This is a genomic window from Variovorax sp. GW531-E2 (assembly GCF_059423125.1).
The window spans coordinates 1-54,921 of record NZ_JBWKXQ010000022.1 but is presented as its reverse complement, the minus strand read 5'-3'; the positions used below and the strand labels follow the sequence as shown (position 1 = coordinate 54,921).

The 54,921-nt window shown below is 68.5% G+C and carries 53 protein-coding genes (1 of these 53 only partly in view); 18 read left to right on the top strand and 35 right to left on the bottom strand.

The features are described 5' to 3' along the window. Together AC07XP_RS15095 and AC07XP_RS15090 are read right to left on the bottom strand one after the other, a co-directional pair. Positions 1 to 665 carry the 5' portion of a TetR/AcrR family transcriptional regulator gene (locus tag AC07XP_RS15095; RefSeq protein WP_070063030.1) on the bottom strand. It extends 22 nt beyond the left edge of the window, so 665 of the gene's 687 nt are visible here — the first part of the coding sequence; its start codon is at positions 663 to 665; the stop codon falls past the left edge of the window. An 11-nt stretch (positions 666 to 676) separates the two neighbouring features. Continuing rightward, positions 677 to 1,912: a CaiB/BaiF CoA transferase family protein gene (locus AC07XP_RS15090; RefSeq protein WP_493195233.1), complete on the bottom strand. Its 1,236-nt coding sequence runs from the start codon at positions 1,910 to 1,912 to the stop codon at positions 677 to 679. Positions 1,913 to 2,012: 100 nt separating this feature from the next. On the opposite strand from AC07XP_RS15090, the gene AC07XP_RS15085 reads away from it, so the two are divergent. From AC07XP_RS15085 to AC07XP_RS15075, 3 genes are read left to right on the top strand one after another with little or no spacing between them, the layout of a single operon-like run. Further along, positions 2,013 to 3,008, top strand: coding sequence for a Bug family tripartite tricarboxylate transporter substrate binding protein (locus AC07XP_RS15085; RefSeq protein WP_307637611.1), 996 nt, complete (start codon positions 2,013 to 2,015; stop codon positions 3,006 to 3,008). Continuing rightward, a complete protein-coding gene (locus tag AC07XP_RS15080; protein ID WP_495265135.1) occupies positions 3,005 to 3,775 on the top strand; it encodes an enoyl-CoA hydratase/isomerase family protein in 771 nt (256 codons plus the stop codon). The genes AC07XP_RS15085 and AC07XP_RS15080 overlap by 4 nt, the downstream gene beginning before the upstream one ends. 45 nt (positions 3,776 to 3,820) lie before the next feature. Further along, positions 3,821 to 4,987: an acyl-CoA dehydrogenase family protein gene (locus tag AC07XP_RS15075; protein WP_095950305.1), complete on the top strand. Its 1,167-nt coding sequence runs from the start codon at positions 3,821 to 3,823 to the stop codon at positions 4,985 to 4,987. A gap of 27 nt (positions 4,988 to 5,014) precedes the next feature. Here AC07XP_RS15075 and kdpE read toward each other — a convergent pair whose 3' ends face one another. The 23 genes from kdpE to AC07XP_RS14960 all read right to left on the bottom strand — a co-directional run bounded on the left by kdpE (position 5,015) and on the right by AC07XP_RS14960 (position 25,916). Then, positions 5,015 to 5,716, bottom strand: coding sequence for a two-component system response regulator KdpE (gene kdpE, locus AC07XP_RS15070; RefSeq protein WP_119553599.1), 702 nt, complete (start codon positions 5,714 to 5,716; stop codon positions 5,015 to 5,017). An 8-nt stretch (positions 5,717 to 5,724) separates the two neighbouring features. Next, positions 5,725 to 8,469 carry a DUF4118 domain-containing protein gene (locus AC07XP_RS15065; RefSeq protein ID WP_495265134.1) on the bottom strand — a complete coding sequence of 915 codons (2,745 nt, stop codon included), beginning with the start codon at positions 8,467 to 8,469 and terminating at the stop codon, positions 5,725 to 5,727. 13 nt (positions 8,470 to 8,482) lie between these two features. Next, positions 8,483 to 8,617 (bottom strand): hypothetical protein, encoded by a 135-nt coding sequence (locus AC07XP_RS15060; protein WP_276307467.1) that lies wholly within the window; start codon positions 8,615 to 8,617, stop codon positions 8,483 to 8,485. Then, a complete protein-coding gene (locus AC07XP_RS15055; RefSeq protein ID WP_062473825.1) occupies positions 8,607 to 8,963 on the bottom strand; it encodes a hypothetical protein in 357 nt (118 codons plus the stop codon). The genes AC07XP_RS15060 and AC07XP_RS15055 overlap by 11 nt, the downstream gene beginning before the upstream one ends. A gap of 14 nt (positions 8,964 to 8,977) precedes the next feature. Then, positions 8,978 to 9,571 (bottom strand): potassium-transporting ATPase subunit KdpC, encoded by a 594-nt coding sequence (gene kdpC / locus AC07XP_RS15050; protein WP_495265133.1) that lies wholly within the window; start codon positions 9,569 to 9,571, stop codon positions 8,978 to 8,980. Positions 9,572 to 9,584: 13 nt separating this feature from the next. Further along, a complete protein-coding gene (gene kdpB, locus AC07XP_RS15045) occupies positions 9,585 to 11,693 on the bottom strand; it encodes a potassium-transporting ATPase subunit KdpB (protein WP_495265132.1) in 2,109 nt (702 codons plus the stop codon). Positions 11,694 to 11,706: 13 nt separating this feature from the next. Further along, positions 11,707 to 13,506, bottom strand: a complete 1,800-nt coding sequence (gene kdpA, locus AC07XP_RS15040; protein ID WP_495265131.1) for a potassium-transporting ATPase subunit KdpA — start codon at positions 13,504 to 13,506, stop codon at positions 11,707 to 11,709. 1 nt (position 13,507) lies between these two features. Further along, positions 13,508 to 13,606, bottom strand: a complete 99-nt coding sequence (gene kdpF / locus AC07XP_RS15035; RefSeq protein ID WP_056576794.1) for a K(+)-transporting ATPase subunit F — start codon at positions 13,604 to 13,606, stop codon at positions 13,508 to 13,510. After that, on the bottom strand, positions 13,603 to 13,743 hold the full coding sequence (locus AC07XP_RS15030) for a hypothetical protein (protein ID WP_169805043.1): 141 nt from the start codon (positions 13,741 to 13,743) through the stop codon (positions 13,603 to 13,605). The genes kdpF and AC07XP_RS15030 overlap by 4 nt, the downstream gene beginning before the upstream one ends. 214 nt (positions 13,744 to 13,957) lie before the next feature. After that, on the bottom strand, positions 13,958 to 14,608 hold the full coding sequence (locus tag AC07XP_RS15025; RefSeq protein WP_495265130.1) for a hypothetical protein: 651 nt from the start codon (positions 14,606 to 14,608) through the stop codon (positions 13,958 to 13,960). Between the two features lie 191 nt (positions 14,609 to 14,799). Next, the gene (locus AC07XP_RS15020; RefSeq protein ID WP_495265129.1) at positions 14,800 to 15,147 is read right to left on the bottom strand and encodes a hypothetical protein; all 348 of its coding nucleotides are present in this window, start codon (positions 15,145 to 15,147) and stop codon (positions 14,800 to 14,802) included. A gap of 8 nt (positions 15,148 to 15,155) precedes the next feature. Further along, on the bottom strand, positions 15,156 to 16,151 hold the full coding sequence (locus tag AC07XP_RS15015) for a DUF3829 domain-containing protein (RefSeq protein ID WP_495265128.1): 996 nt from the start codon (positions 16,149 to 16,151) through the stop codon (positions 15,156 to 15,158). Positions 16,152 to 16,335: 184 nt separating this feature from the next. Beyond that, positions 16,336 to 17,451, bottom strand: coding sequence for a YeeE/YedE family protein (locus tag AC07XP_RS15010; protein ID WP_495265127.1), 1,116 nt, complete (start codon positions 17,449 to 17,451; stop codon positions 16,336 to 16,338). Between the two features lie 42 nt (positions 17,452 to 17,493). Further along, positions 17,494 to 19,218, bottom strand: coding sequence for a thiosulfohydrolase SoxB (gene soxB, locus AC07XP_RS15005; RefSeq protein ID WP_495265126.1), 1,725 nt, complete (start codon positions 19,216 to 19,218; stop codon positions 17,494 to 17,496). Positions 19,219 to 19,237: 19 nt separating this feature from the next. Then, a complete protein-coding gene (gene soxX, locus AC07XP_RS15000; RefSeq protein WP_495265125.1) occupies positions 19,238 to 19,891 on the bottom strand; it encodes a sulfur oxidation c-type cytochrome SoxX in 654 nt (217 codons plus the stop codon). 13 nt (positions 19,892 to 19,904) lie between these two features. After that, positions 19,905 to 20,708 carry a sulfur oxidation c-type cytochrome SoxA gene (gene soxA / locus AC07XP_RS14995; protein WP_062473848.1) on the bottom strand — a complete coding sequence of 268 codons (804 nt, stop codon included), beginning with the start codon at positions 20,706 to 20,708 and terminating at the stop codon, positions 19,905 to 19,907. Positions 20,709 to 20,775: 67 nt separating this feature from the next. Then, positions 20,776 to 21,087 carry a thiosulfate oxidation carrier complex protein SoxZ gene (gene soxZ / locus AC07XP_RS14990; RefSeq protein WP_172438442.1) on the bottom strand — a complete coding sequence of 104 codons (312 nt, stop codon included), beginning with the start codon at positions 21,085 to 21,087 and terminating at the stop codon, positions 20,776 to 20,778. 45 nt (positions 21,088 to 21,132) lie between these two features. Further along, positions 21,133 to 21,591 carry a thiosulfate oxidation carrier protein SoxY gene (soxY, locus tag AC07XP_RS14985; protein WP_495265124.1) on the bottom strand — a complete coding sequence of 153 codons (459 nt, stop codon included), beginning with the start codon at positions 21,589 to 21,591 and terminating at the stop codon, positions 21,133 to 21,135. Positions 21,592 to 21,610: 19 nt separating this feature from the next. Next, positions 21,611 to 22,660 carry a c-type cytochrome gene (locus tag AC07XP_RS14980; RefSeq protein WP_495265123.1) on the bottom strand — a complete coding sequence of 350 codons (1,050 nt, stop codon included), beginning with the start codon at positions 22,658 to 22,660 and terminating at the stop codon, positions 21,611 to 21,613. Further along, positions 22,644 to 24,008, bottom strand: coding sequence for a sulfite dehydrogenase (gene soxC, locus AC07XP_RS14975; RefSeq protein ID WP_062473851.1), 1,365 nt, complete (start codon positions 24,006 to 24,008; stop codon positions 22,644 to 22,646). The genes AC07XP_RS14980 and soxC overlap by 17 nt, the downstream gene beginning before the upstream one ends. Before the next feature lie 19 nt (positions 24,009 to 24,027). Further along, positions 24,028 to 24,345, bottom strand: a complete 318-nt coding sequence (locus AC07XP_RS14970) for a c-type cytochrome (RefSeq protein ID WP_101491419.1) — start codon at positions 24,343 to 24,345, stop codon at positions 24,028 to 24,030. Between the two features lie 144 nt (positions 24,346 to 24,489). Continuing rightward, positions 24,490 to 24,960: a thioredoxin fold domain-containing protein gene (locus AC07XP_RS14965; RefSeq protein WP_495265122.1), complete on the bottom strand. Its 471-nt coding sequence runs from the start codon at positions 24,958 to 24,960 to the stop codon at positions 24,490 to 24,492. Then, the gene (locus AC07XP_RS14960; RefSeq protein WP_070063009.1) at positions 24,957 to 25,916 is read right to left on the bottom strand and encodes an MBL fold metallo-hydrolase; all 960 of its coding nucleotides are present in this window, start codon (positions 25,914 to 25,916) and stop codon (positions 24,957 to 24,959) included. Before AC07XP_RS14960 ends, AC07XP_RS14965 begins: the two co-directional genes overlap by 4 nt. A 111-nt stretch (positions 25,917 to 26,027) precedes the next feature. On the opposite strand from AC07XP_RS14960, the gene AC07XP_RS14955 reads away from it, so the two are divergent. After that, positions 26,028 to 26,441, top strand: coding sequence for a DsrE family protein (locus AC07XP_RS14955; RefSeq protein ID WP_492699455.1), 414 nt, complete (start codon positions 26,028 to 26,030; stop codon positions 26,439 to 26,441). A gap of 40 nt (positions 26,442 to 26,481) precedes the next feature. Here AC07XP_RS14955 and AC07XP_RS14950 read toward each other — a convergent pair whose 3' ends face one another. Beyond that, a complete protein-coding gene (locus AC07XP_RS14950) occupies positions 26,482 to 26,808 on the bottom strand; it encodes an ArsR/SmtB family transcription factor (protein ID WP_062473861.1) in 327 nt (108 codons plus the stop codon). A gap of 287 nt (positions 26,809 to 27,095) precedes the next feature. On the opposite strand from AC07XP_RS14950, the gene AC07XP_RS14945 reads away from it, so the two are divergent. From AC07XP_RS14945 to AC07XP_RS14925, 5 genes are read left to right on the top strand one after another with little or no spacing between them, the layout of a single operon-like run. Beyond that, positions 27,096 to 28,202, top strand: a complete 1,107-nt coding sequence (locus AC07XP_RS14945; protein ID WP_492737233.1) for an efflux RND transporter periplasmic adaptor subunit — start codon at positions 27,096 to 27,098, stop codon at positions 28,200 to 28,202. Next, a complete protein-coding gene (locus tag AC07XP_RS14940; RefSeq protein WP_495265121.1) occupies positions 28,199 to 31,297 on the top strand; it encodes a MexW/MexI family multidrug efflux RND transporter permease subunit in 3,099 nt (1,032 codons plus the stop codon). The genes AC07XP_RS14945 and AC07XP_RS14940 overlap by 4 nt, the downstream gene beginning before the upstream one ends. 12 nt (positions 31,298 to 31,309) lie before the next feature. Next, the gene (locus AC07XP_RS14935; protein ID WP_495265120.1) at positions 31,310 to 32,752 is read left to right on the top strand and encodes an efflux transporter outer membrane subunit; all 1,443 of its coding nucleotides are present in this window, start codon (positions 31,310 to 31,312) and stop codon (positions 32,750 to 32,752) included. 35 nt (positions 32,753 to 32,787) lie between these two features. Beyond that, on the top strand, positions 32,788 to 33,453 hold the full coding sequence (locus AC07XP_RS14930; protein ID WP_095950339.1) for a helix-turn-helix transcriptional regulator: 666 nt from the start codon (positions 32,788 to 32,790) through the stop codon (positions 33,451 to 33,453). A gap of 48 nt (positions 33,454 to 33,501) precedes the next feature. After that, positions 33,502 to 34,083, top strand: coding sequence for a superoxide dismutase (locus AC07XP_RS14925; protein WP_495265119.1), 582 nt, complete (start codon positions 33,502 to 33,504; stop codon positions 34,081 to 34,083). Positions 34,084 to 34,131: 48 nt separating this feature from the next. Here AC07XP_RS14925 and AC07XP_RS14920 read toward each other — a convergent pair whose 3' ends face one another. Together AC07XP_RS14920 and AC07XP_RS14915 are read right to left on the bottom strand one after the other, a co-directional pair. Beyond that, positions 34,132 to 36,717, bottom strand: a complete 2,586-nt coding sequence (locus AC07XP_RS14920; RefSeq protein WP_495265117.1) for a hypothetical protein — start codon at positions 36,715 to 36,717, stop codon at positions 34,132 to 34,134. A gap of 105 nt (positions 36,718 to 36,822) precedes the next feature. After that, the gene (locus AC07XP_RS14915; RefSeq protein ID WP_495265116.1) at positions 36,823 to 37,200 is read right to left on the bottom strand and encodes a VOC family protein; all 378 of its coding nucleotides are present in this window, start codon (positions 37,198 to 37,200) and stop codon (positions 36,823 to 36,825) included. Positions 37,201 to 37,444: 244 nt separating this feature from the next. Here AC07XP_RS14915 and AC07XP_RS14910 point away from each other — a divergent pair, with 244 nt between their 5' ends. Next, a complete protein-coding gene (locus AC07XP_RS14910; protein WP_495265115.1) occupies positions 37,445 to 38,434 on the top strand; it encodes a Bug family tripartite tricarboxylate transporter substrate binding protein in 990 nt (329 codons plus the stop codon). 112 nt (positions 38,435 to 38,546) lie between these two features. Here the strand turns inward: AC07XP_RS14910 and AC07XP_RS14905 are convergent, their stop codons facing one another. Genes AC07XP_RS14905 through AC07XP_RS14890 form a run of 4 tightly spaced genes read right to left on the bottom strand, consistent with a single transcriptional unit; the run spans position 38,547 to position 40,908 of the window. Then, complete coding sequence (locus AC07XP_RS14905) at positions 38,547 to 38,804, bottom strand: hypothetical protein (RefSeq protein ID WP_153281681.1); 258 nt, start codon at positions 38,802 to 38,804, stop codon at positions 38,547 to 38,549. Positions 38,805 to 38,820: 16 nt separating this feature from the next. Next, positions 38,821 to 39,594 (bottom strand): SDR family NAD(P)-dependent oxidoreductase, encoded by a 774-nt coding sequence (locus tag AC07XP_RS14900; protein ID WP_495265114.1) that lies wholly within the window; start codon positions 39,592 to 39,594, stop codon positions 38,821 to 38,823. Positions 39,595 to 39,652: 58 nt separating this feature from the next. Further along, on the bottom strand, positions 39,653 to 40,132 hold the full coding sequence (locus AC07XP_RS14895; protein WP_062473882.1) for a hypothetical protein: 480 nt from the start codon (positions 40,130 to 40,132) through the stop codon (positions 39,653 to 39,655). 11 nt (positions 40,133 to 40,143) lie between these two features. After that, entirely contained in the window at positions 40,144 to 40,908 is a 765-nt protein-coding gene (locus tag AC07XP_RS14890; protein WP_062473884.1) for a Crp/Fnr family transcriptional regulator, read from the bottom strand. Positions 40,909 to 40,992: 84 nt separating this feature from the next. Between AC07XP_RS14890 and AC07XP_RS14885 the strand changes: the two genes are divergently transcribed. The 7 genes from AC07XP_RS14885 (at position 40,993) to AC07XP_RS14855 (ending at position 49,413) form a co-directional block, all read left to right on the top strand. Further along, positions 40,993 to 42,957, top strand: coding sequence for an AMP-dependent synthetase/ligase (locus tag AC07XP_RS14885; protein WP_139700548.1), 1,965 nt, complete (start codon positions 40,993 to 40,995; stop codon positions 42,955 to 42,957). Then, positions 42,954 to 43,739 (top strand): ABC transporter ATP-binding protein, encoded by a 786-nt coding sequence (locus AC07XP_RS14880; protein ID WP_062473888.1) that lies wholly within the window; start codon positions 42,954 to 42,956, stop codon positions 43,737 to 43,739. Before AC07XP_RS14885 ends, AC07XP_RS14880 begins: the two co-directional genes overlap by 4 nt. A 2-nt stretch (positions 43,740 to 43,741) precedes the next feature. After that, positions 43,742 to 44,671 carry a branched-chain amino acid ABC transporter permease gene (locus tag AC07XP_RS14875; RefSeq protein WP_070062998.1) on the top strand — a complete coding sequence of 310 codons (930 nt, stop codon included), beginning with the start codon at positions 43,742 to 43,744 and terminating at the stop codon, positions 44,669 to 44,671. Position 44,672: 1 nt separating this feature from the next. Then, entirely contained in the window at positions 44,673 to 45,737 is a 1,065-nt protein-coding gene (locus AC07XP_RS14870) for a branched-chain amino acid ABC transporter permease (RefSeq protein WP_062473892.1), read from the top strand. A gap of 68 nt (positions 45,738 to 45,805) precedes the next feature. After that, the gene (locus AC07XP_RS14865) at positions 45,806 to 47,137 is read left to right on the top strand and encodes an ABC transporter substrate-binding protein (protein ID WP_062473894.1); all 1,332 of its coding nucleotides are present in this window, start codon (positions 45,806 to 45,808) and stop codon (positions 47,135 to 47,137) included. 169 nt (positions 47,138 to 47,306) lie between these two features. Continuing rightward, the gene (locus tag AC07XP_RS14860) at positions 47,307 to 48,119 is read left to right on the top strand and encodes an ABC transporter ATP-binding protein (protein WP_062473897.1); all 813 of its coding nucleotides are present in this window, start codon (positions 47,307 to 47,309) and stop codon (positions 48,117 to 48,119) included. Positions 48,120 to 48,165: 46 nt separating this feature from the next. Continuing rightward, complete coding sequence (locus tag AC07XP_RS14855) at positions 48,166 to 49,413, top strand: phenylacetate--CoA ligase family protein (RefSeq protein WP_062473899.1); 1,248 nt, start codon at positions 48,166 to 48,168, stop codon at positions 49,411 to 49,413. On the opposite strand, the gene AC07XP_RS14850 is transcribed toward AC07XP_RS14855, so the two are convergent. Next, positions 49,404 to 50,411 (bottom strand): hypothetical protein, encoded by a 1,008-nt coding sequence (locus tag AC07XP_RS14850; RefSeq protein WP_062473901.1) that lies wholly within the window; start codon positions 50,409 to 50,411, stop codon positions 49,404 to 49,406. The genes AC07XP_RS14855 and AC07XP_RS14850 overlap by 10 nt on opposite strands. A gap of 20 nt (positions 50,412 to 50,431) precedes the next feature. Then, the gene (locus AC07XP_RS14845) at positions 50,432 to 51,616 is read right to left on the bottom strand and encodes a M48 family metalloprotease (RefSeq protein WP_159274812.1); all 1,185 of its coding nucleotides are present in this window, start codon (positions 51,614 to 51,616) and stop codon (positions 50,432 to 50,434) included. 204 nt (positions 51,617 to 51,820) lie between these two features. On the opposite strand from AC07XP_RS14845, the gene AC07XP_RS14840 reads away from it, so the two are divergent. Further along, on the top strand, positions 51,821 to 52,795 hold the full coding sequence (locus AC07XP_RS14840; protein WP_495265113.1) for a tripartite tricarboxylate transporter substrate-binding protein: 975 nt from the start codon (positions 51,821 to 51,823) through the stop codon (positions 52,793 to 52,795). A 79-nt stretch (positions 52,796 to 52,874) separates the two neighbouring features. On the opposite strand, the gene AC07XP_RS14835 is transcribed toward AC07XP_RS14840, so the two are convergent. Next, on the bottom strand, positions 52,875 to 54,921 hold a 2,047-nt coding region (locus tag AC07XP_RS14835), incomplete at its 5' end, for a carboxypeptidase regulatory-like domain-containing protein (protein ID WP_495265112.1).

Below are 54,921 nucleotides of genomic sequence, written 5' to 3'. Positions count from 1 at the left end.
CTGCGGGGCCCCTGCCATGCGTCGGGGTCTTGCGCGAAGCTTTGAACAATCATCGTCGACAGCTCTTTTTGCACCGCGCGCAAATCGACCGTCGATTCTTTCAGCAGCGCCTGCAGCATCACGCCACGCAGCGCCCCCAGCACGATGACAGCAGCTGTGGCGGGATCGACGCCCTTTCGCATTTCGCCTGCAGCGATGGCGGCCCGGAAGTGCAACGCCAGGAAGTCGATCACGCTCTGGTTGTAGCGCCCCAGGCTTTCGCCGGTTTCGGAATCGTCGGTGGTGGCCTCGGCCATCAGCACCAGCAAGGCGCGGGTGTTGGTCCATCCGCCATCGGCGCGTCCCAGGTACACGTCCACGAAGGAAAGCAACGATGCCATGCCCTCGTCGGCCGGTGGGCTGCGCTCGAGCTCGTGCATGAAGTTCTGGTTGATGTAGGCAGCCAGCGCACGCAGCAGCGCAGGCTTGCTTCCGAAATGATGCGCCGCCAGGCCCCGGCTGTAGCCGGCCGCCTCGCCCACTTCGGCGAGCGTCATCCCGACCCACCCCTTGCGCGACACGATCTCGCGGGCCGCTTCCAGCAGGCGTGCCTCAGCGGCTGCGCGGCGCTCCATCTGCGTTCGGCGAGGGAGCGTGGTGTTCGGCGATTTGGCGGCGGTCCTCATGGGCCCGAAGTCTAACGACGCGATGCGGCATCCTTCACCACGCCGGCGCTGAGCAACCGGTCGATCCGGTCGCCGGCATAGCCAAGCTCCCCGAGGATCTCGTTCGAGTGCTGCCCGAGCAGCGGCGCACCGCTGCGGATCTGCGCCGGCGTGGCGCCGAACAGCGTGGCCGGCCGCGTGGTCTGCAGGGCGCCTTCCGAGGGATGGTCCATCGGCTGGAACATGCCGACTGCTTTCAGGTGCGGGTGCTCGGGCAGGTCGTCGATGCGCCAGATCTGCGTGGCGGGAATGTCGAGCTCTTCGCAGATCGCGACCCACTCGGCGGTGCTGCGCGTCGGTGTCAGGCTGTGGAGCTCGCGATAGAGCTCGCGAACGCTCGCGTTGAGCTTGTGCCGGTCCGACAGGTCGTAGGCACCCGCCAGGTCTTCCCGTCCCACGCGGCGGAACAGCGCGAGCCACTGCTGCGGGCTGTACGGCAGCATGGCGATGTAGCCGTCCGACGTCGGTGCCGGCTTGCGCCCGCCGCTCACCACGCGCCCATAGCCCGCGGGTGCGGTCGGCGGATCGAAGGCGAGCCCGCCCATGTGCTCCACCATGGTGAACTCGACCATCGTCTCGAGCATGGGCACTTCGACGTACTGGCCGTTTCCGGTGCGCTCGCGATGGAACAGTGCCGCGAGCACCGCATTGACGACCACGATGCCGGTGGTCTTGTCGGCCATCAGCGTGGGCACGTAGTCGGCCGTTCCCGTGGACTGCCACATCAGCCCCGCGACACCGCTGGCGGCCTGAATGATGTCGTCGAACGCCGGCTTGGCATGGTCCGGGCCGTCCTGGCCGAAGCCGGTGGCCGCGCAGTAGACGATGTCGGGACGTACCGCACGCAGCGCGTCGTAGCCCAGGCCCAGGCGTTCAATGGCCGGAACGCGCATGTTGTGCACGAAGACATCGGCGTCCGCCGCGAGTTCGAGCAGGATCTGCCGGCCTTCGGCGCTCTTGAGGTCGACCGCCAGGGAGCGCTTGTTGCGATTGATGGCCAGGAAGATCGAACTCATGCCGGCGTGGCGCGACACCCCGTTGGCGCGCATCAGATCGCCTTCGATCGGCTCGACCTTGATGACATCGGCGCCATAGTCGCCCAGGATCTGCGTGGCAACGGGTCCGAGCACGACCGAGGTCAGGTCGAGCACGCGAACGCCCTTGAGCGGTCCGCTCGCCGCTGGTGTCGTGGGGGGCCGTTTTTCCATGAAGGTTCTCTGCTGATGTGGTGAAGGTCATCTTATCAACTTGCTTGTCGATCAACAAGTAACTTCATAGAATCCGACCTCCACCACAGGAGACACGTTCATGAACCCTTTGTCGAAGATGCTGCGCGCCGCGGCGTTCACGGCCGCGCTGGCATCCGCCGCGGCACCGTTCGCGCAGGCCCAGCCACAACAGGCCGCCGCGACCTATCCGTCCAAGCCGATCCATTTCGTCGTGCCTTTTCCGCCCGGCTCCGGCACCGACGTCGGCGCACGCTTCTTCGCGCGAAAGCTGGGCGAGCTGGCAGGACAGCCGGTGATTGTCGAGAACCGCGCGGGCGCCAACGGCTTCATCGCCGTGAAGGCCGTGACCTCCGCGCCTGCCGACGGCTACACCCTGCTGATGGGCAGCAACTCGACGCTGGCCACCAACGTGGCGCTGTTCAAGCAACTGCCGTACGACCCGGTGAAGGACCTGGCCCCGGTCTCGACGCTCATGCGCTCTCCCATCGTGCTCATCGTGCCGGCCAACTCGCCCTACAAGACACTCAAGGACCTGATCGATGCGGCGCGCGCCAAGCCCGGGCAGCGCACCTATGCATCGGGGTCGGCCGCCTACCAGCTCATGGGTGAACTGTTCGCCGACAAGGCCGGCATCCAGCTGCTCAACGTGCCCTACAAGGGCGCGCCCGATGCAGTCAACGCCACCCTCTCCGGGCAGACCGATCTGGGCTTTTCCGACATCACCGCCACCATGGAGTTGCTGCGCGGCGGCAAGATCCGCGCACTCGCCATTGCGGCCGACCAGCGCCTTGCCGGCCTGCCCGATGTGCCCACCGCGCAGGAACAGGGCATCGGCGGCTTCAGCGCCGACACGTGGACGGGCGTCGCCGTGGCGGCCAACACGCCGAAGCCGGTGGTCGACAAGCTGTCGGACATGTTCGTGAAGATCCTCGCCATGCCCGAGACGCGAGAGTTCTACGCCAGGCAGAACGTGATCACCATGAAAGGCGGCCAGGACGAGCTGCGCGACTTCCAGCGCGAACAGATCGCCGTCTGGAAGCGCATCGCGGCGGCCGCAAGGATCGAACTCCAATGATCGATTCGCCCTCCATTTCCCACAGCCGCGACGCCCATGTCGTCACGCTGACCCTGCGGCGCGGCCCTCACAACTTTGTCGATGCCGCCACGATGCGCGACCTGGCCGATCGCCTGGCCGCGCTCGACGACGATGCGGACTGCCGCGCCATCGTGCTCGCGGCCGAAGGCAAGTCGTTCTGTGCCGGCGCCGACTTCTCGGGCGTTCCCTCGGGCGGCCAGGCCGTCGACCCCGCCGACTTCTACACCCATGCCATGCGGCTCTTCGAGGCTCGAAAGCCGTTGGTCGCGGCAGTGCAAGGCGCGGCGGTGGGCGCGGGCGTCGGGCTTGCGCTGGTGGCCGACTTTCGCGTGGCCTGCGCCGAGGCGCGGTTCAGCGTCAACTTCAACCGGCTCGGCTTTCACCCCGGCTTCGGTCTGAGCCACACATTGCCTCGCCTGATCGGCATGCAGCGGGCCTCGATGCTGTTCTACACGGGCCGCCGCATCGACGGCACCGAAGCGCTGGCCATCGGCCTGGTCGACGAGCTGGTGACGGCCGACGAGGTGCTGGCGCGCGCCCATGCGCTCGCCCAGGAGATCGCCGGGTCGGCGCCGCTCGCGGTCCAGAGCACGCGCGCCACCTTGCGCGCCGGCTGCGCGCAGGACGTGCGCGCGGTCAACCAACGGGAGCTGGCCGAGCAACAGGTGCAATTCCTGAGCGAAGACTTCCGTGAAGGCATCAAGGCCATGGCCGAACGCCGCACGCCGCACTTCACCGGTCGCTGAGCGACCACTCGATCAGCTTTGCACAGACAACGACGGAGTACCTGAATGAATTTCGAACTCGACCCCGAACACCAGACGCTCAAGGAGCTTGTCGCCAGCTTCGTGCGCGAAGACCTGCTGCCGCTGGAACCGGCCCTGCTGAAACGGGAGGCTGCCGGTGAACCCTGGGAGCTCTCGGCCGACGAGCACGCGCGGCTGGACACCGTGTCGAAGGCCCGTGGCCTGTGGGGCCTCGATGCGCCCGCCGAAATGGAGGGCCTCGACCTGCCGGTGGTGGCGATGGTCGGGGTGAACGAGGAATTCGGCAAGACCATCACGCCCTACGAGCTGCCTCCCGACTCGCCCAACCTGCGGATGCTGCTGACCGCCGCCAACGACGCGCAGCGCGCCGCCTACCTGGCCCCTTACGCACGCGGAGAGACGGTTTCGGCCATCGCCATTTCGGAGCCCGGCGCGGGCGCCGACCCTTCGGCGATGTCGACGCGCGCCGTGCGCGACGGCGACGACTGGGTCCTCAACGGCCGCAAGATCTGGATCAGCCGCGCCGCACGCGCGGACTGGACCATCGTCATGGCCGTCACGGACAAGACCAAGGTGGGGCGCCCAGCCATCTCGGCGTTCATCGTCGACCGCAACACCCCGGGCTTTCGCGTCGAGCGTCGCATCCCCATGATCGGCGGCGTCTCGACCTACGAGGTGCTGCTCGAAGACTGTCGCGTACCGCATGCACGCCTGCTCGGCCAGGAAGGCCAGGGGTTCGCGCCGATGCAGGCACGCCTGTCGAGCCGGCGCCTGCAGATGGCCGCATGGTGCGTCGGCCGCGCCCAACGCGCGCTCGACATGATGTGCGAGTACGCACCGCAGCGCAGCACCTTCGGCGCCTCGCTCGCCGAACGCCAGACGGTGCAATGGTGGATTGCCGACGCGGCCACGCGCATTCACGCCTGTCGACTCATGACCTACGAAGCAGCCGCGCGCATCGATCGTGGCGACGAGGCGCGCAGCCAGGTCTCCATGGTCAAGGTGTTCGCCACGGAGATGGCGGGGAAAGTGATCGACCACGCGATGCAGATGTTCGGCGCCATGGGCATGACCAAGGAAATGCCACTGCATCAGATGGCCAACGAAGCGCGCCTGATGCGGATCTACGAAGGTCCGAGCGAAGTGCACCGCTGGGTGGTTGCACGCGAGCTGCTCGGCCTGAAGCGCTGACGGGAGGCCGGCACTCACCGGCCATGCCTAGACGACCAGCCGGTACCCCACCGCCGTCTCCGTCAACAGATGCTTCGGCTGCGCCGGATCGGCCTCCAGCTTCTGTCGCAGATGCCCCATGTAGATGCGCAGGTAGTGGCTCTGGTCCGTGTGTGACGGGCCCCACACCTCACGCAGCAGCTGCCGCTGCGTCAGCACGCGGCCGGCGTTGGCCACCAGCACCGACAGCAGGCGGTACTCGGTCGGCGTGAGGTGCACCTCGGCGCCGGCGCGGCGCACGATGCGTGCGGCGCGGTCCAGTTCGATCTCGCCGAAGCGGAACACGGCCTCGGCGGCAGGCTCATCGCCGTTGCCGCTCGCGGCGCGTGGGCGGCGCAGGTTGGCGCGCACACGGGCGAGCAACTCACCCGTGCCGAAGGGCTTGGTGAGGTAGTCGTCGGCGCCGGCGTCGAGTGCGGCGATCTTGTCGGCTTCGTCGGTGCGGGCCGAGAGCACGATGATCGGCACCTGCGACCAGCCGCGCACATCGCGGATCAGCGACACGCCGTCGCCGTCGGGCAGGCCCAGATCAAGTACGAGCAGATCGGGTTGGCGCGTGCCGGCGGCGGCGAGGCCATCGCGCAGGGTGCCGGCCTCGTGCACCTGCCAGCCTTCGGCCTCGAGCGCGCCGCGCACGAAGCGGCGGATCTGCGGCTCGTCTTCGATCACGATGGCGGTGGGGGATGGCATGGCGGGTTTCAGAGCTGGGCTTCAGCGGGTTCGGGTGGCTCGCGGCGCGGCAAGGTGACGGTGAATTCTGCACCGCCGTCGCGCGCGTTCGCCGCGCTGATCTCGCCGCCGTGCGCGCTCACCACGGCGCGGCAGATGGCCAGGCCGAGGCCGACGCCGGGCGTGGCGGATTCGGCCTCGCCGCGCGTGAACTTGTCGAACAGGGTCTGCTCGCGGCCGTGCAGCGCTGCGGGCAGGCCGGGGCCATGGTCGCGCACCGTGAGCACCAGCGTGCCGGGCTCGGCGCGTGCGCCCACCTCGATGGGCGCGGCGCCGTACTTGGCGGCGTTCTCCAGCAGGTTGACGAGCACGCGCTCGATGAGCACGGCGTCGAACTCGACCAGCGGCAGTTCCGGGTCCCACGCGGTCTGCACGGTCATGCCGCGCAGCGCGGGGCGCGCGGCGCGGATGGCGGCGCCCACCACCTCTTCGACCGACTGCCAGTCGCGCCGCAGGTTGACCGCGCCGCCGGCCACGCCGCTTTCGAGGCGCGCCATGTCGAGCAGGTTGCTGACCAGCGCATGCAGCGCATGGGCCTGCGCGACGATGGCGCGCGCGGCCTCGCCGTGCTCTTCGGGCGGCAGGGTCTGCAGCGACTCGGCCAGCGCGATGAGCGCGGTGAGCGGCGTGCGCACGTCGTGCGAGATGGCGCCGAGCAGCGCGTTGCGCAGGCGCTCCGATTCCATCTCGACCACGGCGCGCTGCGCGACCTCGACGTAGTGCACGCGCTCCAGCGCGATGGCGATCTGGCGCGCCAACGTGTCCAGCTGCTGCGCCTGCTCGGGGATCAGCAGCCAGCGCGGGCGGGCCGGACACAGCGCGAGCACGCCGCGCACGCGCATGGGCGCGCGCAGCGGCACGTAGTGCCAGGGCTGGGCGGCGAGCGTGGCGGTGGCCATCCCGGCGGGCTGGCCGTGGCGGAAGGCCCAGTCGGCCACCTGCGCGTCGAAGCCGGGCGGCGGGTCGGCGGGGGGCACGAGCTGGTCGGCCGCGTCGGTGACCAGCACGCGCGCATGGCCGCCGAAATGGGCCTGCACGGCGGCGGTGCCGAGCGCGACGACCTGGGTGCTTTCGAGTGCGGCCGAGAGTTCGCGCGTGAGCTCGAACAGCGAACGCGCGCGGCGCTCGCGGCTGGTCGACACGCCGGCCGCGAAGCGCAGCCCGGCCGTGAGCTGGCCCACCAGCAGGCCGACGCCGAGCATCACAGCGAAGGTCAGCAGGTACTGCACGTCGCTGACCGCGAAGGACAGGCGCGGCGCGACAAAGAAGTAGTCGAAGGCCGCCACGTTGAGCATGGCCGCGAGCGCCGAAGGCCCACGCCCGAAACGCATCGCCACACCCACCACGCCGAGCAGGAACAGCATGACGATGTTGGACAGCTCCAGCACGCCCGTGAGCGGCGTGCACAGCAGCGTGAGCGCGATGCTGGTGGCCGCGGCCCAGGCATAGCCGGGCCAGCGCGACTGCGCGCGCTCATCGTCGTCGTCGGCCTGCGTGGCAACCAGCGTCGCCTGCGACAGGCGGCGCGCGCTGTCGGCGCGGCCCACTTCGAGGATGTCGAGCGCTGGCGCCCGCTGCGCCAGCGCGCGCGCCAGCGGCACGGCCGACGCGCCCCACCAACGCCGCCAGCCGCGCACGGGCTCCGCGCGCCCGATGACCAGCGTCGCGCAGTTCAGGCGCCGCGCCTGCTCGGACAGTTGCTCCGCCACATCGGCGCCGGTGAGCACGGCCGTGGCCGCGCCCAGTTCCTCGGCCAGCTTGAGCACGGCGAGGATGCGGTCGCGCTGTGCGGCATCGAGGCGCTGCAGCCGCGGCGTCTCGACGTACGCCGCATGCCAGCGCACGTTGAGCTGGCCCGCGAGCCGCGCGGCGGTGCGCACGGTCTGCGCCGCGCCCTCGTGCGGGCCGACGCAGGCGAGGATCGCGCCCGAGGTGTTCCAGGCCTGCAGCGCGGCGCCGCCCTGCCCGTTGCCGCCGGGGCCCGACTGCTCGACGCGCCAGCCGCGCACGTCGTCCTCGACGTGCTCGGCGGTGCGGCGCAGGGCGATCTCGCGCAGCGCGATCAGGTTGCCCTTGCGGAAGAAATTCTGCGCGGCGCGCTCCGCCTGCTGCGGCAGGTAGACCTTGCCGGCCGCGAGCCGCGCCGTGAGTTCGTCGGGTGTGACGTCGACCAGCACCACCTCGTCGGCCTCGTCGAGCACGGTGTCGGGCACGGTCTCGTGCACGCGCACGCCGGTGATGGCGCCGACGGTGCCGTTGAGGCTTTCCAGGTGCTGCACGTTGAGCGCCGACCACACCTCGATGCCCGCGGCCAGCAGCTCCTGCACGTCCTGCCAGCGCTTGGCGTGGCGCGAGCCGGGCGCGTTGGTGTGGGCGAGTTCGTCGACCAGCAGCACGGCGGGCTTGCGTGCCAGGGCGGCGTCGAGGTCGAACTCGGCGAGCGTGCGGCCGCGGTAGGGCAGCTCGCGCAGCGGCAGCGTGTCGAGCCCCGCGAGCAGCGCGGCGGTCTCGCTGCGGCCGTGGGTTTCGACCACGCCGATGAGCACGTCGCGCCCGGCCTCGCGCTCGCGCCGGGCGGCGCTGAGCATGGCCCAGGTCTTGCCCACGCCGGCGCTGGCACCGAAATAGATGCGCAGCTTGCCGCGCAGCGCGCGCGCCTCGTCGCTGCGCAGTTGCGCGAGCAGGGCGTCGGGGTCGGGGCGGGTCTCGGGCATGAGGGGGTGCAGATTAGCGCATCGGCGGCCCGTTCTTGCGCCGCCGTTCATGCCGGCGCGCGGTGCGCGACAGCACCCACCAGGCGAAGCCCAGCGGCACGAACAGCGCCGCCATGGCCAGCAGCGCGTGCAACAGGTCAGTGACCATGGCGCAGGCCGCAGCGCGCGAGGTGATCGCGCCAGCTCATGAGCCGGCCGATCTCGCCCGAAGGCACGCATTCGATGAGGCGGTGCAGCACTTCGGCATAGCGCGCGGTCGGAAAACGGATCATCAGGCGCACGCAGGGCGCATCGCTTTCCTGCGAGCTGCAGGCATGCAGCAGCGGCTCGCAGCGCACCACGCCGGCCTCGGCGCACGCAGCGATGCTGCGGCGCACGCGCAGCGCGTCGGCGCAGCAGACGGTGACGTCGAGCACATGGAACTGCGTCGTGCGCGGCGCGATCGGACTTCGCACGACGGCGACAGGATGTTCACGGTAGGCGGCATAAGCCATGGTTGTCTTTCTCCTCAACGCACCGTCGAAGAAGCATCGAGCGCCAGGTTCAGCGCCAGCACGTTGACGCGCGATTCGCCCAGCAAGCCCCACAGCGGCGACTGGGTGTTCTTCGCGATCAACACGTTCACCTGATCGATCGGCACGCCGCGTTCGCGCGCCACGCGGGCGGCCTGGTAGTGGGCGGCGGCGGGGCTGATGTCGGGGTCGAGCCCGCTGGCCGACGCCGTGACGAGGTCCACCGGCACCGGCGCGGTGTTGCCCGGGTCGGCCGCGCGCAGCGCCTCGACGCGCGCCTTCACCGCATCGGCCAGCGCGGGGTTCAGCGGGCCTTGGTTGGAGCCGCCCGAGGCGGACGCGTTGTAGGGCTGCGGCGCGGTGGCCGACGGGCGGCCCCAGAAGTGCTTCGGGTCGCTGAAGTTCTGGCCGATGAGCGCGGAGCCCACGGGCTTGCCGTCGCGCATCACCAGGCTGCCCGCCGCCTGCGCGGGGAACAGCGCCTGCGCGGCGCCGGTGACGGCCGCCGGGTAGAGCAGGCCGGTGAATGCGCTCAGCAGCGCGAAGAGCACGAGCGCGGGGCGAACGATGCTGCCGTTGTTGTTTTTCATGATGAAGAACTCCTCAGACCAGATGGACTGCAACCAGCAGCCAGTCGATCAACTTGATGCCGATGAAGGGAACGAGCAAACCGCCCAGGCCGTAGATGGCGAGGTTGCGGCGCAGCAGCGCAGCGGCGCCCACGGGCCGGTAGCGCACGCCCTTGAGCGCCAGCGGAATCAGGAACACGATGACGAGCGCGTTGAAGATCACCGCCGACAAAATGGCCGACGACGGGCTGGCCAGGCGCATCACGTTGAGCGCACCGAGCTGCGGGTAGGTCGACACGAAGATCGCCGGAATGATCGCGAAGTACTTCGCCACGTCGTTCGCGATCGAGAAGGTGGTGAGCGAGCCGCGCGTCATGAGCAGCGCCTTGCCGGTTTCCACCACCTCGAGCAGCTTGGTCGGGTTGGAGTCGAGGTCGACCATGTTGCCGGCCTCCTTCGCGGCCTGCGTGCCGCTGCCCATGGCCACGGCCACGTCGGCCTGCGCGAGCGCGGGGGCGTCGTTGGTGCCGTCGCCGGTCATCGCGACCAGGCGGCCTTCGGCCTGGTACTTGCGGATGAGTGCGAGCTTGTCCTCGGGCGTGGCCTCGGCCAGGAAGTCGTCCACGCCGGCCTCGGCCGCAATGGCGGCGGCCGTGAGCTTGTTGTCGCCGGTGATCATCACGGTCTTGATGCCCATGCGGCGCAGCTCGGCAAAGCGGTCGCGGATGCCGGTCTTGACGATGTCCTTGAGCTCGACCACGCCGAGCACGCGGTTGCCTTCGGCCACGGCCAGCGGCGTGCTGCCGCGGCGTGCCGTTTCTTCGGCGGCGCGCAGCATCTCGGCCGGCACGCTGCCGCCCAGCGATTCGACATGGCGGCGCACCGCGTCGACCGCGCCCTTGCGCAGCACGATGGCGTCGACGTCCAGGCTGTTCGGCGCGGCCGGCAGGTCGACGCCGCTCATGCGGGTCTGCGCGGTGAAGGGCACGAAGCGCGCGCCTTCGACCGATGCCGCTTCGAGGCCGTCGCGGCGCGCCAGCTCGACGATGCTGCGGCCTTCGGGCGTCTCGTCGGCCAGCGAGGCGAGCATGGCGGCGCGCGCGAGGCGGCCCTTGGGCACGCCGGGCGCGGGCAGGAAGGCGCTGGCCTGGCGGTTGCCGTGCGTGATGGTGCCGGTCTTGTCCAGCAGCAGCACGTCGACGTCGCCGGCGGCTTCGACCGCGCGGCCCGAGGTGGCGATCACGTTGGCCTGCATCATGCGGCTCATGCCGGCCACGCCCACGGCCGAGAGCAGGCCGCCGATGGTGGTCGGGATCAGGCACACGAGCAGCGCGACCAGCGCGGTGAGCGACACCACGGTGCCCGCGCCCGCGGCCTCGACGCTGAACACCGAGAACGGCAGCAGCGTGACGGTGACCATGAGGAACACGATGGTGAGCGCCACCAGCAGGATGGTCAGCGCGATCTCGTTCGGCGTCTTGTGGCGCTTGGCCGCCTCGACCATGCCGATCATGCGGTCCAGGAACGACTCGCCGGGGTTCACCGAGATGCGCACCACCAGCCAGTCGGACAGCACGCGCGTGCCGCCGGTGACGGCCGAGAAGTCGCCGCCCGATTCGCGCACCACGGGCGCCGATTCGCCGGTGATGGCGCTTTCGTCGACCGAGGCCACGCCTTCGATCACTTCGCCGTCGAGCGGGATCACGTCGCCGGCTTCGACCAGCACGACATCGCCCTTGCGCAGGTTGGGCGCCTGCTCGGGCAGCCACGCCGCGCCATGGTGCGGCTGTTGCTGGTCCTTCAGCTTCTTGGCCCAGGTGTCCTTGCGCAGGCCGCGCAGCGACGCCGCCTGCGCCTTGCTGCGGCCTTCGGCCAGCGCCTCGGCGAAGTTGGCGAACAGCACGGTGAACCACAGCCACACGGTCACGGCCAGCACGAAGGCGGGCTGCATGCCGGTGTCGCCCGGGAAGCTCAGCGCATGCACCCAGAGCAGCGTCGTGAGGATGCTCCCGATGTAGACGATGAACATCACCGGGTTGCGCCACTGGGTGCGCGGGTTCAGCTTGGCGAAGGCGCCCCACAGCGCGGGCTTGACCAGCGCCGCGTCGAACAGCGAGAGGGAAGTTTTGGTTTTGGCAGTCATGGTGCGCTCCTTCTTATTTCCAGAGCACGAGGTGTTCGACGATCGGGCCGAGGGCCAGTGCCGGCACGTAGTTGAGCAGGCCGACCAGCAGCACGGTGCCGATCAACAGGAAGACGAACAGCGGGCCGTGCGTGGGCAGCGTGCCGCTGGTGACGGGCAGGCGCTTCTTGGCGGCCAGCGCGCCGGCAATGGCGAGCACCGGCACGATCATCGCGAAGCGCCCGAGCCACATCGCCAGGCCGAGCAGGCCGTTGTAGAACGGTGTGTTGGCCGACAGGCCCGCGAAGGCACTGCCGTTGTTGTTGGCGGCCGAGGTCAGCGCATACAGCACTTCCGAGAAGCCGTGCGCGCCGGGGTTGGCAATGCCGACCTTGCCCGCGCCGGCACTCACCGCCAGCGCCGTGCCCGCCAGCACCAACACGGGCGTGACCAGGATGGCGATGGAGATCAGCTTCATCTCGCGCACCTCGATCTTCTTGCCGAGGTACTCGGGCGTGCGACCGATCATCAGGCCCGCGATGAACACCGCGAGCATGGCGAACACCAGCATGCCGTACAGGCCGCTGCCGACGCCGCCGAAGACGACCTCGCCCAACTGCATCAGCACCATGGGGACCATGCCGCCGATGGGCGTGAGCGAGTCGTGCATGGCGTTCACCGCGCCGCACGAGGCGGCGGTGGTCACGGCGGCAAAGAGGGCCGAGGCGTCGATGCCGAAGCGCACTTCCTTGCCTTCCATGTTGCCGCCGCTTTGCAGCGCGCTGGCCACCTGGTCCACGCCCAGCGGACCCAGCAGCGGGTTGCCGGCCTGCTCGGCGGGCGTGACGGCCAACACGGCCACCACGAACAGCACCGTCATCGCCGCGAGCACGGCCCAGCCCTGGCGCAGGTCGCCGACCACGCGGCCGAAGGCGAAGCACAGCGCCGCCGGGATCAGGAAGATCGCCAGCATCTCCAGCAGGTTGCTGAACGCGGTCGGGTTCTCGTAGGGGTGCGCCGAGTTGGCGTTGAAGAAGCCACCGCCGTTGGTGCCGAGCATCTTGATCGCCTCTTGCGAAGCGACCGGGCCCATGGCGAGCGTCTGCGTTTGGGTGGTGGCGTCTTCCATCACGGGGGCGCCCTTGTCGTCCTTCAGCGGCTGGCCGTCGGGACCGTTCTTGGGCTGCTGGAAGGCCGTGGCCTCGAGCGTCTGCACGCTCTTGTAGGCGTCGAAGTTCTGGATCACGCCCTGCCCCGCGAGGCACAGCGCGAGCACGAACGAGATCGGCAGCAGCACCCACAGCGTGACGCGCGTCACGTCGGCCCAGAAGTTGCCGACCAGGCCCTTGCCGTCGCCGCGGCGCGCAAAGCCGCGCACCAGCGCGAAGGCGACCGCGATGCCGGTGGCGGCGGACAGGAAGTTCTGCACCGCCAGGCCGAGCATCTGCGTGAGGTAGCTCATGGTCGACTCGCCGGCGTAGCCCTGCCAGTTGGTGTTGGCGACGAAGCTCACCGCCGTGTTGAAGGCCGAGTCGGGCGACACCGCGCCCATGCCGGCCGGATTGAACGGCAACCCGCCCTGCAGGCGTTGCAGGGCATAGAGAAAGATCGCGCCGATGGCGTTGAACGCCAGCAGCGCCAGTGCGTAGCGCAGCCAGTGCATCGACTGTTCGGGCTGCGTGCCCGCGAGCCGGTACAGCGGCGCTTCGACGCGCTGCATCCAACGCGGCACGCGCTCGGCGCACAGCGCGGCCAGCAGCTTGCCCAGCGGCCAGGACAGCACGAGCAGCGCGCCGAGAAAAAGGGCCAGCAAGACCCAGGCCGAGGTTTCCATGTCAGAACTCCTCGGCGCAGATCAGCGCGAACACCAGGTACGCAAACAGGACCACGGCGACCAGCGCGCCGAAGCCGTACAGGACTTCGAGGCCGATCACGATGCATCCCCCGGCGTGCGTGTTGTCTCAACGCCCGCGTGCGGCTTTTGCGGTCCTTCGAGTCGGTTCAGCCCGACGACCATGGCCGCCACCACGACCCACAGCGCCAGCAAGGCGCCCATCCAGACGATGTCCATTCATCACTCCTGCAAACAAGATGAAAGGAGTCTCGGCAGGCGTGCGTAAAACCGGGGGAAAGAGTGAGTGGGGGGGCGTAAAGAAAGCGTAAAAACGCCGGCAACGCAGAGGGTGAGGCCCGCCTGATGCGTCGCGTCGAATGCCTCGGCGAGTTCCAGCAAGGGAGCCGGGGCCATTCAAACAGCCGAGGCTGTTGCCGATGGCGCGGCCCTGTCAGTCCACCTGCCGGGGATACCCGATCTCGGCGATGTCATTTCCGAGCGACGCCATGTCGAGGTCGGGATTGAATCGCCGGACGAGCGCATCGCTGAGCGGTTGGTGCCGATAGATCGCCTCGACATCGCCCAGGTCGAGGTCGCGTTCGTAGTAGTCAGCCGCGAATTCGACGTACTGCTCGGGCCGGCCGGCGAGGATGCCAAGCAGCTCGGCGGAGCCATCCGGATCCTCACCCGGCGGAAGCTCGACCGGTCCGCAAGCCCAGCGTTCTTCATTGCTCAGGCGCCAGAGACAGAAGGTGCTGTCGCTGGTTGTGAACGCCGGCTCTTCCAGCAGGTTGGCGCGGAACTCCGCCGGCAGCCGTTCGAAGATTCCGGGCCATGGCGTCCCCGGCCGAAATGCCGGAGCCTCGTGCGCAAGCCCGTGGAGCGCGGCGCCGGCCTGGCAGAAGATGGCAAACCAATGATCGCCCGAACCATTGCGCATCGATGCCATCGCCGCCTCATCCGACCACGCGGCGTTGAACGCGTAGTACCGGTACTCCCACTCCGGCGAGAGCATGGCATCGAGCATTGCAAGAGACTGGGTCAGTCGCTTCGACGTCGGAATGTCTGGAAGCGCCTTCAGGTTTCTCGTCGAGAGGGTCATGCGGGGGCGAAGTTGGTTGGGGGATGAACGCGCATGCTATCTGCCGATCGGGTCGAGCGCATGCCTGGTGCCCGGACGCTACAGCGCACAGGTTCAGTTCCGCTACACCCCGGACGGAGGCCCTGTCTATGACATCTACTACCCGGTGGTCATGGACGTGATGCCCCGATGATTCCGGGCGAGCGACAGGCTCAGTGCGCCATCCACCGCCCGTCGTCACGCCGGCTGACGAAGTAACCGGCACTGGCGGCGCGCGGGTCGTCGATTGATTTCTCGTTGACGATGTCCATCTCGGCGCGCGCGATCAGCCAGGTGCCGCCCTGCTTGCCGTTGGACCATTGGAAGCGGTGGAAGCGCGCGTCGGAGCCGATGTAGAAGGTGTGCTGCAGCGGCGACGCGCCGTAGTTGCGGAACGCGGTGACGGGAATCTGCTGCGTCTCGCGGGCACTGCCGCATCCCGCCAACCCCGTCGCAACGAGAAGCGCCGCGACCGCAAGGGCCGCGACGCCGCCGCGCGAAAGAACCCGCGCGGTGCCCATGGCCCGGGTCAGCGGCCGAAGCCGCGGTTGTACGAACCCACGGCGGAGTTGTAGTAGCTCACGATGTTCTTGTACGTCGACGGGAACTTGCTGTCCTTGAACGTGCGCCATTGGCCGATCATGTTCAGCAGGCTGCCGTGCAGCGACTCGTAGTTGTAGTTGGGCGCCTTGCCTGCTTCCCCCTTGGCCTTGGCTGCGGCCTTGGCTTCTTCCAGCGCCTTGGAGAGTTCTTCCAGCGAGGCCTGCAATTCGCTGGCCGCCGCATCGACCTTGGCGACGGCGTCCTTGTTCTTCAGGCCGTCGATCTGGTCGAGGCCGTTGACGAACTTCTTGGCCACCGCCATCGACGCCAGCGTGTGGTAGTTGAGCATGTCGCCCTCGGCCTTGAGCTTGGCCATGCGTTCGGTGCGCGACGCCTCCTGCACGCGGTCCAGCTCGCTGCCCAGCTTGTCGATGCTGGCCAGCAGGCCCTTGAAGCCGGCGTTCATGTCGGCGTCGGCCGCGCGGCCCTTGACCCACTTGTCTTCGAGAAAGCTCTTGGACCGGTAGTACGGGTCCATCGGCGTCCAGACGGCGACGAGCTTCTCGCCCGTGGCCACCACGCCGTCGACGGCCGCGTCGAGCGCCGCGTCGCCCGAGCCGTCGGCGCGGGCCTTCTTCAGGTCGTCCACGATGGACTGCACATCGGAAGGGCTGCCATAGAACGAGTTCCCGCTCGGCGACTTGCCGTTCACGTTCATCTGCACGTAGCTCTTGTACTTGGCACCCACGCTGCGGTTGTCGTCGATGAGCCGGTTGTAGCCCTGGCTGTAGGTGGTGCGGGCCGCGGCCTGCACGCGGGCCGGGTCCTTGGCGGGCTGGGTCTTGCCCGATGCGGACGGCGATGGCGAGGCTGCCGCCGGCGTCGGCTTGTTGTCTTCCTTGCAGGCCGCGAGCACGGCACAGAAGCAAAGGCTCAAGGCAAACAGGCGCGTGCGCGCCGATCGGTTGTTGTGCGCAGTCATGGCGCTCTCCCTCGGTTGTGGTTGTTCGGTGCCGCGCCCGTCGATGAAGGCCATCGTTCGCAGCGGCATCAGGTGCGGAAAATGATAGCCAGCACCACCGCGTCCGATCGTCGCGAACGCGCGAAAAACGCCCCGCGCGCCGAACTAAATTGTGAGGATTCGCTTCAACGCACAGCGCTGGAAATCAGAGCGTGCGTTCGAGCTGCCAAGCTTGGTACTTCAGGCTTACCACCGCACCGATGACGATGCCCGCGATGGCCGGCAGGCTCGCGATGCTCAGCGTCGACAACGCACTCAGGCCCTGCCCGATGGTGCAGCCCATGGCCGTGACGCCGCCGATGCCCATGAGCACCGCACCCGTCGCGTGGTGCGCGAGGTCGCCGGTGCCGGCGAAGCCTTCCCAGCGGAATTCGCGCGACCACAGCGCATGCAGCGCGGCACCGGCCACCACGCCGGCCACCGACACGATGCCCAGCGTGAGGCGCTTGTTGGCATCGCTGTAGAACATGAGCCAGTCGAGCGCGTAGGCCACCGGCGTGACGAAGCTCAACGCTTCGGCGCGGCCGGAGTTGGTGGCGAGGAACACGTGCTCGAGCGTGAGCGGATGCTCCTCGACCACCGCCCAGTGGCCGCTGAGCCACCACGCGCCGACGACCAGCGCGCCGATCAGCATGCCGCCGACAAGGCTGCGCACGTCGCGCGTCTCGCGGCCCCATGCGGCCCACACGAGCAGCGCGCCGCCGAGCACGAGGCCGAGCGCGAGGCGAAGCGAAGACGTCTTCCACTGGAGAGATGCAGCCAGAACATCGGGCAGCGAGGCATTCATCGCCAGGTCGATGTGCACCGCATCGACGGTCGCAACGCGCAGCACCGCGGTGATGCCCTTCAGCGTGGCGAAGGCCGACACGCCCATGAGCACCAGCACCACCAGCGCCTTGAGGTTGCCGCCGCCCAGGCGCACCAGCGTCTTGTTGCCGCAGCCCGAGGACAGCACCATGCCCACGCCGAACAGCAGCCCGCCGACCAGCGCGGCGAACCAGAGGATCTGGTGCGAGGCGTAGAGCGTGCGGTCGGCATCGACGAGCCCCGCGGACACGAGCGCCGAGAAGCCGATGAGCGCCACGCCGCCGGCCGCGGCCCACTGCTTCACGCGGGTCCAGTCGCCGAGCGCCACCACGTCGCTGATCGCGCCCATGGTGCAAAAGCGCGTGGCGCGCGCGACGGCGCCGAACACCGCCGACAGCACGAAGGCCGCCACGAGCGCGAGCGTGGTGAGAAGGGAAAGCTGCGCGATGGACATGCCCCGATTCTAGGGAGCGCCCCCGCGCGTGCGGGGCCCCATTCAGCCCAGTCCGGGGTTCGGCGCGATGTTCTTCAGCACGGGTTCGTCGAGCCGGCGCGTGGTCACGACCTTGCGCGACTTCAGCCACGGCTCGATGACCTCCCACACCGGCTTGTTGCCGGCAGTGCGCGCCTCTTCGCTCACGGGCGCCCAGCCCGCGACCTTGTAGCTGCGGCTGGCGTCGATGGGCTTGCCGCCCAGGCGCATGTCCTGGATGCGCTGGCCCATGGCGGCGGTCGGGTCGCAGGTGTATTGCAGCCCGCCCACGCGCACCATGTCGCCGCCCTGCTGGTAGTAGGGGTCGGGGTTGAAGAGGTTGTCGCAGACGTCTTCGAGCACGGTCTTGAGCGTCTCGCCGGTCATCTGCGTCACCGTCGCGTACGAGTACGTGGTGGCCGTCATGTCCATCAGCCACTCGCGCGTGATCGCCTGGCCGGGCAGCAGCGAGGTGCCCCAGCGGAAGCCGGGCGAGAAGGCGATGGGCGCGTCCTGCACCTCCATGAGCGCGTCGAGCAACAGCTGGTCGCCGGTGCCGTTGAAGTTGCCGCGCCGGTACAGCGCGCCGTCGGTGTGGGCCAGGGTTTCCGCCAGCTTGGCTTCGTAGGGCGCGCGCACGCGGGTGATGAGCGCATCCATCTCCTTGTCGGCCGGAATCAGGTCGGAGAACACGGGCAGCAGGCGGTAGCGGAAGTCGCTCACCTTCTTGCCCTTGACGTCGAAGTCGATCACGCCGAGGAACTTGCCGTTGGAGCCGCCGTTGACCACGATGGTCTTGCCGCCCGCGTTGCTCACGAGCATGGGCATGGGCGTGCCGTCGTGCGTGTGGCCGCCCAGGATGGCGTCGATGCCGGTGACGCGGCTGGCCATCTTGAGGTCGACGTCCATGCCGTTGTGCGACAGCACCACCACCACCTGCGCGCCCTTGGCGCGCGCCTCGTTCACCACGCGCTGCAGGTTGTCGTCCTGGATGCCGAAGGTCCAGTCGGCCACCATGTAGCGCGGGTTGGCGATGGGCGTGTACGGAAAGGCCTGGCCGACGATGGCGCAGGGCACGCCGTTGATCTCGCGCATCACGTAGGGCTTGAACACCGGGTCGCCGAAGTCGGCGGTCTTGACGTTCTGCGCGACGAACTCGACCTTGCCCGCAAAGTCCTTCTCGATGATCTGCTGCACCCGCGCCATGCCGTAGGTGAACTCCCAGTGCCCGGTCATCACGTCGACGCCGAGCAGCTTGCAGGCGTCGACCATGTCCTGCGCATCGGTCCACAGCGAGGTGGCCGAGCCCTGCCAGGTGTCGCCGCCGTCGAGCAGCAGCGCGCCGGGGCGGCTGGCCTTGAGCTGCTTGACCAGCGTGGCCAGGTGCGCGAAGCCGCCGACCTTGCCGTAGCGCTGCGCGGCCTTGTCGAAGTCGAGGTAGGTGAGCGCATGCGCCATGCGCGTGCCGGGCTTCACGCCGGCGGCTTTCAGCAGATGCTCGCCCACGAGGTGCGGCACCTTGCCGCGCATGTTCCCCACGCCGATGTTGACGCCCGGTTCGCGGAAGTACAGCGGCTTGAGCTGCGCGTGGCAGTCGGTCATGTGCAGCATCGACACGTTGCCGAAGGCCGGCACGGTGTACATGCCGTCGAGGCCGGCGGCCATGCTGCTGCCGTGGCGGCCCAGGCCCAGCCCGGCGACAGCGCCGGCACCGAGCATCTGGACGAACTCGCGCTTGGAAAGGTTCATGAAAAAGGAAGCCGGGCGTTCAGCGGTTGACGGGAGACTGGGGGTCGAGCAGCAAGCCCATCACGTCGCGGATCTGCTTCTCGTCGAGGATGCCGGAATGGCCGACGCGCGGCATGTTCGAGCAGGCGTTGTAGGCGCGCGCGTTCCACAGCTTGCCCCAGGTGTATTCGACGATGGGCTTGGACGCGGCGCTGGCCGGGTCGCTCACGCCGCGCAGCTTGCCGTAGTGGTACAGGCTCGGGCCGAGCGTGCCGAAGGAGATTTCTTCCTTCGACATCTGGTGGCAGTTGTAGCAATTGCCGCCGTTGGCGGCATTCGCGGCGTCGGTCCAGGTGAGGCCGCGGCCGTTCTGCGCGATCTTCTCGCCCTCGCGCCAGTCGCCGACGAACTTGCCGTCGGACGGCCAGCGCACGGTCTTCATGTTGGCGGCCTCGATCTCCTTGGTGCGCTGCTCGTCCAGCGGCTTGCCGCTGGCCTCGGCCTCGCTGCACGCGAGGTTGGCGGGGTCTTGCACGAGGCGGTCGACCTTGGCGATGCCCTGGTCCCGGAAGGAACGCTGCAGCGCGTCGGCGGTGAGCTTGTCGAGCTCGGCGGCACTGTCGACGGACGCGCAACCGAACACGGTGAGCGCGCAGGCCACGGCGGCCAGGCCGAAGAAGTGATCTGATTTCATGGGCGTGGCTCCTTCAGCGCTTGATGGCGGGCGCGGTGGTCTTGCCGCCCTTGCCGTTGACGCCCATGTACACGGCCAGTGCCACGGTCACGTCGCTGGCGTAGCCCGGGTACGGAAAGCGCTGCTGGCGGAAGCAGTCGTTGAGCCGGCGCTGCATGCCCCACAGCTCGCCCGACGACACGCGGTACGCCGGCCAGGCGCCGAAGCCTTCACCGGCGCCGGGGTTCTTCGTGAGGTTGGGCAGGTCCTGCAGGCGGATGCGCTTGCCGTCGGCACCGTGGCAGGTGGCGCAGGCAAAGTCGTGCGGGCCGGCGCGCAGGAAGAACAGGCGCTTGCCCACTTCGTACGCACGGCGTTCGCTCGCATGCGACTGCGGCAGGTTCAGCGGCAGGCCTTTCGATTCGGCCGAGATCCACGCCACCAGCCCCTCGAGGTTCTTCTGCTCGCCCTGGCCGAACGGTGTCTTGGCGATGGCGGCGGCGTCGAAGCCCTGCAAGGTTTCCATGCAGGTGAGCAGGCGCGACTCCATGTCCTGCACGCGGCCGGTGTCGGGGAAGTAGCGCGGCAGTTCGGCGAACGCGCCCTTCACCACGCCCGGGCCCTTGCCGAGGTCGCACTTCTCCATCGACGCGGCCTTGGGACCGCGCTTCTGTTTCCAGAGGTCTTCGCCCTTGGCTTCGAACAGTTCGGCGGGGTTGCCGTCCTGCAGCAGCGCGCGGTACTCGGCGATGCCTTCGGCCGTGGTCTTCTGCGCCGCGGCGGGCAGTGCGATGCTGCCGGCCAGCACCAGCAGGCTCAGGCATGTGGTTGTCCTCATGGGGCCGCCTTTTTTTCTCGTGGGGAACACAACACGCGAGCGAGCGCACGCGTGGGCGAAGAAAGCGTCAGCTGACGGTGGCTTCGTCGGTGCGGGTGTCGCCGCGGTTGTCCTTCCAGGTCACGGCGATCTTGTCGCCGGCCTTCGCGCCCTTCAGCGTGAACTGCATGAAGGGGTTCTTCGACACCGCCGGGCCCCAGTCGGCCGTGAGCACGGTCTTGCCGTTGAGCGAGGCCGTGACCTCCTGGATGAACCAGGCGGGGATGGTCTTTCCGGCGGCGTCCTTGCGCTGGCCGGTTTCCATTTCGTGCGCCATGAGGATGCGCACGGTCGTCTTGTCGCCCGCGGCCTGGGCGCGGATGCGCATGGGATCTGCCATGGTGGTCTCCTTCTTCTCGTCGTGTTCTGTGTGTGAAGCCGTCACTCAGCCGCCGCAGCCGCCGAGCGTGACCTTGACTTCCTTCTTGGCGAAGAGCGCCTTGCCGTCGTTCATGACCGCGATCGCGTACACGTCGGACGACTGGCCCAGCTTGGCGCGCGTGGTGAAGTTCGACTCGACGAACTCCGAGGTGTTGAAGATCGCGACCACGGCGTTGGGGTTCTTCTCGACCAGCAGCATGAGCTGCTTCACGCCGGGCAAGACGGTGGCCACGCTGAGCGGCACCACGGCGCCGTTCTCGGCGATGTCGGGGCCGGTGATGGTGACGTCCTTGCTCTCGGTGGGCGCGCCGGTGACACCGACGGCCTTGAGCGCATCGGCCACGCTCTTGGCGTCGAAGGCGTCTTTGGAGTACGCGAGGGCGGTGGCGGGGAGCCAGCCGGCGGTGGCCGCCAGGCCTGCGAGGGCGGCGGACTGCGTGAGCATCTGTCTGCGGTTTTTCATGGGGTTGTCTCCTGTCGAATCATGGTCCGGCGCTGTCGGCGAGCCAGCGTGCGATGGCCTTGGCATCATCGTCGCCGAGGGTCTGCGGCGGCATCGGGATCGCCCCCCAGACACCGGTGCTGCCCGCCTTGATCTTCTGCAGCAGGTGGTCGGTCTGGCCGGGGTACTTCTTCGCGATGTCCGAGAAGGCGGGGCCGACGAGCTTTTGCGTCATGCCGTGGCAGGCGGTGCAGCTGTTCTTCTCGAGCAGCGCCACGGGCACTTTCGGTGCCGCGGCCGGCGCGCTGGTCTTCATGGCAGCAGCAGCCGGCGCCGCAGTGGCGATGCCGCGCTGCGCGCCCACCAGCCGATTCTGGTCGGCGAGGTTGCCGTGGCTGCCGCGCGCATGCGGCGGCAGTTGCGCGACGGACGACGCCGCCGGCACGCAGTCGCGCATGCAGGCCACGGCCGACACGTCGGGCTTGGCCGCGCGGCCGAACTCGCTGCCGGGCCACATCGCGTGCGCGGTGGTGCCGCCGTTGCGGTTGGGCATGCGGGCCTGCACCTCGCGGATGTTCTTGTCGGACAGCGTGAAGTCGTCGGGCACGATGCCGCCGAGGTTCAGCATGTAGGCGGTGACGGCGTACACGTCGTCGGGCGTCAGCGACTTGGGCTGGTTCCACGGCATGGCGCGGTACACGTAGTCCCACACGGTCGACAGGCTCGTGACCTTCATCAGCGTGGTGCGGCCCGGGAACGCCGGGTCTTTCAGGCGCGCGACGTGGCCGCTCTTGATGTCCTCGGCCGTGGTACCGCCGACGATCGGGCTGAACACCTGGTTCGACTCGCCGAACACGCCGTGGCACGAGGCGCACTTGCCTTCCCACAGGTCCTGCCCGCGCGTGACGGAGCCCGAGCCGGGCGGCAGGCCCTTGAAGTCGGGACGCACGTCGATGTCCCACGCGGCCACTTCCTTGGGCGTGGCGTCGCGGCCGATGCCCGCGTAGCCTGCCGCCTTGGGCTGTGCCCATGCGGCTGCGCTGCCAGCGAAGACCAGCAACAGCAGCGCACGCTTAGGAAAGCTGGACATTCGCCACCTCCCCATTCGCCTGCACCTGCCACGACTGGATGGCGTTGTTGTGATAGATCGAGCGCGTGCCGCGCACCGCGCGCAGCTGCTTGTAGCTGGGCTGCACGTAGCCGGTGTCGTCGATGGCGCGGCTCTGGATGATGGCGGGCGTGCCGTCCCACACCCAGTCGATGTTGAAGCGCGTGAGGCACTTCGAGAGCACGGGCGATTCGAGCCGCGCGGTGCGCCAGTTGCGCCCGCCGTCCACGCTCACGTCCACGCGCTTCACCTTGCCGCGCCCCGACCACGCGAGGCCGGTGATGTTGTAGAAGCCCTTGTCCAGCAGCATCTGCCCGCCCGAAGGCGTGGTCACGACGCTCTTGCATTCCTGGATGCTGGTGTACTGGCGGTGCTGGCCGTCGGGCATGAGGTCGACGTAGTGCACGGTCTCGTCCTTGGCGCCGTAGGGCTGGTCGCCGAGTTCGATGCGGCGCAGGTACTTGACCCAGCTCACGCCCTGCACGCCCGGCACCACGAGCCGCAGCGGGTAGCCCTGCTCGGGCCGCAGCATCTCGCCGTTCTGGCCGTAGGCCACGAGCACCTCGCCTGAGCGGATGAGGCTCATGGGAATGGTGCGTGTCATCGACGAACCGTCGGCGCCTTCGGCGAGCACGAAGCGCTCGCCCTTCAGGTCGGCGCCCGCCATCTCGAGCAGTGTGATCAGCGGCACGCCGGTGAACTCGCTGCACGACAGCATGCCGTGCGTGTACTGGGCCGTGGGCACGGCGACGTTGCCCCACTCCATGCCGGTGTTGGCGCCGCATTCGATGAAGTGAAAGCGCGACACCGAGGGCAGGCGCATCAGCTCGTCGAGCGTGAAGACCTTCGGCGTCTTCACCATGCCGTTGACCATCAGGCGGTGCTTCGAGGGATCGATGTCCCACCAGCCCTGGTGGTGCCGCTCGAAGTGCAGGCCGCTGGGCGTGACGATGCCGAACAGCGACTGCAGCGGCGCGAACGACACCGAGGCCTGCGCGGTCGGCGTGAGCCCCGGGCTCTGGCGGCGCTGCACGTTGGCTTCGTATTTGGAAGGCTTGCCGTAGCCGTCGGTGACCACCGGCTGGCCGAGGCCCGTGCTGTGCGCGGGCAGGTTCAATATGGCGGGATCGCCGTCGCCCACCGCGGTGCGCGTTTGTGCGAGCGCGGACGACGTGGCCGCCGTGCCTGCCACGGCCGCGGCGAAGGCGTTGCGGATGAAGTCGCGCCGCCCCTTGCCGGCTTCGGCGAAGACGGCGCGCACGCCCTGCGCATCGAGAAAGTTCTCGGGTGCCTTGCGCACCTGCCCGGTCTGCTGGATGCTGCCGCTCATCGCGTCGCGTCCGTGGGCCTTACTTGGCGCCGCCCAACACCCAGGCGGCCAGCGCCTTGGCATCGGCCTCGCTCATCGCGGGTTGCGCGGGCATGGGCACGGCGCCCCACTTGCCGGTACTGCCCTTCTGGATGCTCGCGGTGAGCACGGCGAGCGCATCGGCCTGGCCGGTGTACTTCTTCGCGACGTCGAGGTAGGCGGGGCCGACCAGCTTCTTGTCGACCGCGTGGCAGGCGAGGCAGGCGTTCTTCTGGGCCAGCTCCTTGTTGGCAAGGGCCGGTGTCGACAGCAGCAAGGCGGTGACAGCGACGGCGAGCGACGGCAGCAGCAACTTCAAATCGGTCTCCTCGAAACGCGCCCCGAAGCGGCCGGTTTCATCGTTAAATAAGTAAATCGTTATGTATTGATTTTAGGGACGATCGTGAACAAGGGAAGGGCTTTGCTCTTGGGGGAAACCCGTTCGGTTTCGCCATGCATAACGTCAGCTTCGGACGGCGGTGCGCGCTTGCTGCAGGCGTGCTTCGAGGTAGGCGCCGTAGAAGTCCGAGTCGCCGCCGGTCAGGCGCTCGGCGACCTCGCGGCCGTTGCGGCCGAAGAAGAGCACGGTCGGCGCGACGCTGACGTGCCACGCCTTGATGAGCGCGTCGTGCGTGCGCGTGGCGCCGTCGAAGTCGCGCACGGTGCGTTGATCACGAAAGTCGATCTGCACCAGGGGCAAGCCCGCAGCGAGTTCGGGCATGAGGTAGTGCTCGCGCGCGATCTTGCAGAAGGGGCAGCCCTGCAGGCTGGCCATGACGACCAGCGGTTGCGAGCGGGCCAGCGCCGCGGCGAGCGCACCCGCCAGCGAAGCAGGTGCGGGCAATTGCACATCGGCCGCATGCACGGCCATCGGCGCCACGCACCACGCGGCGAGGCCCGCGACGAGCTGCCGGCGCGTGCGGTCGCCGCTCATCGCGCCTCCTGCTCCAGCAGCAGGTAGGTGTTGTAGGCGTTCATGCGGTTGGCCACCTTGAACAGCGGCCAGGCCTCGAAGCGCGACCAGTCGGTGGCGGCGTAGGCCTCGTCGAAAGGCGTCATCTCGGTGGCGGCTTTTTGCATCGCGCCGCGCAGGAAGACGAGGTAGTCGCGCGTCTGCCGCAGGTCTTGCGCCGGGTCGTCCGACGCGGGGCCGTGGCCCGGCACGATGGTGCGTGCGTCGAGCGCGAGCAGCGCGTCGAGCGACGTGATCCAGTGCCGGCTGTCGGCCGAGCCCACGTAGGGCGTGCGGTTGCGGAACACGATGTCGCCGGTGAACAGCACCTTCTGCTGCGGCAAAAAGATGGCGAGGTCTTCGGGCGTGTGCGCGGGGCCGGCGGGCTGGATCACGAAGCGCGTGCCGCCGATGGTGAGCTCGGTGCGCCCGTCGATCCACACATCGGCCGGCACCAGCCGCGTGCGCTCGTCGATCCACGGCGCGAGCTCCTGGCGCGAGGCCTCGAGCCGCAGCCGCGCGGTGTCGGACGTGAGGTAGGTCTTGCCCCGCGCGTGCGCCACGATCTGCGCGCCCAGCGCCTTGAACACCTGCAGGCCGTAGATGTGGTCGGCGTGGTAGTGCGTGAGGATGACGTGGCTGATCGGCTTGGGCGTGAGCTTGCGGATCTCTTCCACCATGCGCTCGGCGACGGCGGGCGAACCGAGCGCGTCGATCATCACGACGCTGTCGCGCGTGACGACGAAGCCGGCGTTGGAGATGAAGTTCTGGTTCTCCTTCGAGCCCAGCGCGGGGATGCCCTGCACGTAGTAGATGTCGGGCGCCACCGGCAGCGGGCGGATCTCGGGGGCCGCGAACGCGGCACTGGCGCTCAGCCAGAGCGCAGCGCACATCAGCAGCGCCTTCGCGCGAACGGCGGTGGGCCGGCACGGGAACATCGTGGGTCGTCTCCTGCGGGCTCGGCGGCGAGGGCCGCGGGCTTGCCCGGCTGTAAATATAAGCAGAAGATGATATTTTGCGGGCAACGACAACAGCCAGAGGGTTTCCCCATGAGACACGCATTCATCGCTTTCCTGCTCGCCATGGTCGCCACGTTCGCGGGCGCGCAGGAGACCAAGGTGGTCTACCACGTCAACACCGGCGTGGAGAACAGCGCCGCCATCCTGGCGAACATCACGAACCACCTGAACGCGGACCCGAAGGCGAAGATCGTCGTGGTCACGCACGGCCCCGGCATCGACTTCCTGCTGAGCGACGCCAAGGACAGCAAAGGCCGCGAGTTCAGCGGCCCGGTGAGCGCATTGGCCGGGCGCGGCGTGGAGTTCAAGGTGTGCAACAACACGCTGACCACGCGCAACATCGACGCGGGCAAGCTGCTGATGGAAACCAAGGTGGTGCCCTCGGGCGTGGCCGAGGTGGCACGGCTGCAGGCGAAGGAAGGCTACGTCTACCTGAAGCCCTGAGGCGCGAAAGCCGGCTGATGCCGGCCTTCTTCTCTTCTTCTTATTCCTGCTCGATGGCGATCTGCACGCAGATGCTGCGGCACAGCGCCACCACGGTCTCGTTCGCGATGCTGTAGTAGATGCTCACGCCGTCGCGGCGTCGCGCGAGCACGCCCGCCTGGTAGAGCGTGTTCAGGTGCTGCGACATGTTGGGCTGCGTGGTGTCGATCTGCGCGAGCAGCTCGCTCACGTTCTTCTCCCCGTTGCACAGCAGGCTCACGATCTTCAGCCGCATGGGCGCGGCCATGGCCCGGAACAGGTCGGCGGCCATGTCGAAGACCTCGTCCTCGGTGACAGCCGCGGACTTCTTACGGGGTTTGGTGGCCATGCTGAATAGGTTCATGCGCAGGTCGCAATGTACATCGGCGCCTGGCGGCGCGAGCGATGTCCCGGCGGCCGTATGGCGATTGCACACCGGTGCCGCGTCACAAAAGCGACGCGCCGCCCGTCTTCGGGGTGCGGGGATGTCCCCGCGCAACCACCCGGAGCACCCACCATGCACGCCACGCCAAAGATAGCCCTGCCCTATCGGGGCCATTGCCACGTCTTTCTCGACAGCGTTCGGACGCGATCTAATAATCAAAGCACTTTCTTTGATAAAAAAGCAGGTTGCGTATGAACAAACAATCCAGGACCTGGCTCGGCGCCGGTCTCACGGTCGCGGTGCTGGGCGCGGCGGGCTACGGGCTCGTGGCGAAATTCCAGCCGGCCCATGCACAGGGCGGCGCCATGCCGCCGGCCAAGGTGGCGGTGGCCCCCGCGCGGCAGACCGAGATGGCGCGCTTTCTCGGCGGCATCGGCACGCTGGAGGCCAACCGGCAGGTCGAGGTGCCGGCCGAGGTGGAGGGACGGGTCGCGAAGATCCTCTTCACGCCGGGCGCGCAGGTGCGTGCCGGCCAGCTGCTGGTGCAGCTGAACGACGCGCCCGAGCAGGGCGACCTCGAACGGCTGCGCGCCCAGCAGGCCAATGCCAGGGCCCTGCTCGAACGCACGCGCCGCCTGCTGCCGCAGCAGGCCGCCACGCAGGAGCAGATGGAACAGGCGCAGGCCGCCTTCGACCAGGCCAGCGGCGAGCTGCGCCGCGTGCAGGCGCTCATCGAGCAGAAGCACATCCGGGCGCCGTTCGACGGTGTGCTGGGCATCCGCAAGGTCAACCTCGGCCAGTTCGTGCGCGCCGGCGATGCGCTGGTGTCGCTCACCGATGCGCGCACGCTGTTCGCCAACCTCACGCTGCCCGAGAACGCGCTGCCGGCGCTGCGGCGCAACCAGGCGGTGGCGCTCGCGGTCGATGCCTACCCGGGCCGCGTGTTCCCCGCCAAGCTCAGCGCCATCGAGCCCATGATCGGCAGCGACACGCGCACCGTGCGGCTGCAGGCCACGGTCGACAACGCCGATGGCGCGCTCACGCCCGGCATGTACGTCAACGCCAAGGTGGCGCTGCCCGCGCGCGCCGACGCCATCGCGGTGCCTGAAACCGCCATCACCTACAGCACGCACGGCGACTCGGTGTTCGTGGTGCGCGCCGGCGAGAAGGGCGACGGCTTCTCGGTGCAGCAGGTGTTCGTGAAGACCGGCGAGCGGCAAGACGGCCTGGTCGTGGTCGAGCAAGGCCTGAAGGCCGGTGAACAGGTCGTCACCTCGGGCCAGCTGCGTCTGTACAACGGCGCCGCCGTGGCCCCGGCCGCGAAGGACACGCTGGCCCTGCAGGACGCGAAGTCATGAAGTTCACCGACCTCTTCGTGCGCCGGCCCGTGCTGGCGCTGGTGGTGAGCACGCTCATCCTGCTGCTCGGCGCGCGCGCGCTGGTCGACCTGCCGGTGCGCCAGTACCCGCTCACCGAGAGCACCACGCTCACCATCACCACGCAGTACCCCGGCGCCTCGCCGGAGCTGATGCAGGGCTTCGTCACGCAGCCCATCGCGCAGGCGGTGGCGACCATCGAGAACGTCGACTACCTTTCGTCGTCGTCCACGCTCGGGCGCAGCGTGATCAGCGTGCGCATGAAGCTCAACGCCGACGCCAACCAGGCGCTCACGCAGGCGATGGCGCAGGTCAGCCAGGTGAAGTACCGGCTGCCGGCCGAGGCCTTCGACCCGGTGATCCTCAAGTCGGCGGGCGAGGCCACGGCCGTCGCCTACGTGGGCTTCTCGAGCAAGACCATGCCCGTGCCGCAGCTCACCGACTACCTCTCGCGCGTGGTGCAGCCGCAGTTCGCGTCGATCGAGGGCGTCTCGGGCGTCGAGGTGTCGGGCGGGCAGACGCTGGCGATGCGCGTGTGGCTGGACGCCAACCGCATGGCCGCGCGCGGCATCTCGGCCGGCGAGCTGGCCGACGCGCTGCGCCAGAACAACGTGCAGGCCGCACCCGGGCAGGTGAAGGGCCTGTACGTGGTGTCGAACATCCGCGTGAACACCGACCTGGTGAACGTGGCGGAGTTCCGCGACATGGTCATCAAGCGCGACGGCGATGCCATCGTGCGCCTGGGCGACGTGGCCACGGTGGAGCTGGGCGCGGCGAGTGCCGACAGCAGCGCCACGATGGACGGCGACAAGGCCATCTACCTCGGCCTGCAGGCCGCGCCCAACGGCAACCCGCTGGTGATCGTGAAGCGCATCCGCGACCTGCTGCCCGGCATCAAGCAGAACCTGCCGCCGGGCGTGGAGGTGCAGCTGCCCTTCGAACTCGCGCGCTTCATCGAGGCCTCGATCGACGAGGTGCAAAAGACGCTGCTCGAAGCCATCGCCATCGTGGTGCTGGTGATCTTCCTGTGCCTGGGCTCGCTGCGCGCGGTGCTCATTCCGGTGGTGACGATTCCTTTGTCGATGCTGGGCGCGGCGGCGCTGATGCTGCTGTTCGGCTTCAGCATCAACCTGCTCACGCTGCTGGCGATGGTGCTGGCCATCGGCCTGGTGGTGGACGACGCCATCGTGGTGGTGGAGAACGTGCACCGCCACATCGAGGAAGGCAAGTCGCGCGTGCAGGCCGCACTGATCGGCGCGCGCGAAGTGGCCGGCCCGGTGATCGCGATGACGCTCACGCTGGCCGCGGTGTACGCGCCCATCGGCCTCATGGGCGGGCTCACGGGGTCGCTCTTCAAGGAGTTCGCCTTCACGCTGGCGGGCGCGGTGGTGGTGTCGGGCGTGATCGCGCTCACGCTGTCGCCGGTGATGAGCTCGTTCCTGCTGCCGCAAGATGCCACGGCGGGCCGCATGGCGCGCTATGCCGAGGCCTTCTTCCACAAGCTGGCCACGGCCTACGGACGGCTGCTCGACGTGTCGCTGCACCACCGCTGGGTCACGGGCCTGCTGGCGGCAGCGGTGCTCGTGAGCCTGCCCTTCCTGTACAACGCGGCGCAGCGCGAGCTGGCGCCGGGCGAAGACCAGGCGATGGTGATGACCGTCATCAAGTCGCCGCAGCACGCCAACATCGACTACGTCGAGAAGTTCGGCCAGAAGTGGGACGAGGTGCTGGCCAAGCTGCCCGAGAACACCGGCCGCTGGCTCATCAACGGCTCGGACGGCGTGTCCAACAGCATCGGCGGCGTGCAGCTGTCCGACTGGAACGCTCGCCAGCGCAACGCCGACCAGATCCAGGGCGACGTGCAGGGCGGCATGAACGAGGTCGAGGGCAGCAGCGTGTTCGCCTTTCAGCTGCCGTCGCTTCCCGGTTCGACCGGTGGGCTTCCGGTGCAGATGGTGATCCGCAGCGCGGGCGACCATCGCAGCGTGTTCGAGGCGATGGAAACGCTGAAGAAGGCGGCGCGCGAGAGCGGCAAGTTCGCCGTGGTCGACAGCGACCTGGAGTTCAACAACCCCGTGACCGAGGTGCGCGTGGACCGCGCCAAGGCCAACAGCATGGGCGTGACCATGAAGGCCATCGGCGACACGCTGGCCGTGCTGGTGGGCGAGAACTACGTCAACCGCTTCGGCATGGACGGGCGCTCGTACGACGTGATTCCGCAGTCGCCGCGTGACCAGCGGCTCACGGCCGAGGCCCTGTCGCGCTACTTCGTGAAGAGCGCGAGCGGCCAGCCTGTGCCGCTGGCCAACCTGGTGCAGCTGTCGACCAGCGTGGGGCCCAACAAGCTCACGCAGTTCAACCAGCTCAACGCCGCCACCTTCCAGGCCATTCCGATGCCGGGCGTGACCATGGGCGACGCCGTGGCGTTCCTCAGCGAAGAGGCGAAGAAGCTGCCGGCCGGCTTCAGCTACGACTGGCAGTCGGACGCGCGCCAGTTCACGCAGGAAGGCTCGGCGCTGGTGATGGCCTTCGTGTTCGCGATCGTGGTGATCTACCTGGTGCTGGCCGCGCAGTACGAAAGCCTGCGCGACCCGCTGATCATCCTGGTCAGCGTGCCGATGTCGATCTGCGGCGCGCTGGTGCCGCTGGCGCTGGGCTTTGCCACCATCAACATCTACACGCAGATCGGGCTGGTGACGCTCATCGGGCTCATCAGCAAGCACGGCATCCTGATGGTGGAGTTCGCCAACGAGATCCAGGAACGCCTGAACCTGGAGCGCCGCGCCGCCATCGAGCAGGCCGCGCGCATCCGGCTGCGCCCGATCCTGATGACCACGGCCGCGATGGTGGTGGGCCTGGTGCCGCTGCTGTTCGCCAGCGGCGCGGGCGCCAACAGCCGCTTCAGCATCGGCCTGGTGATCGTGGTCGGCATGCTGGTGGGCACGCTGTTCACGCTGTTCGTGCTGCCCACCATGTACACGCTGCTGGCACGCGACCACCGCACGGTGGGCCGCTCGCAGCGCGCCGCCGAACTCGAGGCGCTCGTGGCGCGCGAGCCTGCCGGCGACACCGTCTGAGACACCGGGAGCATGACCATGACGACAAGAAGACCCTTCTCCTACGCCGCACCGTTCGCCCTCAGCCTGCTGGTGCTGGCCGGTTGTGCGGTGGGGCCGAAGTACGCCGCGCCGAACGATGCGCCGGTGGCCATCGCCGCCCCCGAGCGCGCGCTGTTCGCGCCCGATGCGGTGCAGCGCGACTGGTGGCGCCAGCTCGACGACCCGCAACTCGACGCGCTCGTCGAGCGTGCGCTGGCCGGCAACCACGACATCCGCATCGCCCACGCGCGGCTCTTGGAAGCGCGTGCGATGCAGACCGAAGCCGAGCTCGACCGCCTGCCCGTGGTGACGCTGGGCGCCAGCAAGACGCGCAGCATCGCGCAGGGCAACGGCGTGCCGGCCGATGCGCGCACGCTGGCGCAAAGCAGCCGCGCGGGCTTCGACGCCGGCTGGGAGATCGACCTGTTCGGCCGACTGCAGCGCCTGGACGAAGCCGCCACCGCGCGCGCCCAGGCCAGCGCGGCCGACCTCGCGCAGGTGCGCATCGTGGCCGTGGCCGAACTGGCGCGCAACTACTACGAGATGCGTGGCGCCGAGCAGCGCCTGGCCGTGACGCAGCGCACCCTCGAGAGCCTGCGCCAGAGCCTGCGCGTGACCGAGGCGCAGGTGCGCACCGGGCGCGGCCTCGAAGGCGACCTGGCAAGCGCGCAGGCCAACCTGGCCAGCACCGAGAGCCAGCTGCCCGCGCTCGAGACCACGCGCCGCCAGGCCGCGCACCGCGTCGCCGTGCTGGCGGGCCTGCGCCCGGCCGAGCTGACGCCGATGCTGCAGCCGCACCCGCTGCGCGTGCTCGACAAGCGCCTGCCCATCGGTGACCTGGGCGAACTGCTACGCCGCCGCCCCGACGTGCTGCGCGCCGAGCGCGGCCTGGCCGCCAGCACCGCCGACGTGGGCGCGGCCACGGCCGAGCTGTACCCGCGCGTCGACATCGGCGGCTTCCTGGGCTTCATCGCGCTGCGCGGTGCCGACCTGGGCAGTTCGTCGAGCCGCGCCTTCAGCGTCACGCCCGGCGTGAGCTGGCCTGCGCTGCGGCTGGGCTCGGTCAAGGCCCGCCTGCGCGGCGCCGAGGCCCGTGCCGAGGGCGAGCGCGCCGTCTACGAACAGACCGTGCTGCGCGCCATCGAGGACGTCGAAAGCGCCCTCACCGGCTACGGCCAGAACCAGCTGCGCCTGCAGCGGCTGCTGGAGGCCTCGGCCCGCAGCGGCCGCGCCGCCGAACTGGCCGAAGTGCGCTACCGCGAAGGCGCCGCACCCTACCTGAGCGTGCTCGACGCGCAGCGCACCCTGCTGCGCGCGCAGGATGCCGTGGCCGAGGCCGAAACGGCCTCGTTCACCAGCCTCGTCGCGCTTTACAAAGCACTGGGCGGAGGGTGGCAAGCGCCCACAGATGCGAAGGGAGGGCCAACCACCTGACAATGACGCTGTTTTCCCCCACGACCGAAGCTGCCATGTCCGCCCCCGATGCCACCAAGCCCACCTGGATGCCGCACCAGCCGGCAGACCGCATCCTCTCCACGCTGAAGACCCGCGGCGCGCTCGGCATCCCCGACATCGCCAAGGTGCTCCACGTGACGGTCGAGGCGGTGCGCCAGCAGATGTCCAAGCTCGAGACCGAAGGGCTGGTGGACGCCGAGAGCCGCTCCAGCGGCCGCGGCCGCCCCACCCAGATCTGGCGGCTCACCGGCGAGGGCCACCGGCGCTTTCCCGACACGCACGCCGAGATGACGGTGCAGATGATCAGCGCCGTGATCAGCGTGTTCGGCGAAAAGGGCATGGACCAGCTCATCGGCGCGCGCGAAGCCACCATGCGCGCCACCTACACCGAGGCCATGCGCGGCGCGCGCAACCTCGAGGCGCGGCTCGAACGGCTCGCGGACATCCGCAGCCGCGAGGGCTACATGGCCGAGTACCGGGCCGAGGGCGACGGTTTTCTCTTCATCGAGAACCACTGCCCCATCTGCACCGCGGCGCAGGCCTGCACCGGCTTTTGCCGCAGCGAGCTGCAGCTCTTCGACGAGGTGCTGGGGCCCGAGGCCGACGTGAGCCGTGTCGAGCACGTGCTCGCGGGCGCACGGCGCTGCGCCTACCGCATCGTGCCCAAGGCCCGCGCCTGAGGCACCCTCTTTTGTCTTTATCCACCAACTAGAAAGAAAGGCTCCACCATGGAACACACCCTTCCCCCGCTGCCGTACGCCATCGACGCGCTGGCCCCCGAGTACTCGCAGGAAACGCTCGAGTTCCACCACGGCAAGCACCACAACGCCTACGTGGTGAACCTGAACAACCTGCAAAAGGGCACCGAGTTCGAAGCGATGACGCTCGAGGAGATCGTCAAGAAGTCCAGCGGCGGTATCTACAACAACGCCGCCCAGATCTGGAACCACACCTTCTTCTGGAACTGCATGAAGCCGCAAGGCGGCGGCGCACCGACGGGCGCGCTGGCCAAGGCCATCGACGCCAAGTGGGGCAGCTACGACGCCTTCAAGGAAGCCTTCGTGAAGTCGGCCGTGGGCAACTTCGGTTCGGGCTGGACGTGGCTCGTGAAGAAGGCCGACGGTTCGGTGGACATCGTGAACACCGGCGCCGCCGGCACGCCGCTGACCACCGCCGACACCGCGCTGCTGACGGTGGACGTGTGGGAACACGCGTACTACATCGACTACCGCAACCTGCGCCCGAAGTTCGTCGAGACCTTCCTGGCCAAGCTGGTGAACTGGGACTTCGTGGCCAAGAACTTCGGCTGAAGCCCGCGCTTTCGGCATGAAGAAAAGCCGGCCTGCGGGCCGGCTTTTTCATGGGCGCGCCGTCACCATCCAGTCGATCCAGCGCGCCACGTGCGCCTGGTCGAGGTCGAAATAGTGGGTGTGGGCGCCCAGGCCGAGGCAGGCCTCGTGCTCGGCCGCGACGCACCAGGCCGGCGGCGTCGTCACCTGCTCGTACGGCTTGTCGTCTGCGCCCCAGAGCCAGCGCCCGACATAGTCGCCGGCCGTGTAGAGGTTGACCCAGCGGGCCACGCCGACCTGGGCCGCGCTCGGCCCGCCGCCGTTCGCGTCTTCCGCCGTCACCCAGCCGTAGAGGTGCGGAAAGCGCGCCGCATACAGCTGGCGCAGCGGGCAGCCGGCGGTGAGCAGCAGCAGGCGGCTCTTGTTGAGCGCCGCCCAGAGGTCGGTCACCCGCGCATCGACCTGCTGCGCGGCGCGGAACTGCAGGTAGCGCAGCAGCTCGGTCGAGATCACCGTGCCCTGGCTGTGGGCCACGATCACGATGCGGTCGTAGCCCTGCGCCGCCACGTGCTCCAGCAGCGACACGTAGCGCGAGAAGATGCGCGCGCGCGGGATGGCGCGGCGCGGGAACTCGCGGAAGTGGCCGTCGACGTCCAGCGCCACGTCGAGCGGCATGCGCAGGCCCGGCACGGTGCGGGTGAGAAAACCGCCGAGCAGCGAGACGGCGGCGGCCAGCGTGGCGGCGGTGAAGATCAGCGGCTTGAGGCCGCTTTGTGACAGCGCCGACACCCAGATCACGGCATCGTCGATCCACCCGCCGACCGAGACATTGCACTGCTTGAGCACCAGCAACAGGGCCACCGCGAAGGCGACCACCACGCTGGCGCTGGTCAGCACGGCGACGAAGCGGTCCAGCCGCCGGTAGCCCGCGCCGAGCCAGCGGCCCAGGCCCTGCGAGGTGCCGAAGGCCACCTTGAGCTCGGCGAACAGGCTGGGCACCAGCACCGCCACCAGGTAGGCCAGCAGCGACAGCGTGAGGCCGGCAGTCAAGGCGAAGGCCTGCGTGCTCTTCTCGTAGCGGCTGTGCAGGAAGTTCGCGCCGTCGGCCCAGTAGACGTCCTTGCCGAACCAGAACGGCGCGTAGTCGACGTCCTTCGCGCCGAGCTCCACGAGGTTCGTCAGCACGGCCCACGACACCATCGACAGCGCCACGAACGCCGCCACCGACACGAACAGCCCCAGCCGCCCCGTGGCGATGCTGGCGCGCGCGGCGGCGCCGCGGTCGGGCACCGTCTCCCCGGCGAGCAGCCAGGCGATGAGCAGCACGCCGGCCACGCCCCACCAGGCCACGACGCCCAGCAGCAGGTACTCGACCACCCGCATGCCGGCACGCACCCAGTGGCGCAGGTCGTCCGTGGCGCCCGCGGCCGAGGCGTTGATCGCCACGTGCACCAGCAGCGCCGCCGCGGTCAGCGCCATCAGCCCCAGCCCCCAGGTGCGCGCCGCCGGAAAGCGGTCGCGCGCGATGCGCAGGGCGCGGTCGGCCAGCGCGGCGAGCAGCGCCAGCCAGGCCACGCCGACCACCCAGTGCGCGGGCACCAGCGCCCACAGGAACCAGCCCGCCAGCAGCGCGTACAGGCCCACCACGATCCGCGAGGAAGCCTGGGTGCGCGCCTGGTAGCAGTACCACCAGATCGCCAGCACCGGCACCGCCACGGCCAGCACCCGGCGCAGCAGTTCGGTGAGCGACAACGCATGGGGCGCGGGCTCGACCCGCGCCAGTCCGCCGAGCCCCGCGATCACCAGCCCGACCAGCAGCAGCTGCAGGAAGAGGTTCGCCAGCAGGTTGGCAAAGGCCCAGTCGAGCGCGGTCTGCAGCGAGGCCAGGCAGGCCCAGCGCCGCGCGCCGGGCGGGCGGGGCTTCCTGTTCACGCCGGCGGCTTCGGCGGCACGGTCCACCGCGTCGCGGCCCAGCTGCGAGAGGCGGAACACGATGGTGAAGAGCTCGGCGACGATGCGCGCCACCGAGCCCGGCAGGCGCGACAGGTCGGCCCAGTACATCTCGTGCACGTCGATGCGCTGCTGCACCGGCTGCCCGTGGGCATCGGTGGCGTCGCGCGTCATGCGCACGCGCGTGGCCTCGTAGGCCTCGTGGTCGGGCTCGGCGCGCTGCGACTTGAACAGCAGGTAGTCGCTGAAGGCGATGTCGGGGTTGCTCCGCTTCAGCTCGCGCGGGGTGAGCGGCCCGCGCCCCTTGGCGGCGCGCACCACGCCCGCGTCGTCGGCCTCGGCGGTCGAGATCCAGTCGTCGGCGCTGAAGTCCGAGGTCTTTGACTGCCGCATTGCCTTGCGCACGGGCGGCACGTAGGCCTTCTGCGCGGCGCCGCCTTCCGTGGCGGCCTTCTCGTTCTTGTCCTGATGCCCCGTGCGCTGCTGCACCATCGAGGTCAGCGGCGGCACCGGCAGGAGGTGGCTGTCGCAGTCGGCCTGGCGGTAGGTCGCGCCGGGGCCGGGGTGGTTGAGCATCAGCGAGGCGATGGCGCGGGCCGTGTCGCCGGCCTTCTGGTCGGCCACGCCGTGGATGGCGATGACTGCGACGCGCTCGGGGTGTGCGAATGGCTCGGACGTTGGCTTCTCGGGCGGCGGTGCGCGCATGTGGTGACTCCTCCATGCCAGGCCGGTGCATGGCAGGAGGGATTGTCCGCAGCGCGTCGCCCTTGGCTTCCCCCAAACGGGGGATGCCGGATGGACAGGGGCGACTCAGACGTTGATGAGGTTCAGGATGTTCCCGTCCGGGTCCTTGAACCACGCGACCTTCATGTCGCCCATGACGTGGATGTCGCCCGCGAGCGTGGTGCCGGGCATGTCGTAGTGCTCGAAGCGCACGCCCTTGGCCTTGAGCTCGGCCACGAGGCGCTCGATGTCGCCGTCGACCGACCAGGTCACGGCCGTGGCCTGGTTGGTGCCCGCGAAGGCCGAGCGGTAGACATTGAGCCGCGTGTTGCCGCTGCGGTAGACGACGACCTCGTCGCCTTCGGCATCGACCTGCGCGAGGCCGAGCGTGTCTTCGTAGAAGCGTCGGGCCACGGCGAGGTCTTTCACCGCCAGGTTGGCCACTGCATTGATGTGTCCGAGCATGGGTGCCTCCTGCAAAGAGGATGGGCGCCCGGAAGCCGCCGAGCGCCGGGCGAGCCAGAAATACTCAACCATTTGGTGGAGTATTCGACTCGCCTCGCGGCATGTCAAGGCGTCCGAAAGTACGCACCGCCCCGCGTTCTGCCCCCTCCAGCCGAGACGAGGGCCATCGCGAACCGCGAAAACCCCGCGCCGGCACTTCCGGCAGACTGCATCCCCCCTGCCCCCAGAACGAGACAATGCCCCCATGACCCCATCGAACTTCCTCCGTCCGCTGGCCTTCGCGCTGGCCTTCACCGCCGTGGCGGCCACCGCCCCGGCCCACGCCCAGACCGCCGCCTACCCCGCCAAGCCCATCCGCATGGTCGTGCCCTTCCCGCCCGGCGGCGGCACCGACATCCTGGCGCGCCTGGTCGCGCAGAAGCTCACCGAGGCCAACCACTGGACCGTGGTGCCCGACAACCGCGCGGGCGCCGGCGGCACCATCGGCATCGCCGAGGCCGCGCGCGCCACGCCCACGGGCTACGACATCGTGATGGGCCAGAAGGACAACATGGTCGTCGCGCCCTGGCTCTACAAGAGCCTGAGCTACAACCCGGTGAAGGACCTCACGGCCGTGGCCCACGTGGCCTACACGCCCGTGGTGATCGTCACGCAGGCCAACTCGAAGTTCAAGACGCTGGACGACGTGGTGAAGGCCGCGCGCGCCGCGCCCGACACCATCACCTACGGCTCGCCGGGCAACGGCACCACCATCCACCTGGCCGGCGAGATCTTCAACGGCGCGGCCAAGATCAAGATGCGCCACGTGCCCTACAAGGGCTCCAACGCGGCCATGATGGACGTGCTCGCGGGCAACGTCGACCTGATGGTGTCGTCGGTGCCTTCGGCCATGGCGCAGATCAAGGCCGGCAAGCTGCGCCCGCTGGCGGTCACCTCCGCCAAGCGCAGCACCTCGCTGCCCGACACGCCCACCGTGGCCGAGCTGGGCTACAAGGACTTCGACGTGAGCACCTGGTACGGCGTGTTCGTGCCGGCCGGCACGCCCAAGGACATCGTCACCACGCTGAATGCGGCAGTCAACAAGCTGCTGGCCACGCCTGAAATGAAGGCGGCCATCATTGCCCAGGGCGCGGAGCCGCAGAGCATGACGCCGGAGCAGTTCGGCACGCTGCTGAAGACCGACTACGAGAAGTGGAAGGGGATCGTGCAGGCCTCGGGCGCGACGATCGAGTAAGAGGGGTTTTCATACCAGGAACACCGCGGAACCGGCTTTGCCGGGCCGCTGGTGTTGCCCCCGGCAGGGGGTTGGCGAAGCGACACGAAGTGCGCAAAGCCTGGGGGCGAGCTCAATCAGGCACGAACTTCGTATTGAAGATCTCCACGTCCGCCGCATCCTCGAACGTCGCCACCTGCCCCATCTTCCCGTCGCTCATGCGGCAGGCCGAGAACAGGCTGTAGCGGCCCTTGAAATAGAACTCGTCCATCACGATCAGCGCGTACGGGTACGGCACGAACACCTGGTGCTCGAAGACGATGCGGTGCACGTTCCTCGGCGACGGGAAGAGCTTGTATTCGACGGTGTCGATGGACTTTGCGGTGGCCATGATGTGGTCGCCGTGCTCAGGCCGGGTCGCGCACGTCGGCCACGGGGTTGCTGCCGAAGTCCGCGCGCGCCAGGTAGGCGAGCACCTTGGCCGCGGCGCTCTGGGGGCTGTCGAGCCGGCCTTCTTCCTTCATGCTCACGAAGCGCGTGCGGTCCGGAAACTGTTCGGCCGAAGCGCCGCGCAGCTGCACCTGCATGTCGGTGTCGATGATGCCGGGCGCCAGCGACACGATGCGCGCGCCGTTCGGCGCATGCACCTCTTCGAGCGCCACGGCGCGCGAGAAATGGTCCATGCCGGCCTTGGCCGCGCAGTACGGCGCCTGGCTGCCCAGGGCGTTGCGGCCCAGGCCCGACGAGATGTTCAGCACCTTGCGCGCGCCGCGCCATTCGCGCGTGCCGCCGAGGAAAGCAGCCGTGAGCAGCATCGGCGCTTCGAGCCCGATGCGCAGGGCCTGCGCCAGCTCGGCCGGCACGGCGCGCGACAACGGCGCGGGGTTGCCGACGGTGCCGGCGTTGTTGATGAGCGTGACGCTGTCGAAGCGCTGGCCGTCCAGCGTGCGCAGCCAGTCCGACAGGCGCGCCGCGGCGGCGACCGGGTCGGACAGGTCCTGCTCCCATTGCGTCAGTTCAGCGCCGGTCGCCTTGGGGGCTTCGGCCAGTTCGGGCGAGGACTTGCGCGCAATGCCGAGCACCGTGTGGCCGGCCTGCAGCAGCTGTTCGGCCATGGCACGGCCCAGGCCGCGCGAGGCGCCGGTGATGACGGTGAGGTGGGAAGAGGCGGAGGTGGTCATGGTGGTGTGGGAGCAGGAGAAGGCCGCAAGGCTAAGGGATATCGAAAGGCCACGCGCGTCAGCCGGTACGGAACTGGGCGCGCAGGAAGTTGCGGTGGCGGGCGATGTGCTGCAGCTGCGCCGGTGCGATGGAGCCGCCGAGGTCGACCTCGTCCGCGCCGTTGAGCACCGCATTGGCGTTCGCCATGGCGCGCGCCACGACCTCTTCCTCGCTCACGCCGAGCTGCGCCGCCAGGTCGAGTGCGACGCGGCGCATGGCGCGCTGCGACAGCATCCACATCGCGCCGAAGCGGTCCCAGGCCAGCGCGGCTTCTTCCGATTTCTCGCGGTCGGCCAGGATGTCCTTGAGCGGGCGCGCCAGGATCTCGTTGAGCGCGTCGATCTGTTCGCCCAAGGCCTCGGCGCGGTCGATGGCTTCTTCCAGCGTCGGGCCGTCGTCTTCCTCGTTGCGGGCCTGCGTGGCCTGTTGCTGCTGCGGCGGCAGAAAGCTCGCCTGGGCGTCGGCGGGAACGATCTGCAGGTGGTCGGAGAGGGCCATGTTTTTTTCTTTCAGTTCGAGGTGCTGTTGTTCTTGCGGCTGGACATCGCGGTGGCGCGCAGGCCCGGCAGGTCGAGCACGCGCAGCCCACCGTACTCCACGCGGATCAGCCCCTGCGCCGACAGCGCATTGAGCGCCTCGTTCACGCGCTGGCGCGACAGGCCGACAAGGTACGCCAGTTCCTGCTGCGTGATGCGCAAGACCTCACCCACGCCGGGGTACAGCACCGGGTTGAACAGCGACACCAGGTTGCGCGCCACGCGCGCGTCGGGGTTGTTCAGGCGGTCGATCTCCAGCGCCGCGATGAACTGGCCCAGCCGCTCGTTGAGCTGGTTCATCACGAAGCGGTTGAAGCCGATGGAGTGGTCCAGCAGCCAGTGGAAGCTCTCGATCGGCAGCCCCGCCACGAGGCTGCGGCGCAGCGCCTGGATGTTGTAGCGGTAGGGCTCGCGCTTCATCACCGTGCCCTCGCCGAACCAGCCGCCGGGCGGCACGCCGGTGTAGGTGACCGAGCCGCCGTCGGCGTTGTCGTTGCTCATCTTCAGGAGCCCCTCGACCACGCCGAACCAGTAGGTGGGCGAACGCCCGACGCGGCACACCAGGTCGCCGGGCTCGGCCTCGCCGACCACGAGCGTGGCCTCGGCGCGGCGGCGCTCGGCGGGCGTGAGCGTGGGCAGCCACGGAATACCGTCGAGTTCAGCCGCATTGGCGGGGCGCACGCGGTCCTTGATGGAACCGCCGAGCACGTTCTGTGGGTTGAGGTTGCCAGGAGGCATCGGGAAACTCCGGGGAGTAGTGTCCCTAGGATTGTCGTTGGAACGACAACCGGGCGTCAAAGTGGGACCTACGATCCGGCCACTGTGCAAACCACCGCCCCCACCTTCCCCCGTCTGCTGCTCGCGCATGCCGAGGCCCGTCCCGAGGCTCCCGCCGTGCGCGAAAAAGACCTTGGCATCTGGCAAACCTGGACCTGGAACGCCGTGGCGCAGGAAGTGCGCGAGATGGCCTGCGGTCTGGCAAGCCTTGGCTTCAAGGCCTTCGACAACCTTGCGATCGTCGGTGCCAACCGACCGCACCTGTACATGGCCGTGCTCGCCGCGCAGAGCCTGCGCGGCGTGCCCGTGCCGCTGTACCAGGACGCGGTCGCCAGCGAGATGGTCTTCATGCTGAACGACGCGAGCATCGAGTTCGTCATCGTCGAAGACCAGGAGCAGGTCGACAAGCTGCTCGAGTGCCGCGAGCTGCAGCAAGGCCAGGAGGGCCAGCAGCAGGGCATCCGCCACATCATCTACGACGACCCCAAGGGCCTGCGCCACTACGAGCAGCCGGGGCTCATGAGCTACGAGCAGCTGCGCGAGCTGGGCCGGGCCTTCGACAAGGCCAACGCCGGCTACTACGACCGCGCCGTGGCCAGCGGCGAGGCCAGCGACGTCGGCGTGATCCTCTACACCTCGGGCACCACCGGCCGCCCCAAGGGCGTGTGCCAGACGCACGCCAGCTTCATCGCGGCAGGGCGCGGCGGCGTCGAGACCGACAAGCTCGGCCCCGGCGACAACATCATGAGCTACCTGCCGATGGCGTGGGTGGGCGACCACCTGTTCTCGGTGGCGCAGTGGCTGGTGGGCGGCTTCACGCTCAACTGTCCCGAGTCGGCCGAGACGGTGATGAACGACATGCGCGAGATCGGCCCGAGCTACTACTTCGGCCCGCCGCGCACCTTCGAAGGCCTGCTCACGGCCGTGTCGATCCGCATGGAAGACGCGGCCGCGCCCAAGCGCTGGCTGTATGCGAAGTTCATGGCGCTGGCGCAGCGCGTGGGCGCCGACATCCTGAACGGCGCACCGGTGAGCACCGGCGACCGCTTCATGTACAGCCTGGGCAACCTGCTCATCTACGGCCCGCTGCGCAACGTGCTGGGCATGAGCCGCATCCGCGTGGCCTACACGGCCGGCGCGGCCATCGGGCCCGACCTGTTCCGCTTCTACCGCTCCATCGGCGTGAACCTCAAGCAGTTCTACGGCCAGACCGAGACCTGCGCGTATGTGTGCCTGCAGCAGGACGGCAAGGTCAAGCTGCAGACGGTCGGCACCGCCGCGCCGGGCATCGAACTGAAGATCGCCGACGACGGCGAGGTGCTGGTGCGCGGCGTGTCGGTGCTCAAGGAGTACTACAAGCGCCCCGACGCCACGGCCGAGGTGCTCGACGCCAATGGCTACTTCCACACCGGCGACGCGGGCGTGCTCGACAGCGAAGGCCACCTGCGCATCATCGACCGCGCCAAGGACGTGGGCCGGCTCGTGGGCGGCGCGATCTTTGCGCCCAACTACATCGAGAACAAGCTCAAGTTCTTCCCGCAGATCAAGGAGGCCGTGTGCTTCGGCAACGGCCGCGACGAGGTCTGCGCCTTCATCAACATCGACTTCGAGGCGGTCGGCAACTGGGCCGAGCGCCGCGGCCTGGCCTACGGCGGCTATGTGGACCTGGCCGGCAAGCCCGAGGTGCTGACGCTGGTGGCCGAGTGCATCGCCAAAGTCAACGCCGACCTCGCGGCCGAGGACGGTATGGGCGAGACGCAGATCGCGCGCTTCCTCGTGCTGCACAAGGAGCTCGACCCCGACGACGACGAGCTGACCCGCACGCGCAAGGTGCGCCGCGGCTTCATCGCCGAGAAATACGCCGTGCTGGTCGATGCGCTGTACGGCGGCAAGACCGCGCAGTACATCGAGACCCAGGTCAAGTTCGAGGACGGACGCACGGGGGTTGTCAGCGCCACGCTGAAGATCAACGACGCCAAGACCTTCCCCATCGTGAAGGCCGCTGCATGAGCAACCGAAAGATTGGCGACGTCATCCTCGACGTCCAGAACATCAGCCTGAGCTTCGGCGGCGTGAAGGCGCTGACCGACATCAGCTTCAACGTGCGCGAGCACGAGGTGCGGGCCATCATCGGCCCCAACGGCGCGGGCAAGAGCTCGATGCTGAACTGCATCAACGGCGTGTACTGGCCGCAGCAGGGCTCCATCACCTTCCGCGGCCAGACCTTCAAGCACATGAACTCGCGCCAGGTGGCCGAGATGGGCGTGGCGCGCACCTTCCAGAACCTGGCGCTGTTCAAGGGCATGAGCGTGCTCGACAACATCATGACCGGGCGCAACCTCAAGATGAAGAGCGGCCTGTTCGCACAGGCGCTGCGCTGGGGCCCGGCCGAACGCGAAGAGCTGCAGCACCGCGAGTTCGTCGAGCACATCATCGACTTCCTGGAAATCCAGGCGCACCGCAAGACGCCGGTGGGCCGCCTGCCCTACGGCCTGCAAAAGCGCGTCGACCTCGGCCGCGCGCTGGCGATGGAGCCGCAGGTGCTGCTGCTGGACGAGCCCATGGCCGGCATGAACGTGGAAGAAAAGCAGGACATGAGCCGCTTCATCCTCGACGTGAACGACGAGTTCGGCGCGACCATCGTGCTCATCGAGCACGACATGGGCGTGGTGATGGACATCTCCGACCGCGTGGTGGTGCTGGACTACGGCAAGAAGATCGGCGACGGCACGCCGGATGAAGTTCGGAACAACGAAGACGTGATCCGGGCATACCTCGGCGTGGAGCATTGACCATGGGATTTTTCCTCGAAACCCTTTTCGGCGGCCTCATGGTCGGCATGCTGTATTCGCTGATCGCGATCGGCTTCGTGCTGATCTACAAGGCCTCGGGCGTCTTCAACTTCGCGCAGGGCGCGATGGTGCTGTTCGCGGCGCTGGCCATGGCGCGCTTCGCCGAGTGGTTCCCGCAGTGGTTCGGTTTCCAGAGCCAGATCCTCGCGAACATCCTGGCCTTCATCGCGGCCATGGCCGTGATGATCGTGGTGGCCTGGCTCATCGAACGGCTGGCGCTGAGCAAGCTGGTGAACCAGGAAGGCATCACGCTGCTGATGGCCACGCTGGGCATCGCCTACTTTCTCGACGGCGTGGGCCAGACGATCTTCGGCAACGACATCTACAAGATCGACGTGGGCATGCCCAAGGAACCGCTGATGGTGCTCGAAGGCACCTTCCAGGGCGGCCTGCTGCTGAGCCAGGAAGACCTGATCGCCGCACTGGTGTCCGCCGCGCTGGTGGTGGTGCTGGCCATCTTCTTCCAGAAGACCGCCACGGGCCGGGCGCTGCGCGCGGTGGCCGACGACCACCAGGCCGCGCAATCGATCGGCATTCCGCTGTCGCGTATCTGGGTGATCGTGTGGTCGGTGGCCGGTTTCTCGGCACTGGTGGCCGGGATCATCTGGGGCTCCAAGCTCGGCGTGCAGTTCTCGCTCTCGCTGGTGGCGCTGAAGGCGCTGCCGGTGGTGATCCTCGGCGGGCTGACCTCGATCCCCGGCGCCATCATCGGCGGCCTGTTGATCGGTGTCGGCGAGAAGCTGTCCGAAATCTATCTCGGCCCCATGCTCGGTGGCGGCATCGAGATCTGGTTTGCCTATGTTCTTGCACTGGTCTTCCTGCTGGTTCGGCCCCAAGGGTTGTTCGGCGAAAAGATCATCGATCGGGTCTGACATGTTCTACAGAGAAAACGGCCAGTTCAAGTCGAGCTACCGCGCCGACCAACAGATCTTCCCGATCGCGCAGGACCGCCTGGCGATCCTCGTGCTGCTGCTCGTGGCGTTCGTCGTGGTGCCGATGGGCGTCTCCGACTACTGGATGCGCGCCATCCTCACGCCCTTCCTGATCCTGTCGCTGGCGGCGCTCGGCCTCAACATCCTGGTCGGCTACTGCGGCCAGATCTCGCTGGGCACCGGCGCCTTCATGGCGGTGGGCGCGTACGCGGCCTACAACTTCCAGGTGCGCATCGACGGCATGCCGCTCATCGCCTCGCTGCTGCTGGGCGGCCTGTGCGCCACGGTGATCGGCGTGCTGTTCGGCATTCCGAGCCTGCGCATCAAGGGCCTGTACCTGGCGGTGGCCACGCTGGCCGCGCAGTTCTTCACCGACTGGGCCTTCCTGCGCATCCAGTGGTTCACCAACAACTCGTCGTCGGGTTCGGTGAGCGTGGCGGGGCTGAACGTGTTCGGCGTGCCGATCGAGTCGCCGGTGCAGAAGTACCTGTTCTGCCTGATCTTCGTGGTGGTGTTCGCCCTGCTCGCCAAGAACCTGGTGCGCAGCGCCATCGGCCGCGAGTGGATGGCGATGCGCGACATGGACGTGGCCGCCGCGGTGATCGGCATCCGCCCGGTGTACGCCAAGCTCACGGCCTTCGCGGTGAGCAGCTTCATCGTCGGCGTGGCCGGCGCGCTGTGGGGCTTCATCCACCTCGGTGCGTGGGAGCCGGCGGCCTTCAGCATCGACCGCTCGTTCCAGCTGCTGTTCATGGTGATCATCGGCGGGCTCGGCTCGATCATGGGCAGCTTCTTCGGCGCCGCCTTCATCGTGCTGCTGCCGCTCTTCCTGAACCAGCTGCCGGGGTGGTTGGGCTTCTCGATCTCGACCGCATTGGCCTCGCACCTGGAGACCATGATCTTCGGCGCGCTGATCGTGTTCTTCCTGATCGTGGAGCCGCACGGCCTGGCGCGGCTGTGGTCCACGGCCAAGGAAAAGCTGCGGCTGTGGCCCTTCCCGCACTGACAGGTTCTGGTTTGTTGTTGTTCGTTCGTAAAAACCCGGCACCGAGGTGCCCACAAAAGGAGACAGGCATGACACTGAAATCGCTCGCTCTGACCGCCGCCCTGGTGGCCAGCACCCTCGGCGCGGCCTTCGCGCCTTCGCTCGCGCAGGCCCAGGCCAAGGAACAGTTCTTCCCGCTGCTGGTGTACCGCACCGGCCCCTACGCGCCCAACGGCACGCCCTGGGCCAACGGCAAGCAGGACTACATCAAGTACATCAACGCCACCGGTGGCATCAACGGCGTGAAGATCACGTACGAGGAATGCGAAACCGGCTACGCCACCGACAAGGGTGTGGAATGCTACGAGCGCCTGAAGGGCCGCCCGGGCGTGACGCTGTTCGACCCGCAGGCCACCGGCATCACCTTCGCGCTGACCGACAAGGTGCCCACCGACAAGATCCCGCTCATCACGCTGGGCTACGGCCTGTCGGCCTCGCAAGATGGCGGCGTGTTCAAGTGGAACTTCCCGCTCATGGGCTCCTACTGGACCGCGGCCGACATCCTGATCCAGCACATCGGCAAAAAAGAAGGCGGCATGGACAAGCTCAAGGGCAAGAAGATCGCCCTCGTGTACCACGACTCGCCGTTCGGCAAGGAGCCGATCCCGTTGCTGCAGGAGCGCGCCAAGCAGAACGGCTTCGAGCTGTCGCTGATCCCCGTGACCGCGCCCGGCGTGGAACAGAAGTCGGCCTGGCTGCAGGTGCGCCAGTCGCGTCCGGACTTCGTGCTGCTGTGGGGCTGGGGCGTGATGAACTCCACCGCCCTGAAGGAAGCCGTGGCCACGGGCTACCCGCGCGAGAAGATGTACGGCGTGTGGTGGGCCGGCGCCGAACCCGACGTGAAGGACGTGGGCGCCAACGCCAAGGGCTACAACGCGCTGGCGCTGAACACCTCGGGCACGCAGCCCAAGGTGATCCAGGACATCCTCAAGCAGGTGCACGACAAGGGCCAGGGTACGGGTCCGAAGGACGAAGTGGGCTCGGTGCTCTACACGCGCGGCGTGATCATCCAGATGCTGACCATCGAGGCCGTGCGTCGTGCGCAGGAGCGCTTCGGCAAGGGCAAGGTCATGACCGGCGAGCAGGTGCGCTGGGGCATGGAAAACCTCGCGCTCGACCAGAAGAAGCTCGACGCCTTGGGCTTCTCGGGCGTGATGCGTCCGGTGAGCACCTCGTGCCAGGACCACATGGGCTCGACCTGGGCGCGCGTGCATACCTGGGACGGCGCCAAGTGGGGCGGCATGTCCGACTGGTACGAGGCCGACAGCCAGATCATCAAGCCGATGGTGAAGGCGGCTGCCGACAAGTACGCCGGCGAGAAGAAGCTCACCCGCCGCGAAGCCGCGGATTGCCAGTCTTGAGCTAACCCCCAGGCTGCGCGCACTTCGTGTCGCTTCTCCCACCCCCTTGCAGGGGGCAACACCAGCGGCCCGGCAAAGCCGGTTCCGCGGTGTTCCCCGAAGGGCGGTGGGTCAAGCGGGTATCTGAAAGAACAGCGTCGTTGTTCTTTCGAATGCTTCGGACCACACCATGAGCGAACCCAAGATCCTTCTCAACGTCAACGGCATCGAGGTCATCTACAACCACGTGATCCTCGTGCTCAAGGGCGTGTCGCTGACCGTGCCCGAAAGCGGCATCGTCGCGCTGCTCGGCGGCAACGGCGCCGGCAAGACGACCACGCTGCGCGCCGTGAGCAACCTGCTCGCGGGCGAACGCGGCGCCGTGACCAAGGGCACCATCGAGCTGCGCGGCGAGCGCATCGAGGCGCTGTCGCCGGCCGAGCTGGTCAAGCGCGGGCTGATCCAGGTGATGGAAGGCCGCCACTGCTTCGCCCACCTGACCATCGAAGAGAACCTGATGACCGGCGCCTACACGCGCACCGACGGCAAGGCCTCGGTGCAGGAGACGCTGGAAAAGGTCTACGCGTACTTCCCGCGCCTGAAGACGCGCCGCACCTCGCAGGCGGCCTACACCTCGGGCGGCGAGCAGCAGATGTGCGCCATCGGCCGCGCGCTGATGGCCAACCCGACCATGGTGCTGCTCGACGAGCCCTCGATGGGCCTGGCGCCGCAGATCGTGGAAGAGGTGTTCGAGATCGTGAAAGACCTGAACACCAAGGAAAAAGTGACCTTCCTGCTGGCCGAGCAGAACACCAACATGGCGCTGCGCTACGCCGACTACGGCTACATCCTGGAGAACGGCCGCATCGTGATGGACGGCGAGGCCAAGAGCCTGCGCGAGAACGAGGACGTGAAGGAGTTCTACCTCGGCGTAGGCGGCGCGGACCGCAAGAGCTTCCGTGACGTCAAGAGCTACAAGCGCCGCAAGCGCTGGTTGGCCTGAAGTACCCACCCCAGAGCGACCGAATCGATAGACGAAGGGTACGGACATGAACGACCACTACGACCAACTGGAAATCCGCGACCCCGCCGAACGCGAACGTGACCTGCTGGCCGCGCTGCCCCGGCAGATCACCCAGGCACAGACTGCAACGTCCGCCTTCACGAAGATCCTCGACGGCGTGAAGCCCGCCGACGTCACCTCGCGCGAAGCGCTCGCGAAGCTGCCTGTCACCCGCAAGTCGGAACTGCTCGAGCTGCAGAAGGCACGCCGCGCCGACGACCCCTTCGGCGGTTTTGCGTCGATCGTGCGCGGGCCGCGCATGCCGCGCATCTTCGCGAGCCCCGGCACCATCTACGAACCCGAGGGCGAGGCGCGCGACTACTGGCGCACCGCGCGGGCCCTGCATGCGGCGGGCTTTCGCAGCGGCGAGCTGATCCACAACAGCTTCAGCTACCACATGACGCCGGCCGGCTCCATCATGGAAAGCGGCGCGCATGCCATGGGCTGCACCATCTTCGCGGGCGGCACGGGCCAGACCGAGCAGCAGCTCGAAGCCATCGTCGACCTCAAGCCCGACGGCTACGCGGGCACGCCGAGCTTCCTGAAGATCCTGCTGGAGAAGGCCGAAGAGAAGGGCCAGAAACTGCCGTGGTTCACCAAGGCGCTGGTGTCCGGCGAGGCCTTCCCGCCCAGCCTGCACGACTGGATCGCCGCGCACGGCGTGCAGGGCATCCAGTGCTACGCGACCGCCGACCTGGGCCTCATCGCGTATGAAACCAGCGCGCGCCAGGGCCTGGTGATCGACGAGGGCGTGCTGGTCGAGATCGTGCGTCCCGGCACCGGCGACCCGGTGCCCGACGGCGAGGTGGGCGAGATCGTCGTCACCACCTTCAACCCCGACTACCCGCTGGTGCGCTTCGGCACCGGCGACCTCTCGGCCGTGCTCGCGGGCACCTGCCCCACGGGCCGCACCAACAAGCGCATCAAGGGCTGGCTCGGCCGCGCCGACCAGACCACCAAGGTGCGCGGCATGTTCGTGCACCCCTCGCAGGTCGCCGAGGTCGTGCGGCGCTTTCCCGAGATCGTGCGCGCGCGGCTCGTGGTGTCGGGCGAGATGGGCGACGACCAGATGACCTTCAAGCTGGAGTGCGCCGGCGCCCCGGCCGGGCTCGACGCGCGCATTGCCGATGCGGTGCGCGAAGTGACCAAGCTGCGCGGCACCATCGAGCTGGTGGCGCCGGGCACCCTGCCGAACGACGGCAAGGTGATCGAGGACGCGCGCAGCTACAAGTAGGGGCGGTACAGGCGACGCGTGATGAAGCGCGTGAGCAGCACGGTCAGCAAGGGGTAGAGCGGCACGAGCGCGGCCAGCAGCATGATCAAGCCGACGGCGCCGGAAAAGCCGGATGACGACGTCACCATCAGTGGCAGCCCCACGACGAAGACGACGACGCAGCTCGCAAACACCCCCACCAAGGCCAGCACCGACGCCGCCACGGCCCGGAAGGGCCGGACCTGCGTCAGGCCGGACGCGGTGCCGAGCCATCCGCCCCAGTACGACAGCGCGAAAATCACCAGGGGCGGACCGCCCCAGAACAGCAGGAGCGCGACGCCGTTCGACGGATCGACGATCGCCGTCCCGATGTTGGCGGCCATCATGCAGCGCGCCTGCAGCGACGCGAACACGACAGCGACCAGCGTTGCCACCGCGCGGCGTGGCGACACACCCGCCTGCACCGCATCTGCCACCTCGCGGTCGCCGGACGGCGCCGCAGCCGGTGCTCGCAGTGCCACCCAGGCCGCAAGCCACACGCTCAACACAAGCACGACCAGCTGCACCGCTTCGTACACGACCGCCGTCGAAGTCACCGCGAAGCCACCGAAGACCGCCTGAAGCCAGCTCCCCGAGAAAAGCATCTGCTGCAGTTTGTAGAGAAGCGGGCCCAGCGCGTAGTGGTTCAGCAGCAGCGCGATGAGATAAACCGCGGCATAACGCAGGTGCGGGCCGGGCAGTTGCGCCACGCTCGCGGCGCCGCGCACCTCCAGTGCCTGGCGGGCATGGCTCCAGGCCAGCGCCGCCGCCAGCACCCAGGCCATCGAGAGGTTGGCCATCATGGGAACCCACACGTCCGGCTGGGCATAGCTGGCAAGCATCTGCTGGCTGTCCGGCATGCCGGGCCACAGCTGCTTGCCGAAGTGGAACAACACCAACGCGACTTCGACGGCCAGGGTGATGAGCGCGAAGTCGCGCGGCAAGCGCCACGCATTCGCGAGTGAAGCGGAAGACGTCATCGAAGCCAACGGACGGCCACTTACTTCTTACAGCTCGCCGGCAACGCCTTGTCCTTCAACCCCTCCCCCGCGCTGCAATGCCACGCAATGCCCCGGTCGGTCGACGACGGCTCCATGCGCAGCGTGCCCTTGGGCGTGGCCACCTCCACCACCATGCTGTCCGGGTCGAGCGTGAGGGTCGCGCCGTTGGGCAGGTTCTCCGGCAGGCCGACGGCGGCCAGGGTGTCGGGGATCTCGGCCTTTTCTTCATAGTGGCGCGTGAGCGCGTTGCGCACCGGCGCGCCCTCGGACCAGGCCTGCGCGACGACGGCGCGGGTCTGGTACTCCTGGTAGGCCGGGATGGCTGCAGCCGCCATGACACCGATGACAGCCACCACGATCAGCACACCCGCTGCGCCGCCACCCGCGCGCCCGGCGTAGGGCACGAAGAGCGCGAGCAGGTACGCCACCGGGTTGCGCTCGGGCAGCTTGGCGCCCGGGTCGATGGCGCGGGCGACGCGCTTGGTGAGCCAGGGGTAGCCGCCGATGAGTTCGTGGAACGAGCCCCAGAAGCCGCGGTTGCCGGCCGACTGGGCGGCGTAGCGCTGCAGGTTCACGTTGCGCCACTGCTGCGCGCCGGCGGCCAGCGCCACCAGCGCGCGCGGTGCGGAGTCGACCTCGCGGCAGCAGGCGGCACCGTGCAGGTCGCAGGTGTATTCCTTGGCGCGCGCATAGGCCGCGCCCAGGAGCGGCAGCCAGAGCACGGGCGCGCGCCAGATGTGGCCCGTGAGGTGGCCGCGGCGGATGTGGCCCAGCTCGTGGCCCATGTAGAAGTGGATGCCGTCGGGCTGCGCCTCCATGGCGTCGACCACGTCGGACAGCAGCACCACGAAGTTGCGCCCGAAGAAACGCGTGGCGAAGGCGTTGAACATGCCGTCGCCGTGCAGCAGGTAGGCCTCGGGCGGCTGCGCGATGCCCAGGCGGGTGCAGCAGTCGACAAAACGCGCGTGCAGCTCGGGCAGCTGCTGGGGCGACAGCTTCACGCCCGTGCCCTTGATCCAGGCGATGACGGCCGACTGCGCGAACACGTAGCCGATGAAGCCCAGCAGCACGTACAGCAGCGCGATGCCCAGCGTGCCGACGACGATCAGCGTCCAGGCCAGCAGGCCCAGAACGAGCGTGAGTTTGCCGAGCCAACGCTCGCGCGGATAGACCCAGGGATCCATTGGTTTCTTCTCCTCGATGCCGCCCGTCGGGCTGGCCTGTTTGTGGTTGTGGTCACCCCGGCGCGGGTGCGCGGGACGGGCGTGATCATGCCCCAGCATGGGGCGAAAACGGTGACATTCCTAAGGGCTATTCGGTATGGGTCAGCCCCCGGTCAGCCGATAAGATCGCGACCCTTTCCATTTAAAAACTCCGTCGGAGACATCATGAAGAAACTGTTTGCCCTCGCGGCGATTGCCGCGGCCGCCGTCGGCGCACACGCCCAGGATTTCCCCGCAGGCAAGCCCGTGACGCTGGTGGTGCCTTTCTCTGCCGGCGGCCCGACCGACCGCGTGGCCCGCGACCTGGCCGAATCGCTGCAGAAGACGCTGGGCACGACGATCATCGTGGACAACACCGCCGGCGCCGGCAGCTCGATCGGCACCGCCAAGGTGGCGCGCGCCAACCCCGACGGCTACACGCTGCTGCTGAACCACATCGGCATGTCGACGATGCCGGCGCTGTACCGCAAGCTGCCGTTCAACGTCGAGAACGACTTCGAATACCTCGGCATGGTCAATGAAGTGCCGATGACGCTCATCGGCAAGCCCGGCCTGCCCGCCAACAACTACAAGGAACTGACGACCTGGATCAATGCCAACAAGGGCAAGATCAACCTGGGCAACGCCGGCCTGGGCGCCGCCTCGCACCTGTGCGGCCTGCTGTTCCAGAGCGCGCTGAAGATCGAGATGACGCCCGTGCCGTACAAGGGCACCGCGCCGGCCATCGCCGACCTGCTGGGCGGCCAGATCGACCTGCTGTGCGACCAGACCACCAACACCACGTCGCAGATCGAGGCCAAGAAGGTCAAGGCCTACGCCGTGACCACCGCCAAGCGCCTGACCACGCCCGCGCTGAAAGACCTGCCCACGCTCGACGAGTCGGGCCTGAAGGGCTTCGAAGTGTCGATCTGGCACGGCGTGTACGCCCCCAAGGGCACGCCCGCACCGGTGCTGAAGAAGATCAACGAAGCCATCAAGGCCGCCATGAAGGACCCGGCCTTCATCAAGCGCCAGGAAGGCCTGGGCGCCGTGATCACCACCGACAAGCGCGTCGAGCCGGCCGAGCACAAGAAGTTCGTCTCGGCTGAAATCGCCAAGTGGGGTCCGATCATCAAGGCCGCTGGCGTGTACGCGGACTGATCCTTTCGGCCTCTCAAGAAAAAGCCGCCGGCCCTTACGGGTCGGCGGCTTTTTTCATGCGGTGACAGCAGGAAAAGAATCAGGGAGGCGAGTAGGTCCACGCCTCGAAGTTCTTGCGCACATCGACCTGGCGCGCGGTGCGTGCCGTGAAGATGAAGCTGCTGACCGACGAGCCCTGCGCGTATTGCCAGGCGTTGTTGCCGACGCTCACGCAGTGGTTGTCGCTCGGTGAGTTCACCGGCTGGCAGTAGATGACGGCCTTGCGCGCCGAGGTGCGCACGGTGATCGAGTCGGTGAAGCGGTTGTTGTTCGGGCCACGGCCGGCCACCAGGAAGGTGGTCGGGGCGTAGGCGCCGCTGGGCACGGCCCAGCCGTCGAGGTTGCCCTCGGCGCTGAAGTCGATGTTGTTGGCACTGGGGTCGGACGGCACCGGCGCGCCGAACACGATGCCGCGCGGGACACCGTCGATTTCCTGCATCAGCTCGGCGCGCAGGGCCGGCGTCATTTCCACGGTCGGCAGTTGCACGGCCTCGGCGAGGGTCGGCGCGCGCGAGAAGGTGCGCACGTACTGCACCGGGTTGGTCCCGCCGGCCGCCAGGAAGAACTCGAGCTTCCAGACCGCCTGATCGGGAATGGCGCTCAGCTGCGCGTCGTCGAACTGCGGCGCTGCGAAGAGATTGCCGGGCTCGACGCTGCTCGGGTTGCCGCCTTGCGCCGGGTCCACGTAGCGCGCGGCCATGCGCCACAGCGAGGAGTTCAGCGCACCGTTCACGGTGCCGTCGGTGGTGAGCACCAGGGTGGTCAGCCCGGGCCGGGGCACGAGGACCAGCTCGCGGCCGGGCAGCGCGGACGAGGTGGCCACCACCTTCGTGAAGATCGAGTCGCCGTTGCCGTCGAGCACGTTGTCCACCGACACGTTGTAGCCCGCAGCGTGGTACTTCAGGTTCGCGTGCTTGAGGAAGTCCTTCAGCTCCTGCTGCGGACGCACGGCGGCGCGATAGGCGTTGCTGTTGCCGGTGAGCTTGAGCGCGCCATTCACGATCCTGGCGTTGAACACGTCGTTGTCGGTGTTGCCCACGCTGTCGGTCCAGCGGTAGGTGAGCGCGATGTCGCCGCCCGGGTGGAAGTATTCGAAGTTGCCGCGGTCGTGCTTCAGGTTCGTCGGGCCGAAACGGAACAGGCTTTCGAAGGGCCGGCGCGGGCCGCTCGACGCGCGGCCGATGTGCAGGCCGGCCGCGACGAAGCTGGCCGGGTCGTCGCCCACGAACAGCGTGCGGCAGGCCGGCGCGACCACGTTGGCGGCCTCGCCGAAGGCGTTGCCGTCGGAGCCGATGGTGCTGTCCACGCGCTCGTTCAGCGGCAGCGCGTAGCAGGCGTTGAGGCGGTCCAGCAGGTCCTTGACCATCGCCGGCGTGGGCGGCTGCACGAGGGCCGCGGCATCGACCGCGGGCAGCGGCGCGATGCTGCTCTCGCCGGTGCGAAACACGATGGACACCGGCGCGCTCTCTTCGCTCGCGGGCTGCGCCTTGACGGTGATCTCGATGTTGGCGGCCGTGCCGTCGGGGCGCACCGAGACGTTCAGTGTGTCGAGCACGCGGTCCTGGCCCGTGCCGTTGGCCTGGAAGGTGCCGCTCATCGGGTCGATGCTGGTGTTGAGCGCGTCCAGCAGCGGCTTGAGCGCGGCCACGAGCTTCGCCACCTGGTCGCTGATGGCGCCCGGCGTGACTGCGCCGGCATCGGCCTGCACCGCGGCGGCGAGCTTCGACGGATCGCCGTTGGGCGACAGCTGCGCCACCACCACGGTGGTCAGCGGCGTGACGTTGGTGGTGCCGGTGGCGGTGCTGGCGGTGGTGCTGTAGAGCGTGAGGTCGTCGCGCACGGCCTGGATCACCAACGGCGCCTTGGTGCCCGCGGGCAGCACGCAGCTGTAGGCGCCTTCGGCCGGCACGGTCACTTCGCAGACCTTGGCGCCGGTCTGATCGAACACGGTGAGCGCGGCGCCGGCAAAGGCCGCGCCGGTGGCCACGGTGCCGCTCAGCGTGCCGGGCGATTCGGCAGCGGGCGGTGTGCCGCCGTTGCCGCCCGTACCGACGGGAAATGCGAAGCCACCGCCGCCTCCGCCACCC

Excerpts from the sequence above, each read along its gene's own strand:
- AC07XP_RS15090 (WP_493195233.1), bottom strand. The coding sequence starts at position 1,912 with ATGGAAAAACGGCCCCCCACGACACCAGCGGCGAGCGGACCGCTCAAG.
- AC07XP_RS15085 (WP_307637611.1), top strand. The coding sequence starts at position 2,013 with ATGAACCCTTTGTCGAAGATGCTGCGCGCCGCGGCGTTCACGGCCGCG.
- AC07XP_RS15080 (WP_495265135.1), top strand. The coding sequence starts at position 3,005 with ATGATCGATTCGCCCTCCATTTCCCACAGCCGCGACGCCCATGTCGTC.
- AC07XP_RS15075 (WP_095950305.1), top strand. The coding sequence starts at position 3,821 with ATGAATTTCGAACTCGACCCCGAACACCAGACGCTCAAGGAGCTTGTC.
- kdpE (WP_119553599.1), bottom strand. The coding sequence starts at position 5,716 with ATGCCATCCCCCACCGCCATCGTGATCGAAGACGAGCCGCAGATCCGC.
- AC07XP_RS15065 (WP_495265134.1), bottom strand. The coding sequence starts at position 8,469 with ATGCCCGAGACCCGCCCCGACCCCGACGCCCTGCTCGCGCAACTGCGC.
- AC07XP_RS15060 (WP_276307467.1), bottom strand. The coding sequence starts at position 8,617 with ATGGTCACTGACCTGTTGCACGCGCTGCTGGCCATGGCGGCGCTGTTC.
- AC07XP_RS15055 (WP_062473825.1), bottom strand. The coding sequence starts at position 8,963 with ATGGCTTATGCCGCCTACCGTGAACATCCTGTCGCCGTCGTGCGAAGT.
- kdpC (WP_495265133.1), bottom strand. The coding sequence starts at position 9,571 with ATGAAAAACAACAACGGCAGCATCGTTCGCCCCGCGCTCGTGCTCTTC.
- kdpB (WP_495265132.1), bottom strand. The coding sequence starts at position 11,693 with ATGACTGCCAAAACCAAAACTTCCCTCTCGCTGTTCGACGCGGCGCTG.
- kdpA (WP_495265131.1), bottom strand. The coding sequence starts at position 13,506 with ATGGAAACCTCGGCCTGGGTCTTGCTGGCCCTTTTTCTCGGCGCGCTG.
- AC07XP_RS15030 (WP_169805043.1), bottom strand. The coding sequence starts at position 13,743 with ATGGACATCGTCTGGATGGGCGCCTTGCTGGCGCTGTGGGTCGTGGTG.
- AC07XP_RS15025 (WP_495265130.1), bottom strand. The coding sequence starts at position 14,608 with ATGACCCTCTCGACGAGAAACCTGAAGGCGCTTCCAGACATTCCGACG.
- AC07XP_RS15020 (WP_495265129.1), bottom strand. The coding sequence starts at position 15,147 with ATGGGCACCGCGCGGGTTCTTTCGCGCGGCGGCGTCGCGGCCCTTGCG.
- AC07XP_RS15015 (WP_495265128.1), bottom strand. The coding sequence starts at position 16,151 with ATGACTGCGCACAACAACCGATCGGCGCGCACGCGCCTGTTTGCCTTG.
- AC07XP_RS15010 (WP_495265127.1), bottom strand. The coding sequence starts at position 17,451 with ATGTCCATCGCGCAGCTTTCCCTTCTCACCACGCTCGCGCTCGTGGCG.
- soxB (WP_495265126.1), bottom strand. The coding sequence starts at position 19,218 with ATGAACCTTTCCAAGCGCGAGTTCGTCCAGATGCTCGGTGCCGGCGCT.
- soxX (WP_495265125.1), bottom strand. The coding sequence starts at position 19,891 with ATGAAATCAGATCACTTCTTCGGCCTGGCCGCCGTGGCCTGCGCGCTC.
- soxA (WP_062473848.1), bottom strand. The coding sequence starts at position 20,708 with ATGAGGACAACCACATGCCTGAGCCTGCTGGTGCTGGCCGGCAGCATC.
- soxZ (WP_172438442.1), bottom strand. The coding sequence starts at position 21,087 with ATGGCAGATCCCATGCGCATCCGCGCCCAGGCCGCGGGCGACAAGACG.
- soxY (WP_495265124.1), bottom strand. The coding sequence starts at position 21,591 with ATGAAAAACCGCAGACAGATGCTCACGCAGTCCGCCGCCCTCGCAGGC.
- AC07XP_RS14980 (WP_495265123.1), bottom strand. The coding sequence starts at position 22,660 with ATGTCCAGCTTTCCTAAGCGTGCGCTGCTGTTGCTGGTCTTCGCTGGC.
- soxC (WP_062473851.1), bottom strand. The coding sequence starts at position 24,008 with ATGAGCGGCAGCATCCAGCAGACCGGGCAGGTGCGCAAGGCACCCGAG.
- AC07XP_RS14965 (WP_495265122.1), bottom strand. The coding sequence starts at position 24,960 with ATGAGCGGCGACCGCACGCGCCGGCAGCTCGTCGCGGGCCTCGCCGCG.
- AC07XP_RS14960 (WP_070063009.1), bottom strand. The coding sequence starts at position 25,916 with ATGTTCCCGTGCCGGCCCACCGCCGTTCGCGCGAAGGCGCTGCTGATG.
- AC07XP_RS14955 (WP_492699455.1), top strand. The coding sequence starts at position 26,028 with ATGAGACACGCATTCATCGCTTTCCTGCTCGCCATGGTCGCCACGTTC.
- AC07XP_RS14950 (WP_062473861.1), bottom strand. The coding sequence starts at position 26,808 with ATGGCCACCAAACCCCGTAAGAAGTCCGCGGCTGTCACCGAGGACGAG.
- AC07XP_RS14945 (WP_492737233.1), top strand. The coding sequence starts at position 27,096 with ATGAACAAACAATCCAGGACCTGGCTCGGCGCCGGTCTCACGGTCGCG.
- AC07XP_RS14940 (WP_495265121.1), top strand. The coding sequence starts at position 28,199 with ATGAAGTTCACCGACCTCTTCGTGCGCCGGCCCGTGCTGGCGCTGGTG.
- AC07XP_RS14935 (WP_495265120.1), top strand. The coding sequence starts at position 31,310 with ATGACCATGACGACAAGAAGACCCTTCTCCTACGCCGCACCGTTCGCC.
- AC07XP_RS14930 (WP_095950339.1), top strand. The coding sequence starts at position 32,788 with ATGTCCGCCCCCGATGCCACCAAGCCCACCTGGATGCCGCACCAGCCG.
- AC07XP_RS14925 (WP_495265119.1), top strand. The coding sequence starts at position 33,502 with ATGGAACACACCCTTCCCCCGCTGCCGTACGCCATCGACGCGCTGGCC.
- AC07XP_RS14920 (WP_495265117.1), bottom strand. The coding sequence starts at position 36,717 with ATGCGCGCACCGCCGCCCGAGAAGCCAACGTCCGAGCCATTCGCACAC.
- AC07XP_RS14915 (WP_495265116.1), bottom strand. The coding sequence starts at position 37,200 with ATGCTCGGACACATCAATGCAGTGGCCAACCTGGCGGTGAAAGACCTC.
- AC07XP_RS14910 (WP_495265115.1), top strand. The coding sequence starts at position 37,445 with ATGACCCCATCGAACTTCCTCCGTCCGCTGGCCTTCGCGCTGGCCTTC.
- AC07XP_RS14905 (WP_153281681.1), bottom strand. The coding sequence starts at position 38,804 with ATGGCCACCGCAAAGTCCATCGACACCGTCGAATACAAGCTCTTCCCG.
- AC07XP_RS14900 (WP_495265114.1), bottom strand. The coding sequence starts at position 39,594 with ATGACCACCTCCGCCTCTTCCCACCTCACCGTCATCACCGGCGCCTCG.
- AC07XP_RS14895 (WP_062473882.1), bottom strand. The coding sequence starts at position 40,132 with ATGGCCCTCTCCGACCACCTGCAGATCGTTCCCGCCGACGCCCAGGCG.
- AC07XP_RS14890 (WP_062473884.1), bottom strand. The coding sequence starts at position 40,908 with ATGCCTCCTGGCAACCTCAACCCACAGAACGTGCTCGGCGGTTCCATC.
- AC07XP_RS14880 (WP_062473888.1), top strand. The coding sequence starts at position 42,954 with ATGAGCAACCGAAAGATTGGCGACGTCATCCTCGACGTCCAGAACATC.
- AC07XP_RS14875 (WP_070062998.1), top strand. The coding sequence starts at position 43,742 with ATGGGATTTTTCCTCGAAACCCTTTTCGGCGGCCTCATGGTCGGCATG.
- AC07XP_RS14870 (WP_062473892.1), top strand. The coding sequence starts at position 44,673 with ATGTTCTACAGAGAAAACGGCCAGTTCAAGTCGAGCTACCGCGCCGAC.
- AC07XP_RS14865 (WP_062473894.1), top strand. The coding sequence starts at position 45,806 with ATGACACTGAAATCGCTCGCTCTGACCGCCGCCCTGGTGGCCAGCACC.
- AC07XP_RS14860 (WP_062473897.1), top strand. The coding sequence starts at position 47,307 with ATGAGCGAACCCAAGATCCTTCTCAACGTCAACGGCATCGAGGTCATC.
- AC07XP_RS14855 (WP_062473899.1), top strand. The coding sequence starts at position 48,166 with ATGAACGACCACTACGACCAACTGGAAATCCGCGACCCCGCCGAACGC.
- AC07XP_RS14850 (WP_062473901.1), bottom strand. The coding sequence starts at position 50,411 with ATGACGTCTTCCGCTTCACTCGCGAATGCGTGGCGCTTGCCGCGCGAC.
- AC07XP_RS14845 (WP_159274812.1), bottom strand. The coding sequence starts at position 51,616 with ATGGATCCCTGGGTCTATCCGCGCGAGCGTTGGCTCGGCAAACTCACG.
- AC07XP_RS14840 (WP_495265113.1), top strand. The coding sequence starts at position 51,821 with ATGAAGAAACTGTTTGCCCTCGCGGCGATTGCCGCGGCCGCCGTCGGC.